General features: G+C 33.1%; 59 protein-coding genes, 1 pseudogene and 1 riboswitch (2 of these 61 cut by a window edge). Of the genes and pseudogenes, 33 read left to right on the top strand and 27 right to left on the bottom strand.

Annotation, left to right across the window (positions count from 1 at the left end):
- Both manA and FYJ81_RS07080 read left to right on the top strand, forming a co-directional pair.
- A protein-coding gene (gene manA / locus FYJ81_RS07085) for a mannose-6-phosphate isomerase, class I (RefSeq protein ID WP_119517834.1) crosses the window boundary here: on the top strand, nucleotides 1–205 show its 3' portion. 731 nt of this gene lie to the left of the window's left edge; the window shows 205 of its 936 coding nt (coding positions 732–936); its start codon lies beyond the left edge, outside the window; it ends in the stop codon at nucleotides 203–205.
- 106 nt (nucleotides 206–311) lie between these two features.
- Complete coding sequence (locus FYJ81_RS07080) at nucleotides 312–1208, top strand: ROK family protein (protein ID WP_119517835.1); 897 nt, start codon at nucleotides 312–314, stop codon at nucleotides 1206–1208.
- Between the two features lie 99 nt (nucleotides 1209–1307).
- Here the strand turns inward: FYJ81_RS07080 and FYJ81_RS07075 are convergent, their stop codons facing one another.
- The 4 genes from FYJ81_RS07075 to FYJ81_RS07060 all read right to left on the bottom strand — a co-directional run bounded on the left by FYJ81_RS07075 (nucleotide 1308) and on the right by FYJ81_RS07060 (nucleotide 5068).
- Nucleotides 1308–1766, bottom strand: a complete 459-nt coding sequence (locus FYJ81_RS07075; protein WP_046206676.1) for a threonine/serine exporter family protein — start codon at nucleotides 1764–1766, stop codon at nucleotides 1308–1310.
- 11 nt (nucleotides 1767–1777) lie between these two features.
- Nucleotides 1778–2530, bottom strand: coding sequence for a threonine/serine exporter family protein (locus FYJ81_RS07070; protein ID WP_107383552.1), 753 nt, complete (start codon nucleotides 2528–2530; stop codon nucleotides 1778–1780).
- A 471-nt stretch (nucleotides 2531–3001) separates the two neighbouring features.
- On the bottom strand, nucleotides 3002–4282 hold the full coding sequence (locus FYJ81_RS07065) for a homocysteine synthase (protein WP_119517836.1): 1281 nt from the start codon (nucleotides 4280–4282) through the stop codon (nucleotides 3002–3004).
- A gap of 228 nt (nucleotides 4283–4510) precedes the next feature.
- Nucleotides 4511–5068, bottom strand: a complete 558-nt coding sequence (locus tag FYJ81_RS07060) for a hypothetical protein (RefSeq protein ID WP_226956044.1) — start codon at nucleotides 5066–5068, stop codon at nucleotides 4511–4513.
- A gap of 167 nt (nucleotides 5069–5235) precedes the next feature.
- On the opposite strand from FYJ81_RS07060, the gene FYJ81_RS07055 reads away from it, so the two are divergent.
- Genes FYJ81_RS07055 through FYJ81_RS07045 form a run of 3 tightly spaced genes read left to right on the top strand, consistent with a single transcriptional unit; the run spans nucleotide 5236 to nucleotide 7745 of the window.
- Complete coding sequence (locus tag FYJ81_RS07055) at nucleotides 5236–5940, top strand: ABC transporter ATP-binding protein (RefSeq protein ID WP_107385725.1); 705 nt, start codon at nucleotides 5236–5238, stop codon at nucleotides 5938–5940.
- 2 nt (nucleotides 5941–5942) lie between these two features.
- A complete protein-coding gene (locus tag FYJ81_RS07050) occupies nucleotides 5943–7076 on the top strand; it encodes an ABC transporter permease (protein ID WP_119517837.1) in 1134 nt (377 codons plus the stop codon).
- Nucleotides 7077–7094: 18 nt separating this feature from the next.
- Nucleotides 7095–7745 carry a TetR/AcrR family transcriptional regulator gene (locus FYJ81_RS07045; protein WP_119517838.1) on the top strand — a complete coding sequence of 217 codons (651 nt, stop codon included), beginning with the start codon at nucleotides 7095–7097 and terminating at the stop codon, nucleotides 7743–7745.
- Nucleotides 7746–7820: 75 nt separating this feature from the next.
- Here FYJ81_RS07045 and FYJ81_RS07040 read toward each other — a convergent pair whose 3' ends face one another.
- Nucleotides 7821–8291, bottom strand: coding sequence for a thioesterase family protein (locus FYJ81_RS07040; RefSeq protein ID WP_107383555.1), 471 nt, complete (start codon nucleotides 8289–8291; stop codon nucleotides 7821–7823).
- Between the two features lie 453 nt (nucleotides 8292–8744).
- On the opposite strand from FYJ81_RS07040, the gene FYJ81_RS07035 reads away from it, so the two are divergent.
- Together FYJ81_RS07035 and FYJ81_RS07030 are read left to right on the top strand one after the other, a co-directional pair.
- Nucleotides 8745–9836 carry a YkvI family membrane protein gene (locus FYJ81_RS07035; RefSeq protein ID WP_019469949.1) on the top strand — a complete coding sequence of 364 codons (1092 nt, stop codon included), beginning with the start codon at nucleotides 8745–8747 and terminating at the stop codon, nucleotides 9834–9836.
- Between the two features lie 102 nt (nucleotides 9837–9938).
- Nucleotides 9939–10145 carry a hypothetical protein gene (locus FYJ81_RS07030; RefSeq protein WP_019469950.1) on the top strand — a complete coding sequence of 69 codons (207 nt, stop codon included), beginning with the start codon at nucleotides 9939–9941 and terminating at the stop codon, nucleotides 10143–10145.
- Nucleotides 10146–10530: 385 nt separating this feature from the next.
- Here the strand turns inward: FYJ81_RS07030 and FYJ81_RS07025 are convergent, their stop codons facing one another.
- Genes FYJ81_RS07025 through FYJ81_RS06995 form a run of 7 tightly spaced genes read right to left on the bottom strand, consistent with a single transcriptional unit; the run spans nucleotide 10531 to nucleotide 15588 of the window.
- Entirely contained in the window at nucleotides 10531–11373 is an 843-nt protein-coding gene (locus tag FYJ81_RS07025; RefSeq protein WP_154409502.1) for an urease accessory protein UreD, read from the bottom strand.
- Nucleotides 11373–11987, bottom strand: coding sequence for an urease accessory protein UreG (ureG, locus tag FYJ81_RS07020; protein ID WP_107385730.1), 615 nt, complete (start codon nucleotides 11985–11987; stop codon nucleotides 11373–11375). The genes FYJ81_RS07025 and ureG overlap by 1 nt, the downstream gene beginning before the upstream one ends.
- A 13-nt stretch (nucleotides 11988–12000) precedes the next feature.
- Complete coding sequence (locus FYJ81_RS07015) at nucleotides 12001–12690, bottom strand: urease accessory protein UreF (protein WP_107383559.1); 690 nt, start codon at nucleotides 12688–12690, stop codon at nucleotides 12001–12003.
- Nucleotides 12683–13135, bottom strand: a complete 453-nt coding sequence (gene ureE, locus FYJ81_RS07010) for an urease accessory protein UreE (protein WP_107385732.1) — start codon at nucleotides 13133–13135, stop codon at nucleotides 12683–12685. The genes FYJ81_RS07015 and ureE overlap by 8 nt, the downstream gene beginning before the upstream one ends.
- 11 nt (nucleotides 13136–13146) lie before the next feature.
- Nucleotides 13147–14862, bottom strand: a complete 1716-nt coding sequence (ureC, locus tag FYJ81_RS07005; RefSeq protein WP_154409501.1) for an urease subunit alpha — start codon at nucleotides 14860–14862, stop codon at nucleotides 13147–13149.
- Nucleotides 14859–15272, bottom strand: a complete 414-nt coding sequence (locus FYJ81_RS07000; protein WP_107383562.1) for an urease subunit beta — start codon at nucleotides 15270–15272, stop codon at nucleotides 14859–14861. The genes ureC and FYJ81_RS07000 overlap by 4 nt, the downstream gene beginning before the upstream one ends.
- A 13-nt stretch (nucleotides 15273–15285) precedes the next feature.
- Nucleotides 15286–15588, bottom strand: coding sequence for an urease subunit gamma (locus FYJ81_RS06995; RefSeq protein ID WP_019469957.1), 303 nt, complete (start codon nucleotides 15586–15588; stop codon nucleotides 15286–15288).
- Between the two features lie 211 nt (nucleotides 15589–15799).
- On the opposite strand from FYJ81_RS06995, the gene yut reads away from it, so the two are divergent.
- The 10 genes from yut (at nucleotide 15800) to FYJ81_RS06945 (ending at nucleotide 24822) form a co-directional block, all read left to right on the top strand.
- A complete protein-coding gene (yut, locus tag FYJ81_RS06990) occupies nucleotides 15800–16699 on the top strand; it encodes an urea transporter (protein ID WP_107383563.1) in 900 nt (299 codons plus the stop codon).
- 113 nt (nucleotides 16700–16812) lie between these two features.
- Nucleotides 16813–18291, top strand: a complete 1479-nt coding sequence (gene nikA / locus FYJ81_RS06985) for a nickel ABC transporter substrate-binding protein (protein ID WP_119517596.1) — start codon at nucleotides 16813–16815, stop codon at nucleotides 18289–18291.
- Nucleotides 18288–19268, top strand: coding sequence for a nickel ABC transporter permease (nikB, locus tag FYJ81_RS06980; RefSeq protein WP_119517595.1), 981 nt, complete (start codon nucleotides 18288–18290; stop codon nucleotides 19266–19268). The genes nikA and nikB overlap by 4 nt, the downstream gene beginning before the upstream one ends.
- Entirely contained in the window at nucleotides 19265–20086 is an 822-nt protein-coding gene (nikC, locus tag FYJ81_RS06975; RefSeq protein ID WP_119517594.1) for a nickel transporter permease, read from the top strand. The genes nikB and nikC overlap by 4 nt, the downstream gene beginning before the upstream one ends.
- Nucleotides 20079–20864 (top strand): ATP-binding cassette domain-containing protein, encoded by a 786-nt coding sequence (locus tag FYJ81_RS06970; protein WP_119517593.1) that lies wholly within the window; start codon nucleotides 20079–20081, stop codon nucleotides 20862–20864. Before nikC ends, FYJ81_RS06970 begins: the two co-directional genes overlap by 8 nt.
- Nucleotides 20857–21549, top strand: a complete 693-nt coding sequence (locus FYJ81_RS06965; RefSeq protein ID WP_119517592.1) for an ABC transporter ATP-binding protein — start codon at nucleotides 20857–20859, stop codon at nucleotides 21547–21549. Before FYJ81_RS06970 ends, FYJ81_RS06965 begins: the two co-directional genes overlap by 8 nt.
- Nucleotides 21550–21668: 119 nt before the next feature.
- The gene (locus FYJ81_RS06960) at nucleotides 21669–22583 is read left to right on the top strand and encodes an ABC transporter substrate-binding protein (RefSeq protein WP_107385739.1); all 915 of its coding nucleotides are present in this window, start codon (nucleotides 21669–21671) and stop codon (nucleotides 22581–22583) included.
- A gap of 417 nt (nucleotides 22584–23000) precedes the next feature.
- The gene (locus tag FYJ81_RS06955; protein ID WP_119517591.1) at nucleotides 23001–23414 is read left to right on the top strand and encodes a MarR family winged helix-turn-helix transcriptional regulator; all 414 of its coding nucleotides are present in this window, start codon (nucleotides 23001–23003) and stop codon (nucleotides 23412–23414) included.
- Nucleotides 23415–23562: 148 nt separating this feature from the next.
- The gene (locus tag FYJ81_RS06950) at nucleotides 23563–23943 is read left to right on the top strand and encodes a VOC family protein (protein WP_107504483.1); all 381 of its coding nucleotides are present in this window, start codon (nucleotides 23563–23565) and stop codon (nucleotides 23941–23943) included.
- A gap of 57 nt (nucleotides 23944–24000) precedes the next feature.
- Nucleotides 24001–24822: a Cof-type HAD-IIB family hydrolase gene (locus FYJ81_RS06945; RefSeq protein WP_107504482.1), complete on the top strand. Its 822-nt coding sequence runs from the start codon at nucleotides 24001–24003 to the stop codon at nucleotides 24820–24822.
- Nucleotides 24823–24882: 60 nt separating this feature from the next.
- On the opposite strand, the gene FYJ81_RS06940 is transcribed toward FYJ81_RS06945, so the two are convergent.
- The gene (locus tag FYJ81_RS06940) at nucleotides 24883–25305 is read right to left on the bottom strand and encodes a universal stress protein (RefSeq protein ID WP_107385026.1); all 423 of its coding nucleotides are present in this window, start codon (nucleotides 25303–25305) and stop codon (nucleotides 24883–24885) included.
- Nucleotides 25306–25411: 106 nt separating this feature from the next.
- Nucleotides 25412–26476, bottom strand: a complete 1065-nt coding sequence (locus FYJ81_RS06935) for a quinone-dependent dihydroorotate dehydrogenase (RefSeq protein ID WP_107385744.1) — start codon at nucleotides 26474–26476, stop codon at nucleotides 25412–25414.
- Between the two features lie 205 nt (nucleotides 26477–26681).
- Here FYJ81_RS06935 and FYJ81_RS06930 point away from each other — a divergent pair, with 205 nt between their 5' ends.
- Nucleotides 26682–27539 carry a fructosamine kinase family protein gene (locus FYJ81_RS06930; protein ID WP_119517590.1) on the top strand — a complete coding sequence of 286 codons (858 nt, stop codon included), beginning with the start codon at nucleotides 26682–26684 and terminating at the stop codon, nucleotides 27537–27539.
- A 208-nt stretch (nucleotides 27540–27747) separates the two neighbouring features.
- On the opposite strand, the gene FYJ81_RS06925 is transcribed toward FYJ81_RS06930, so the two are convergent.
- Nucleotides 27748–27981 (bottom strand): DUF896 domain-containing protein, encoded by a 234-nt coding sequence (locus FYJ81_RS06925; RefSeq protein ID WP_107385029.1) that lies wholly within the window; start codon nucleotides 27979–27981, stop codon nucleotides 27748–27750.
- Nucleotides 27965–28936 carry an LLM class oxidoreductase gene (locus FYJ81_RS06920; protein ID WP_107504479.1) on the bottom strand — a complete coding sequence of 324 codons (972 nt, stop codon included), beginning with the start codon at nucleotides 28934–28936 and terminating at the stop codon, nucleotides 27965–27967. The genes FYJ81_RS06925 and FYJ81_RS06920 overlap by 17 nt, the downstream gene beginning before the upstream one ends.
- Before the next feature lie 246 nt (nucleotides 28937–29182).
- On the opposite strand from FYJ81_RS06920, the gene FYJ81_RS06915 reads away from it, so the two are divergent.
- Nucleotides 29183–29950 carry a trypsin-like serine peptidase gene (locus FYJ81_RS06915; protein WP_107385747.1) on the top strand — a complete coding sequence of 256 codons (768 nt, stop codon included), beginning with the start codon at nucleotides 29183–29185 and terminating at the stop codon, nucleotides 29948–29950.
- A gap of 122 nt (nucleotides 29951–30072) precedes the next feature.
- On the opposite strand, the gene FYJ81_RS06910 is transcribed toward FYJ81_RS06915, so the two are convergent.
- Together FYJ81_RS06910 and FYJ81_RS06905 are read right to left on the bottom strand one after the other, a co-directional pair.
- Nucleotides 30073–30642 (bottom strand): TetR/AcrR family transcriptional regulator, encoded by a 570-nt coding sequence (locus tag FYJ81_RS06910; protein WP_107385748.1) that lies wholly within the window; start codon nucleotides 30640–30642, stop codon nucleotides 30073–30075.
- A gap of 88 nt (nucleotides 30643–30730) precedes the next feature.
- Nucleotides 30731–31699, bottom strand: coding sequence for a DMT family transporter (locus FYJ81_RS06905; protein WP_107385749.1), 969 nt, complete (start codon nucleotides 31697–31699; stop codon nucleotides 30731–30733).
- Between the two features lie 309 nt (nucleotides 31700–32008).
- On the opposite strand from FYJ81_RS06905, the gene FYJ81_RS06900 reads away from it, so the two are divergent.
- Nucleotides 32009–32947 (top strand): nucleoside hydrolase, encoded by a 939-nt coding sequence (locus tag FYJ81_RS06900; RefSeq protein ID WP_119517589.1) that lies wholly within the window; start codon nucleotides 32009–32011, stop codon nucleotides 32945–32947.
- A gap of 373 nt (nucleotides 32948–33320) precedes the next feature.
- The gene (locus FYJ81_RS06895) at nucleotides 33321–33896 is read left to right on the top strand and encodes a M23 family metallopeptidase (RefSeq protein ID WP_107385310.1); all 576 of its coding nucleotides are present in this window, start codon (nucleotides 33321–33323) and stop codon (nucleotides 33894–33896) included.
- Between the two features lie 120 nt (nucleotides 33897–34016).
- Here the strand turns inward: FYJ81_RS06895 and FYJ81_RS06890 are convergent, their stop codons facing one another.
- The gene (locus FYJ81_RS06890) at nucleotides 34017–34682 is read right to left on the bottom strand and encodes a DNA-3-methyladenine glycosylase family protein (RefSeq protein ID WP_119517588.1); all 666 of its coding nucleotides are present in this window, start codon (nucleotides 34680–34682) and stop codon (nucleotides 34017–34019) included.
- Nucleotides 34683–34694: 12 nt separating this feature from the next.
- On the bottom strand, nucleotides 34695–35048 hold the full coding sequence (locus FYJ81_RS06885; protein WP_107385312.1) for a DUF488 domain-containing protein: 354 nt from the start codon (nucleotides 35046–35048) through the stop codon (nucleotides 34695–34697).
- 131 nt (nucleotides 35049–35179) lie between these two features.
- Between FYJ81_RS06885 and FYJ81_RS06880 the strand changes: the two genes are divergently transcribed.
- The 5 genes from FYJ81_RS06880 (at nucleotide 35180) to FYJ81_RS06860 (ending at nucleotide 40687) form a co-directional block, all read left to right on the top strand.
- Nucleotides 35180–35611 (top strand): 6-carboxytetrahydropterin synthase, encoded by a 432-nt coding sequence (locus FYJ81_RS06880; RefSeq protein WP_107385313.1) that lies wholly within the window; start codon nucleotides 35180–35182, stop codon nucleotides 35609–35611.
- A 302-nt stretch (nucleotides 35612–35913) separates the two neighbouring features.
- Nucleotides 35914–36957 carry a PTS transporter subunit IIC gene (locus tag FYJ81_RS06875; RefSeq protein ID WP_107386658.1) on the top strand — a complete coding sequence of 348 codons (1044 nt, stop codon included), beginning with the start codon at nucleotides 35914–35916 and terminating at the stop codon, nucleotides 36955–36957.
- Nucleotides 36958–37469: 512 nt separating this feature from the next.
- On the top strand, nucleotides 37470–38210 hold the full coding sequence (locus FYJ81_RS06870) for a transglycosylase (RefSeq protein WP_107386263.1): 741 nt from the start codon (nucleotides 37470–37472) through the stop codon (nucleotides 38208–38210).
- 125 nt (nucleotides 38211–38335) lie between these two features.
- A riboswitch (SAM riboswitch) is annotated at nucleotides 38336–38448 on the top strand.
- Nucleotides 38449–38510: 62 nt separating this feature from the next.
- Nucleotides 38511–39674 (top strand): aminotransferase class I/II-fold pyridoxal phosphate-dependent enzyme, encoded by a 1164-nt coding sequence (locus FYJ81_RS06865; protein ID WP_154409500.1) that lies wholly within the window; start codon nucleotides 38511–38513, stop codon nucleotides 39672–39674.
- Nucleotides 39675–39688: 14 nt separating this feature from the next.
- Nucleotides 39689–40687: a D-lactate dehydrogenase gene (locus FYJ81_RS06860; RefSeq protein ID WP_107504754.1), complete on the top strand. Its 999-nt coding sequence runs from the start codon at nucleotides 39689–39691 to the stop codon at nucleotides 40685–40687.
- Between the two features lie 68 nt (nucleotides 40688–40755).
- Here the strand turns inward: FYJ81_RS06860 and copZ are convergent, their stop codons facing one another.
- The 3 genes and pseudogenes from copZ to FYJ81_RS06845 form a co-directional block, all read right to left on the bottom strand.
- Nucleotides 40756–40962: a copper chaperone CopZ gene (copZ, locus tag FYJ81_RS06855; RefSeq protein WP_107384339.1), complete on the bottom strand. Its 207-nt coding sequence runs from the start codon at nucleotides 40960–40962 to the stop codon at nucleotides 40756–40758.
- Between the two features lie 47 nt (nucleotides 40963–41009).
- Nucleotides 41010–43394, bottom strand: coding sequence for a heavy metal translocating P-type ATPase (locus FYJ81_RS06850; RefSeq protein WP_119517585.1), 2385 nt, complete (start codon nucleotides 43392–43394; stop codon nucleotides 41010–41012).
- A gap of 176 nt (nucleotides 43395–43570) precedes the next feature.
- Nucleotides 43571–45021 (bottom strand): annotated as a pseudogene (locus FYJ81_RS06845) (SulP family inorganic anion transporter).
- 234 nt (nucleotides 45022–45255) lie between these two features.
- On the opposite strand from FYJ81_RS06845, the gene FYJ81_RS06840 reads away from it, so the two are divergent.
- From FYJ81_RS06840 to FYJ81_RS06830, 3 genes are all read left to right on the top strand, one after another.
- Nucleotides 45256–46017, top strand: a complete 762-nt coding sequence (locus tag FYJ81_RS06840; RefSeq protein ID WP_107384336.1) for an ABC transporter ATP-binding protein — start codon at nucleotides 45256–45258, stop codon at nucleotides 46015–46017.
- On the top strand, nucleotides 46007–47893 hold the full coding sequence (locus FYJ81_RS06835) for an FtsX-like permease family protein (RefSeq protein ID WP_107504757.1): 1887 nt from the start codon (nucleotides 46007–46009) through the stop codon (nucleotides 47891–47893). Before FYJ81_RS06840 ends, FYJ81_RS06835 begins: the two co-directional genes overlap by 11 nt.
- A gap of 153 nt (nucleotides 47894–48046) precedes the next feature.
- Entirely contained in the window at nucleotides 48047–48916 is an 870-nt protein-coding gene (locus FYJ81_RS06830; protein ID WP_107384334.1) for an SDR family oxidoreductase, read from the top strand.
- A 483-nt stretch (nucleotides 48917–49399) separates the two neighbouring features.
- Here the strand turns inward: FYJ81_RS06830 and FYJ81_RS06825 are convergent, their stop codons facing one another.
- A complete protein-coding gene (locus FYJ81_RS06825) occupies nucleotides 49400–49606 on the bottom strand; it encodes a hypothetical protein (protein ID WP_019469992.1) in 207 nt (68 codons plus the stop codon).
- A gap of 139 nt (nucleotides 49607–49745) precedes the next feature.
- Nucleotides 49746–51167, bottom strand: a complete 1422-nt coding sequence (locus FYJ81_RS06820) for an SLC13 family permease (RefSeq protein ID WP_107386269.1) — start codon at nucleotides 51165–51167, stop codon at nucleotides 49746–49748.
- A gap of 153 nt (nucleotides 51168–51320) precedes the next feature.
- On the opposite strand from FYJ81_RS06820, the gene FYJ81_RS06815 reads away from it, so the two are divergent.
- The 3 genes from FYJ81_RS06815 to FYJ81_RS06805 all read left to right on the top strand — a co-directional run bounded on the left by FYJ81_RS06815 (nucleotide 51321) and on the right by FYJ81_RS06805 (nucleotide 54571).
- Nucleotides 51321–52517: a DUF819 family protein gene (locus tag FYJ81_RS06815; protein ID WP_107386270.1), complete on the top strand. Its 1197-nt coding sequence runs from the start codon at nucleotides 51321–51323 to the stop codon at nucleotides 52515–52517.
- An 83-nt stretch (nucleotides 52518–52600) separates the two neighbouring features.
- The gene (locus FYJ81_RS06810) at nucleotides 52601–53164 is read left to right on the top strand and encodes a sugar O-acetyltransferase (RefSeq protein WP_107384332.1); all 564 of its coding nucleotides are present in this window, start codon (nucleotides 52601–52603) and stop codon (nucleotides 53162–53164) included.
- 390 nt (nucleotides 53165–53554) lie between these two features.
- The gene (locus tag FYJ81_RS06805) at nucleotides 53555–54571 is read left to right on the top strand and encodes a PTS sugar transporter subunit IIC (protein ID WP_019469996.1); all 1017 of its coding nucleotides are present in this window, start codon (nucleotides 53555–53557) and stop codon (nucleotides 54569–54571) included.
- A gap of 192 nt (nucleotides 54572–54763) precedes the next feature.
- Here FYJ81_RS06805 and FYJ81_RS06800 read toward each other — a convergent pair whose 3' ends face one another.
- Both FYJ81_RS06800 and FYJ81_RS06795 read right to left on the bottom strand, forming a co-directional pair.
- Nucleotides 54764–55549 (bottom strand): putative hydro-lyase, encoded by a 786-nt coding sequence (locus FYJ81_RS06800; protein WP_107384331.1) that lies wholly within the window; start codon nucleotides 55547–55549, stop codon nucleotides 54764–54766.
- Between the two features lie 225 nt (nucleotides 55550–55774).
- On the bottom strand, nucleotides 55775–57466 hold the full coding sequence (locus FYJ81_RS06795; RefSeq protein ID WP_107384330.1) for a BCCT family transporter: 1692 nt from the start codon (nucleotides 57464–57466) through the stop codon (nucleotides 55775–55777).
- Between the two features lie 172 nt (nucleotides 57467–57638).
- Here FYJ81_RS06795 and FYJ81_RS06790 point away from each other — a divergent pair, with 172 nt between their 5' ends.
- A protein-coding gene (locus FYJ81_RS06790) for a DUF4064 domain-containing protein (protein WP_107504760.1) crosses the window boundary here: on the top strand, nucleotides 57639–57671 show its beginning. 405 nt of this gene lie beyond the right edge of the window; the window shows 33 of its 438 coding nt (coding positions 1–33); its start codon is at nucleotides 57639–57641; its stop codon lies off the right edge, out of view.

The following is a 57671-nucleotide window of genomic DNA, read 5'->3' as shown; positions in this document are numbered from 1 at the left end:
GGTTGAACGTTGGATGATCGATGGTGTGTTAAATTATGAAAAATCAAGCACGTATTGTCTTGTATCCATTGTTGAAGGTAATGGTAATGTAGAAACGAATGATGAAGTGTATAAACTACAAAAAGGAACACATTTTATATTAACGACAGAAGATCATGACATAGCATTTAATGGTAATATGACAATAATCATAAGTTATGTATAATGTTTAAGAGGTGAGATGAATTGATTTGTGCCAAAGCAAATTAATTTAATCTACACCTCTTTTATCTATAATCGAAGCAATAATATGAGTGATGGAGTGTATGGATATGTTGAAAATATGTGCAGATATAGGTGGTACGAAAACCATTGTAGGGCTTATAGACCAAGATTTATCAGTGATAGATAGTCAAAAATTCGAGACAGATGTCAATCATCCAGAGGTAGAATTTACAAGAATTATTAATATAGCGAATGAATTTAGCAAAAAATATAATGATATAGCACAAAGCACGTTAAACATTGCGATGCCAGGACCTTGTGATTATACAGAAGGACTGTTTTTGAATCCACCTAATCTACAAAAATATATTGGTTTTAACGCTGGTGATTACATAAAGCAGCATAGTGCATTTCAACCACGTTTCGTAAATGATACTGATGCAGCAATATTAGCGGAATATCAATATTTAAAAACAGATGCAGAAGATGTCATATACTTAACAATTAGCACAGGTATAGGCATGGCATATATAAGAAATGGTCAACTCGTTACAGGCGTCGATGGTAATTTTGGAGAAATTGGTCATACTATTATTAAAAATAATAGCGATTATCAATGTCCAGTGTGCCATCAGTTTGGATGTGTTGAAAATGAACTGTCAGGCTTAGCAATCAGTCGTAAAGCGAGCGATATTTTACAAAGAACAGTAAGTACTAGAGAAGCAATCGACATCTATATGAATAAAGAAAATGAAAATATCAATAATATGATGGATGAAGTAGTGTTACTAACACAACAACTGTGTACGAATTTATTTAATATATTTAATGTATATCATATTATTCTTGGTGGTGGTGTTACACAAAGTGCATTACCGTATAAAGAAAACATTGAAGCATATGCACAAAGGCATCATTTAATCCAAAATAAACCATTTCATATTAAAGTAAGTGATTTGGCATCAAATGTGCTAACTGGTCTTTATTATGTAAATGAACAATAAAAAAGTTTGCTGATTTATAAAAATAGCGAGTACCTGAAGTGATTTAATGGAAGTTTCAGATGCTCGCTATTTTTTGGTGACTAAAATGATGAAGTGGATTTATAGTCTGTTGCGCTTAATTAAAATATATTTTCGTATGTTTAATGTTTTAGATAATTGATCAGAAAGCAATAGCCCTAATGCAATAGAACCTGCAATTAAAATCGCTCGTATAAAGGTATTGGTAGCATCTGTGAAATTTAAAGTAACCAATTGCTGTGTCGCTCTAAAAGCGATACTCCCTGGGACAAGTGGAATGATGCCAGGAATCATAAAAAGTACAACGGGCGCTTTGAAAATACGACTCATGATATGTGCAAGTAAACCTAAAGTTAAGCTGCCAAGCAAACTGGAATATATACTATCCATTTCAAAGGATTGTTCTAAAATGTAGCTGACAAAATAGCCCATTGAACCTGCAAATCCAGCTGGAAAAAATAATTTTTTAGGGGCATCGTATATCACATTAAAAAAGTATGATGCGCTAAAGCTACATAAAAAAGTAAATAAAATTGTCATCATGTGACCTCCTAAAAAATTAAGTAAGCAATCGCAATACCTGAACCAATTGCAAAGGCAATAACGAGTGCTTCTAAAAATTTTGCTGTGAACATTAACATATGCCTACTAAACAAGTCTTGTATCGCAGTCGTTATCAGTACACCAGGTACAATTGGCATAACGGATGCAATCATAGCTGGCCCAAAAGATTTATTGACTTGAAACAATTCTGATCCAAATATAACGATAGCACCTAAAATAAATGAACCTACAAACTCAGGTATAAACATAGTTAGTGATTTACTTTGCATATACTCAACGATTAAAAACCCTATGGCACCAGCAATAATCGTAGTAATTGCATCAGACCAAGTACCGCCTTGTAAGTATAAAAAACTTAACGAAATAATACCTGCAGCAATTACTTTTTTCCATAATGGAATACTTAAATTGGATCTATCAATATTTTTCAACGCTTCAAAAGCTTCTTCTATAGAAAGCTGATTTCCTGTGAGTTTACGTGAAATGTTGTTTACTTGAAATATTTTAAGTAAATTTGTACTGTTTTTATCAATGCGCAAAATTCGAGTATCATGCTCTTCACTCAATGAAAAATTGATAAATACATTAATGACATACCCCTGACTATTATAATAGCCCATACAAATGGCTATTCGTCTCATTGTATCTTCAACACGAGAAACTTCTGCGCCAGATGATAATAAAATTTTACCAGCAAGCAGTATCACATTCATCGTTACTTTATCTTTGTAGTTATCCAAAAGCGTACCTCCGACTTGATAAATAATTATCATTATTATCCCAATATTAATATGTAATTTCAAAGAGAATTTATTAAATTTACAGAAGTTAAAACAATGTGTATAGCTAAAGTTAGTCTTCGGGTTGTCTGAGGTTACCCTTGCGAGGTGTCTGAAAGATGGATGTTTAGCAAATTGAAGTACAAAGATTTATAGGAGTGAAGTAAGTGAAGTATGTACATAAAAACATATTGAATTTGTATGCTCATACAAATAGACATTATGCTGTTGAAGAAAACCAACTGTCTCAACTTCTTTAAACATTTAATTGGCAATTAAAGCCCCACTGCTCATGTTATTTGAGTTAATGGGACTTTGCATAAGCTTTAGTTCAAATGAATATTCACTAATCTACCTTATTAACGGAGTCGACATAATCGTTTTAAATGATTTAGATTTCTGTTTTCTGCACTAAAAGCAATGTATTTATTTTTATAATACTTGTAATCCCTGATCAAGATCTGTAATGATATCTTCAATGTTTTCAGTACCAATCGATAATCTTACTAACTCTGGTAAAACTCCAGATGCTTTTTGTTCTTCAGGTGACAGTTGTAAATGAGTCGTACTAGCAGGATGAATAACTAACGATTTTGAATCGCCTACGTTTGCTAAATGTGAGAATAAATTTAAAGATTCAACAAATTTTGCAATATCTTCAACTGAACCATCTACACCAAAAGTTAAAATTGCACCTTGGCCATTAGGTAAATATTTTTCGGCTAGATCATGATATGCATTACTTTCTAAGCCGGGATAATTCACCCAGGAAATTTTAGGATGTTTCTCTAGATATTGGGCAACTTTAAGTGCATTTTCTGAATGACGTTCTAAACGAAGATGTAATGTTTCTAAACCAATTAAAAATTCATGTACATTAAATGGTGACACAGCAGAACCAAGATCGCGTAATAATTGCACGCGTGCTTTTGTAATAAAAGCAGCTTCACCTACATCATTTGCGTATGAAACGCCATGATAACTTGGATCTGGTTCGACTAAACCAGGGAACTTTCCATTATTCCAATTAAATTTACCACTATCGACAATGATACCACCGATGGAAGTACCATGTCCGCCTATAAATTTTGTAGCTGAGTGTATTACAATATCAGCACCATATTCAAATGGACGCAATAAATAAGGAGTTGGGAAAGTATTATCAACAATTAAAGGTATCTCATGTTCATGCGCAATATGAGCAACCTTTTCAATATCCAAGACATCTATTTTTGGGTTACCAATCGTTTCGGCATAAACTGCTTTGGTTTTATCAGTTAAGGCTGCTTTGAAATTTTCGGGATCACTTGGATCAACAAAGTGTACTTTAATACCTAGTTTTTTGAAAGTGACATTAAATAAGTTATAGGTACCACCATAAAGGTTTGAAGATGCTACTATCTCATCGCCACTTTCAACAATATTTAACAAAGCTAAGTGAATCGCAGCTTGTCCAGAAGATGTGGCTAAGGCACCCACACCACCTTCAAGCGCAGCAAGGCGTTCTTCAAAAACATTTTGCGTAGGATTCATAATTCTGGTATATATGTTTCCAGGTTCCTCTAAAGAAAAAAGTTTTCTTGCATGTTCAGTATCATCGAATACGTAACTTGAGGTCTGATAAATTGGTACTGCTCGTGATTTTGAGAATTCATCTACTACTTGACCGGCATGGATTGATAAAGTATCTAAATGCCAATTATTTTGAGACATACATTGTCCCTCCTATATATATTTGAATTTTCTGATAATTAACACTATACAAGAGCAATTTTTTATTTTCAAGTATTCTTACTAAAAAAGTAAGAATTAAGTTTACAGTTATAGCAATAATGTATGCCCACTAGTGTTAACAAATAACAAAATTAGTGGGGAAGTTTATAAACAAAGTCTTTTTTTCTTGTTTACAATCATTATTTCCTAGGCAATTTCATCCATATATTAGTAATGTTGATGATGTGTATATTGATCGTGTGTGTCATTCATACTTTCATGAGTTAAAATTTCAGCGTTTTGTTGTTGAAGTTGACTGTAATCTCCATCCGGTAGTTTGCTTTCTAGAACTTCGACTTTAGGATAAATGAATAGGGGGGTGAAACCAATTAAACCGTAAATAATGAATGTATACATAAAATTGAACATATCAATGAATAAACCTGCTAATGAAGAGCCAATAACTTGTCCAATAGCTAACATTAAAAAGGGAATGCCGATGCCTAAAGAGGCATTTTTAACAAATATTTTAATTCCCCAAACTAAAAGCACACCAGTTAAGAATATATAACTTAAGCCAAATAATGAAGCTGATATAAATGGTATGATCCAAATTTTTGGCGTGAAAGCAAGGGCAATTGTTGCGAGGGCAAGTGCAATAACACCTAAATTAAATGCATAACGAAGCCCCCGTTTGTCAATAATTGCACCAGATATACCACGAAACCCATATTCATAAAATAATCGTTCAGCAGTTGATAATATATCTTGTCGCTTTTGTGACAATCGTCTCACATTTTCTAAATAGAATGACCGTTCTACTTGGAATTAACAGTTAAATAGCAAAATGTCAAAAAGCTATAAAAATAATATGATTTTACATTTAGTATATCAAAGTGTAATATAACAATAAAGTGAGTATTCACTCACTATTAGTGAGGTGAGGTGTAAAGATGATTGAAGTGAATAATTTAAGTAAATCTTTTGGTGATAAACAAGTATTAAAAGATATAAATGTTGCTTTTGAAAAAGGTGAAATCGTCGGTTTAATTGGTCCATCTGGAACTGGTAAAACAACATTAATTCAATGTATGTTAGGTATGGAGCGTATTGATGTAGGTTGGGTAACGATAGATGACGTTGAAATGCCCAATAGAAAAATTTTAGGTGATATTGGATATATGGCTCAAAGTGATGCACTTTATACTGACTTGACGGGGAGAGAAAACTTAGAATTTTTTGGCAGTATATACATAAAAAAAAGAAAAGACATCAAGAAACGTGTGGAAATATGTAGTAATATGGTGAAACTTCAAGAGGCATTAGATAAAAAGGTATCGACATATTCTGGAGGCATGAAACGCAGGTTGTCATTGGCTATTAGTTTTTTACAAGATCCTAAAATATTAATACTAGATGAACCTACGGTTGGTATTGATCCTAAACTTAGACAAGCGGTATGGAAAGATTTGGATGCGGCAAAATCAGAAGGAAAAAGTATTCTTGTCACAACACATGTGTTAGATGAAGCTACACGCTGTGACAGACTATTACTTATGAACCATGGTGAAATTATTGCAATGGGCTCACCGCAAGATATTAAAACCCAGTATCAAGCTGAATCAATTGAAGAAGTGTTTTTGAAAATGGAGGACTAAATATGAATGCATTTTATATTACTAAACGAATTTTCAAACAAACAATCAGAGACATACGTACGTTGATGTTATTGCTAGTAGCACCGTTGTTAATATTAACGCTACTGTATTATATATTTACAGTTTCAGACAACTCAAATGGTGTGAAGGTAGGTGTTCAAGATATTCCTGAATCACTGAAACAAGAATTACAATCACAAGACATCACGATTGAAAATTTTAAAAATCATAACAATATAGATGACAAGATAAAAGAAGATAAATTGACTGGGTTTATACACATGCAAAATCATGAGTTAGAAGTCACTTTTGCTAATGATAATCCAACAGATAAGGGAGTTATGGCTTCTACAAACCAAAAGTGGTTAACCAATCATAATATGAGTCAAATGAAAGAAAATACGAAATCATTAAAAAAAGCATTAGAGCAAGTTCAATCGCAAATACCTGACAATGCTAATACAGGTCAAAGTATGACCGAGAATCGTGAACCGATAAAAATTAATACACATTATTTATATGGGGATAAAGATGCTACATATTTTGATACGATTAATCCAATTTTAATAGGATTTTTCGTCTTCTTCTTCACATTTTTAATTTCTGGCATCGGTTTATTAAAAGAGAGAACCTCAGGAACGCTAGAACGATTATTATCTTCTCCTATTAAGCGAAGCCATATTATTTATGGCTATATTATGGGATATGGTATTTTTAGTGTTATTCAAACGTTTGTAGTAGTTATTTATGCCATATATGTATTAAATATAGCTGTTGAGGGGTCGATTTGGTTAGTTCTAGCTACAACAGTATTAACAGCACTCGTAGCTTTAACGTTTGGCATACTGTTGTCTACTTTTGCATCTTCAGAATTTCAAATGATTCAATTTATACCACTTGTAATCGTACCGCAAGTATTATTTGCAGGTTTAATACCAATATCATCGATGAATATAGGCTTACAATACTTTGCACATTTGATGCCATTATTTTATACCGGACAAGCTATGCAAGATGTAATGATAAAAGGATTTGGTGTGCAGGATATTTATATCAACTTGGGTGTATTATTTGGTATTTTTGTAGTATTACTAATATTGAATATTTTAGGAATGAAGCGTTATAGAAAAGTTTAAATATAGGTGGTATCATACATGAATCGGAATATTAAAGATATCGTGGAAGAAATTGTACCTAAATTAGAGCATTTAACTGAAAAGCAACGTTTAGTGATTGAAAGTGCCCTTATACTTTTTAGTGAAAAAGGTTATAAACAAACAAGTACAAGTGATATTGCTAAGCGGGCAGGTGTTGCTGAAGGTACAGTATATAAACAGTTTAAAAATAAAGAATCATTACTCTATGCAGGCCTGGTGCCAATTATAAAAGATAACATAGCGCCTACTGTAGCAGAGGAGTTCTTAAGTGAATTGAATCGCGCAAGCAACTTGGAATCATTTATAAATACATTTGTAGACAATCGTTCTAAATTTATTTATGAAAATAGAATGCTGTTAAAAGTATTCTTTAATGAAGCGATGACAAGTAAAACATTTCAGTCGGTGTTATTAGAAGTATTTAATAAGCGTTTAGTCTCTCATTTGAAACTAATGATCAATAAGATGATAAGTTGCAATGAAATGCGGCATGTTGAAGCGGAGTTTTTTGTACGTAGTTTAATTGCTCAAACGATCAATTTAAATATTGGTTATTTAATTGATTTGAATTATAAACATGACGATGTGTATGAAAACCATTTATTATTTACAAAGGAAAGTCTTTACTACATGTTTACAGCAAAATAGCAAAAAGGGTTAGTTAAAATAATGAAAGTAGAACAGAAATGAAAGTTGGATTTCCGTTCTACTTTTATTTTTTTTCTATTTTCTAGGTATGCCAATAACATGACCTAGTTGTGATGGCGCGTTAAATGGCTTTTGCATATTAAAAGCTGCTTGTATTTTCTCTAGAATAGGCTGTGGGAATGCCATGCTACGACGTGTAACTTTACTAACGCCTATCATGATCACTTCATATGTAGCAATACGCTCATCATTATTGTTGTACATTGTCAGGAATAAATGTACTCTTTTCGCATCATAATCATAAATATGTACTTTAACATAAAAGTCATCTTCTAATACGAGTTCTTTTAAAAAGGAAATATGCGCTTCCAAACTAAAAATAGTAATTTCATGTGTTTGTCGATAAGAAACATATAAGTCGACTGATTCGAAAAATCCAACGACGACATCACTGAAAATGGAATAATATTGTGCATCATGCATATGGTTATTGTTATCTATCCAAGATGGTTGCACGGTGTTTTTATAAATGTATTCCTCTGCCACAAAATCACTCCTAAAGTATAAATTTAATAGTAGCCTATATTATTGTAACAACATTAAACATTTTAAGTTAGTAATTTGATTGAATCTGTACATAATTCAATATTACTTATTGAAAATGTGGAATTGATAAACAAATTCAAATAAGTTATCATAAAAATGTAAACGCTTGCATTTCGAATGTTTTGAGTTTATATCTTTATTTATAAATTTAAAATAAAAGGTACAGAAATTTTGAATTCAAACAAATTTCAGTATCGTACTAAGGTTTGGATGGTAAGGATAAAAGGGTACAGGATTAGGGTCCTGTGAAAATAGTATGTTAAATTCACAAACATATTTGAAACTTGCGCATCCTTTGCCAATATCAAAGATGCATGCGAGTGAAGTGATATTATAGGCGTTTGCGAATGCTTATAAATGAAATTCAATGTAACTTTAGCGAAGGGGATTTATATGAAAAGGATATTTTTAATAGGTAGTGCATTCATCGGTATTATCGTGGGTGCAGGTTTTGCTTCAGGGCAAGAAATACTACAGTATTTTACTAGCTTTGGAACGGTGGGCATACTCGCGGGTATTGTTTCTACCGTGTTATTTGCTTATGTAGGTATGATGCTAGTATGGTTAGGCAGTATATTTAAAGCTGAAGGGCATAACGACGTGATACATAAATTGACTGGTGGTACAATGTTTGGCAAAGTCATTGCTTGGTTAGTAGACATTGTGCTCATTATTGCATTATTTGGATTTGGTGTCGTTATGCTTGCAGGTGGAGGTTCAAATTTTGAACAACAATTTGGCATACCTGCTGTGTACGGTACTGCACTTATGGTTATATTAGTACTCGTATTTGGTATGTTACGTGTGGATAATGTTGTTAAAGTAATCGGTAATATTACACCTTTATTGATTATCTGTATTGTTATTGTTGCTATATATTGTTTGTTTACGATGTCAGGTTCGTTTAGCGAATTAGATACATTGGCTAAAAGTCATACATCTGCTGTTCCTCATTGGTTTATCGCAGGTGTGAATTATGTTTCGCTCAATGTAGGATTAGGTGCATCAATGTCAATTGTTATGGGAGGTAATGAGAAAAATAGTAAAGTTGCTGCATGGGGTGGTTTAGCCGGTGGTATTGTCTTAGGGTTAATGATTATGATTAGCCATTTGGCAATTTTTTCTAAGATTGAAACAGTTGGCCACTTACCGTTACCAATGTTGGGACTAGTCAATGATATTTCACCTATTTTAGGCGTGTTTATGTCAATTGTTATTTATTTAATGATTTTTAATACATGTTTAGGTATGTTTTATTCATTAGCTACACGTTTTACTGAAATTGAGACGAAACAATTTAAAATATTTTATACGATATTTACTTTAATTGGTTTTGCAATTAGTTTTGCAGGTTTTACAGATTTAATGACATTTTTCTATCCGGTAATAGGTTATATGGGCATCATTATTATAATCGTATTAATTTATGCACCTTTTAAGGTGAGAAGAATAAAAAAACAAGGTAAATCATTACAAGATTTGTAAAACATCATTTAGAAATAACTATATATTTTTGTAGCGTAAATATTAAGATAAAATGTACGGATAAGAATTAATAACTATTGAAATCCGAAAGGAGCCAATCGCATGGTTTATGTGGCATTAATCGTATTAATTATAGCGATTATATTACTGATTTATTCTATTGCATTGCTAATGGGGAAAGATGGGTCATTATTTAGCTTATTTACGCATGAAGAAAAATCATTAAAAAAAGGTCAAAAGTTAGCGATTTATATTGCGACAATTTTATTGTTAGTCATTAGTATCGTATGGTTGCTAAATATTATTTAAAGTAAATGGTATGAAAGTTGTTATAACATTATAAGTTTTTTCAGACTGTCGACAAAGTCTCCGACTTTGTTGGCAGTTTTTTTGTGCACGCTTTCCGCGGGCACTGCCTTAGCCTGTAGTCTTTGGCTAGTGCGCTTACCGCAGGAGTCGGCCTAAATAACTGCCAATATTATACGAAGAACATTATATATATAAATTAAATAGTGCCGGTAATGGTCTGAAAGACCACTGCTATTTGAAAAACAACTATATAAATAAAAATAAACAAACCCTACGCATTAATTTGCACAGGGTTTGTCTAAGTTCTTTTTATTGAGTATAAATTGTATGTTTCATGCTCTTTGAGGTTGGAATTACTATTTCATAATATACGACATGATTAAGGTTAATATTTTCTTAAGAAATTGACTTCTCTGTCAAAGATATGCTGTGCAACGTACGTTTGAACAGCATTTAAAATGCGCTCGATAATTTGTGTTTTATTTGATAAGATTCGAATGCTGAAACCATGCGTTGGTAATTGCGTAATACCAAAACGACAATTATATAGTTTATGATAATGCTTGATGTAATCATAAACGTCATCTATAAAAGTTTGATTGACTTCAGGATGTATGAAATAGCATGAACCTAAATGTGTATAGTCTTCCATATATCCTAGGCCATCAACTTTATTTTTAGTTGGATCAAGTAACAAATTATCAAATGTTACGAGTTCATTTTCAACATAAATTTCATTAAGTAGATGCATATACGTATATGTGAAGGCTTTATCTTCTTTTGAATAACCGGGTGTCAGTATATCTGTATAGAATAGTGAACCGCTAGCACTCAAATTAAACGTATTATGTTGGAAAAACTTAGCGTTTTCAAAGGCAATAATAGGATCGCCGACATATTCAATATAAGCATTGTCTTTAATTTTAAAACTTTGATATTGTTCGACATGATCATTTAATGTTTTATAGATTTTTGTCGCACCTTGTGAAGTTAAAGTCACATTTGCATTTTCTTCTGCTGTGAAATCCATTTTGTAAAGGTCACCATCTAAATAACCACCACCTACATTTACAATATAAAATGTAGGTATATCTGAGCCGTTTAAGTAGACTGGGCGTATGACTTTTAATGCCTTCTCAAAAAAGATATCATGCGCAACAGATTTTCTACCATTATTAAAAACAGTTAAATCTAATACGCCAGTCCATTTTTGCTGTGCATTTGCCATTAAGCTAAACCTTTAAGAAAGACATCCTGATCTATCCATTCGATAACCTTATCTAAGCCTTCATCTGTTTTAAGATTAGTAAATGCAAATGGTCTTTTGCCTCGGAATGTTTCAGTATCTTCAGCCATACGTTCTAATGAAGCGCCGACATACGGAGCCAAATCAGTCTTGTTAATTACAAAGAAATCAGATTTAATCATGCCTTGTCCGCCTTTGCGAGGGATTTTTTCCCCTTGAGCAACGTCGATAATATATATAGAAAAATCGACTAACTCTGGACTGAAAGTCGCAGCAAGGTTGTCGCCACCAGATTCGATAAAGATTAAATCGATATCTTCATTGCGTTCTTTTAATTCATCGATAGCAGCAAAGTTCATTGAAGCATCTTCACGAATTGCTGTATGTGGGCAGCCACCTGTTTCAACACCGATAATGCGATCTGCAGGTAACACGCCTGAATTAACTAAAATCTTTTCATCTTCTTTTGTATAAATATCGTTGGTGATGACACCTATGCTAAATTCTTTAGATAATTGTTTCACTAATTTTTCAATAAGTTGTGTTTTCCCTGCACCTACAGGGCCACCGACACCTATTTTAACTGTCTCTGTCATTGAAAATGCCCTCCTAAGATATGAATATTCTTACATTTACGTTCTCATGTTCCATCTGGTTGATTTCTAATCCGGGTGCAGTGATACCTAATTGTGACTCTTCTAATGTCATAATATGATTTCTTGTTTCTTTCATAAAGGGAATCATTTCATGGACGATTCTTTGACCAGCAGTTTGTCCTAAAGGAATCGCACGAACTGCGTTTTGTGTTAAACTCGATACATTTTGATATAAATAGTAATCGATAATCATTTCAATATCGACACCTAAATAATGACCAAGCATAGTAAAACAAATCGCCGGATGCAATTTTGCTTTTTTATTTTTGTTTTGCGTTTGATACCACTTTATCCATTCACTATCGTAAAGCTCTGCTGCTAGTTTGACCATGCGATTACCCATTTGTTTTGAACCTTGTCTTGTTTCTTTAGGCAGGTTTTGTACAAAAAGTATGCGATCTAAATACAATATTTTTTCAGTGTTATGATGATTTAGTGCATCGTAGACTAAGCGCATCGTTAAGCCGTCAGCAAATGAAAGTTGTTCATTTAAGAATAATTCAAGCCATTGTTTAAAAGATGCTTCATCATGGACAATATCTCTTTGGATATATGTTTCAAGACCGAATGAGTGACTGAAAGCGCCAGTCGGAAATTGAGAATCACAGAATTGGAATAAGCGTAAATGTGCGTGATCAATCATGTGAATGACCTATATGTCTAAATGCTTGGTTTACTTTTCTATCTTCGTGGCTGTAGGGTATGCCTAAGTCTTTCAATAAATCTTCTACGAGATAGTCATATTGTACAAGCATCTCTGTTTCTGTGAATTGTGCTGGCAAGTGTCGATTGCCCAACTGATGAGCAATGTCACCCATTTCTTGTAATGTACGTGGCTTGATAACTAATAAATCTTCTGAATTGACGTCTACAATAATCATATTTGTATCGTCTTGATATAGAATATCACCATATTGTAAATCGATTGGCTGTTTTAAACGAATGCCAATTTCATTACCATGATCTGTTGTAACACGTTGAATACGTTTCACTAAGTCAGAATTTTCAAGGTAAACTTTTTCAACATGTTTGTTTTTTTCATTTTGCGCAAGATTTGCAATATTACCTTTAATTTCTTCGATGATCATACTTTATCCTCCTAGAATAAGAAATAACGTTGCGTTAGTGGTAACTCAGTAGCTGGTTCACTTGTTATTTTCTCACCATCGACAAATACTTCATAAGTTTGCGGGTCTACATCTAGTTTAGGTGTAGCGCTATTATTTTTCATATCTGCTTTAGTTAAATTACGAATATTTTTAACTGGTCTTAATTTACGTTTTAAGCCTAAACTTCTGCCAATATCATTTTCATAAGCAGTGGATGAAACAAAAGTGATAGCAGTACTTTGCATATTACCACCTAATTGTCCATACATATTACGATACTTGAGTGGTTCAGAAATTGGAATAGAGCCGTTAGCATCGCCGTTGATTGCTGTACTGATCATGCCACCTTTAAGCACTATCTCAGGCTTAACGCCAAAGAACGCTGGGTCCCACATTACAATGTCTGCAAGTTTACCTTCATCAATAGATCCAACATATTCTGAAATACCATGTGTGATTGCAGGATTAATTGTGTACTTCGCAATATAACGTTTGATACGGTTATTATCGTTATATTCACCGTCTCCTTCAAGTGCACCACGTTGTTCTTTCATACGATGAGCCACTTGCCATGTACGTGTGATTACCTCACCAACACGACCCATAGCTTGGGAGTCGGAACTTACCATACTAAATACCCCTAAATTTTGTAATACGTCTTCTGCAGCAATTGTTTCTTTACGAATACGAGAGTCAGCAAAAGCAACATCTTCAGGGATAGAAGCGTTAAGGTGATGTGTGATCATAACCATATCTAAATGTTCATCTATTGTATTGTGTGTGTATGGCAAAGTAGGGTTAGTGGATGATGGCAAAATGTTTGAGTAAGAGGCTGACTTAATTAAGTCGGGTGCGTGCCCGCCACCAGCACCTTCAGTATGGTACATGTGTAATACACGGTCTTTAACTGCTGCCATTGTTTCTTCCATAAATCCAGCTTCGTTTAAAGTATCTGCGTGTAAGGCAACTTGAATATCGTAGTCATCTGCGACTTGTAAAGCGTGATCTAAAGCAGATGGTGTTGCACCCCAGTCTTCATGGACTTTAAGACCAATGACACCTGCATGAATTTGTTCGACGAGGGCAGTGTGGTTAACAGCTTGTCCTTTCCCAGTAAAACCAATGTTTAATGGAATTTGTTCTGCTGCTTCCAACATGCGATGAATATACCAAGGTCCAGGCGTAACAGTTGTTGCTTTTGAGCCTTTAGAAGCTCCAGTACCACCACCGATTAATGTAGTTGTGCCACTTTCTAATGCAACGAGTGATTGCTCTGGGTTGATAAAGTGGACATGTGTATCAATGGCACCAGCAGTTATAATTTTACCTTCTGCAGCAATGACATCAGTCGTTGCACCAATAACGATATCAACATTATCCATAATGTCTGGGTTACCCGCTTTACCAATTTTCATAATATAGCCATTTTTCACACCAATATCTGCTTTGATTACTTTGTCATAATCAAGGATTAGCGCATTAGTAATAACTAAATCTGCAACTTTTTTGTCGTCTCTTGTTACGTTAGGGTTTTGAGCCATACCGTCTCGGATGGATTTACCGCCACCGAAAGTAGCTTCGTCACCATATGTAGCGAAATCTTTTTCGACTTTAGCGAATAGGTTTGTATCACCGAGTCTTACTGAATCACCAATTGTTGGTCCATAAAGACTCGTGTATTGAGATTGCGTCATTTTGAAACTCATCTTTTATACCCACTTTCTTTATTAGCATTATCTTCTGATAAATTGGACTCATCGATAATTTCTGATTCTTTAGTGTAATCATCTGGTTTAAATACACGTGTGTCGTCTATAGGACCATTTATTTTTCCGTGGAAACCAAAAATATTACGATTTCCTTTATATTCTACTAATTGAATTTCTTTTTCATCACCTGGTTCAAAACGAACTGCAGCACCTGCGGGTATATCTAAACGTTTGCCATAAGCGTGTTCACGATTAAAATCTAATGCAGGATTCACTTCGAAAAAGTGAAAGTGAGAACCAACTTGTATAGGCCGATCGCCTGTGTTTTTTACAGTGATGACTGTGGCATGAAGCCCTTTGTTAACATCGATTTCTGTACGTTTAACAATAATTTCACCTGGTTTCATCATGTATCCTCCTTTAGACTATCGGATGATGGACAGTAATTAATTTTGTACCATCAGGGAATGTTGCTTCAATTTCTAAATCAGTTAACATATCTGCAACACCTTCCATGACATCATCTGCGCTTAATATTTGTTTTCCATAACTCATAAGTTCTGCTACTGATTTCCCATCGCGCGCCCCTTCTAACAATTCAAAACTGATGATAGCGGCTGCTTCAGGATAGTTTAACTTTAATCCTCTTTGTTGACGTCTACGTGCTAAATCGGATGCAATGACTAACATTAACTTATCTTGCTCACGTTGTGTAAAATGCACGTTGTTCACTCCTTTTCCAAAACTGTTAAAACCAATACCAATGTGTATGTGTCTACATTTTAATAATAAAGGGTTGCTAGGCTAACTACAAGAATTACACATTAAGGAAAAGTGTGGAAATAGCGAATTTAGTAAAATTTGAAAGGCTTTTAATTATAGGTTGTATGATATAAGATGAATAACGTAAATTTTATAGAAATCAGGTGACATTGTGAATGCGATTCAAATATTATTAAAAAATATCGCACAGGTTTTATTGTTGAACAATGCATGGACAGGTTTATTTATCTTAATAGGTCTATTTATAGGTAGTTGGAAAGTCGGTTTAATGGCCCTCATCGCTAGTTTAACATCACTATTATTAGCTAAATATACAAATTACTCGGACGAAGAGATTAATAGTGGTTTAGCAGGTTTTAATCCAGTATTGACAGCAATTGCATTAACGTTATTTTTAGTACCTGAATGGTATAGCTTATTGATAGTCATTGTTGCAATAATTATAACGATGCCGTTAGGATCTGCATTTAGAGAGTTTTTCAAACCTTTTGGTGTACCTATGTTAACGATGCCATATGTATTTGTAAGCTGGGTTGTTTTATTAATGTCTTTTCAATTCAAGTTTGTAAATGCAGATGTAAAAATATTGCCTAATACAGTCAAAGAAATTACATATTCCGGACATCATATCGATTTTATTAGTGCCTTTTTATCAGGTTTTAGTGAAGTGTTTTTATTAAAAAGTGTTTTAGCAGGTATTTTCATTTTGACTGGGATATTTATTGCTTCAAGAAAAGCAGGACTCTACGCAATGATTGCTAACGTCATTGGCTTTGCAGCTGTTACAGTGCTCGGTGCAAATCATGATCAGATTAATGATGGTTTATTTGGTTATAATGTCATTCTTACAGTTTTAGCGTTAGGTGTGGCATTTAAAACTAGAATTCCGCGATATATGAGTATTGTGCTTGGTGTCTTACTCACGGTAGTTATACACGCAGGCATGATTACATTGCTAACACCATTTGGCTTACCTGTCTTTACCTTACCGTTTATAATTGCTACATGGATTATGTTATTCGCAGGAAATAGTATGCGTGTACAAAAATAAGTAACCTCTGAAGCATGAAGTTTAATTAAATGTACAAACTAAGTATAATAAAAGAGGGTGTGCTTTGTGGATAGATTATTATTTAATAAAAATTGTTGGAAAGAGGTATGTTTATGAAAAAAATCATCACAGTATTAGCTTCTACAGCAGTAATTTTGGCTGGTTGTAGTGGCTCTAGCAGCCAGTCTAAAGGAAAAACTTTAGATATAGAATTACCTTTGAAAACGACATCTATCGCACCATATGAAACAGATGTACCTGTGAAGGTAGGTGCTGCAGAATCATTATTTAAAGCGACAGCAGATGGTAAAGTTCAAAAGTTGCTAGTTAAATCTTACGAACAAACATCACCGACTCAATTAGATTTAACATTAAAAGATAATATTAAATTCCAAAACGGAAAAAAAGTGACAGGTGAAGCAGTTAAAGCCAGCTTGGAGAAAAGCATTCAAAAAAGTGATTTAGTCAAAGGTTCACTGCCAATCAAAGATATCAAAGTGGATGGACAAAAATTGCAAATCACAACTAAAACTGCATATCCTGAACTCATTTCAGAATTAGCTAGTCCATTCTCAGCTATTTATGATACTGAAGCTAAAGGAGATATAAATAAAACCCCTGTAGGCACTGGTCCATATCAAATTAAAGATTATAAGCAATCACAGAAAATTCAATTGGACCGAAATAAAGATTATTGGCAAGGCAAACCAAAACTAGACCACATCAATGTTACATATCAAGAAGACGGCAATGCCCGCACGAGTGATTTAGATTCTGGAAAAGCAGATGTTATTACGGATGTACCTGTTGAAAAAGTTAAATCATTAAAAGAGAGTGATAAGACGAAAATTTCATCTGTCTCTGGTTTCAGAACTGGATTATTATTATACAATCATACAAGTGATAAAATGACAAAGCAGGTTCGTGAAGCATTAGATAAAGTCATTGATCGTAAGCGTATTGCAGATAACGTTTCAAAAGGCTATGCAACACCTGCAACTGGACCATTTAATAAAAAACTGGACTTTATAAAAAATAAAGATGTACAAAAACAAGATATTGCTCAAGCTAAAAAAATAATGGAAGATGCAGGTTACAGTGAAGAGCACCCATTGAAACTGACGATATCTACGTATAATGGACGTCCAGAATTACCTAAAATTGCACAAGTAATTCAGTCGGATGCTAAAAAAGCTAATATTGATATCCAATTACGTAATGTGGATGACATACAGGGTTATTTAAAAGATAAAGATCAGTGGGATGCCTCACTTTACAGTTTTGGTACAATTCCTAGAGGGGATACGGGTTATTTCTTTAACCAAGCTTACAAACCAAAAGGCGCAATCAATGCAGGTGGCTATGATAATCATAAGGTCACAGCATTAATAGATGAGTTAAATAAAACACTGAACAAAGAAGAACGTAATAACATTACTAATCAAATCATTGATATTACAAGTGATGACATTGCAAACAGTTATATTTCTTATAACGATAATATCGTTGGAATGAATAATGATGTAGAGAATTTAACTTCAACACCAGAAGGTATTTATCTTATTGACTATAAGGTTGATAAAAAAGAATGATATTAAAACATATTCTTTCTAGAATTGGACAAATGATCATTGTATTGTTTGTCCTTTCTACTATCACTTTTATATTAATGAAACTCACGCCTGGAGACCCTGTTGATAAAGTTTTGCACTTAGATGTAGCGAATGTTTCAAGTGAACAAATTGAAGCTACGAAAGAACGATTAGGAATCAATCAATCCCCGGTAGTGCAATATTTTCAATGGTTAGGTCAGATAATACAGTTAAACTTCGGTACAAGTTATCAAACTGGAGAGCCTGTGATTAAAGAATTGATTTTTTACACACCTCCAACGTTAATCATTGCAGTATTAACGATTGTTATCGTATTTCTAGTTGCTATTCCTTTGGGGATATTAGCAGCAAAACGATATCATACATGGATAGATACTTGGATAAGAATATTGACTTCATTTACGGTGAGTGTGCCTTCCTTCTTTTTAGGAACGATATTAATTTATATATTTGCACAACAACTAAATATACTGCCTTCATCAGGTTTAGATTCTATCGCCGGTTATATATTGCCTGTAATCGCATTAAGTATTGGCATGAGTGCATATTATGTAAGGTTAATGCGTTCGACTTTAGTTGAACTATATCAATCTAAAGAAGTAGAAGCGGCTAGACTGAGAGGAATGTCAGAGCACTACATCTTATGGAAAGACTTGTTTAAGCCAGCTATTGTCCCCGTGATTACTGTATTAGGTATGTCTGTTGGTAGTTTGATTGGTGGTACGGTAGTGATTGAAAATTTATTTGGTATACCAGGTCTTGGTCACTTTCTTGTAGATAGTATTAGAGCGAGGGACTATCCAGTAGTACAAGGTGCTGTTATCATGATTGGATTCTTTGTGGTGTTGGCCAATACGATTAGTGATTTGTTACTTTTATGGATCGATCCTAAACGTCGTTTTAACAAAATAAATGATACATTAAAACGTCAGGGCCAGGATGGTGATATTGAATGAGACATAAGAATAAAGGGAATTTTATTTTTTATGTGTTTGGCATTTATGTATTGTTACTCATCGTAGCCCAATTTTTTATTTCAACAGATAGTGCATTAGAGGTACATTTGAATCATACACTAGAGCTTCCTAATAGCACACATTGGCTAGGTACGGATGATTATGGCCGAGATTTACTAGCAAGAGTGATTGTCGGTGCAAGATATACATTAATCATAAGTTTAATCACTTTGTTGATTACCGTAATAATTGGTGTGCCACTGGGACTTTTAGCAGGTTATAAAAAAGGTCTTGTTGATACGATTATTATGCGTGTTATCGACATAGGATTGAGTATTCCAGAATTTGTGTTAATGATTGCTATGGCAAGCTTCTTTAAACCGAGTATATGGAATTTAGTGATAGCAATTACTATTATCAAATGGATGACTTACACACGACTCACACGTTCAATTGTAAGTGGTGAAATAAGTAAACCATATATTCAAATGGCTAAGCTATTTAATGTACCAAAACATCGCATTATTTTAAAACATTTTTTCCCACAAGTGATGCCTTCTGTGATTGTTTTAATGACCGTAGATTTTGGGAAAATTATACTTTATATTTCTTCGTTATCATTCTTAGGTTTAGGTGCACAGCCACCTTCTCCAGAGTGGGGAGCAATGTTAAATGCAGGTAGAGATTATATCAGTTCATACCCATTGTTATTAATTGTACCCGCATTTTTAATCACATTAACTATTTTATTATTTAATTTAACTGGTGATGCATTGAGAGATAGACTTTTAAAAAGAAAGCGTGATGCTGATGGCTAATAATAATCTTTTAGAAATTACAAACTTAACCATCACAGATATCAATGGTCAAAGACTCGTAGACCATCTTGATTTAACATTACGAAAAAGTAAAGTGAATGTTTTGGTAGGTGAAAGTGGTTCTGGCAAAAGTTTAACTGCAAAAGCACTCGTACAACAAGTTCCTAGTATGTTGACAACACATTTTGATTCATTAGTTTACAAAGGACAATCAATCAATGGTGTAAGCAATTTACTAGGAAAAGAAATTGGTTTTATATCTCAGGATTATACACATAGTTTTAATGATCACACAAAATTAGGTAAGCAATTGCTTGGTATTTATAAAATGCATTATAAGGTAGATAAAACTACAGCTAATAAATTTGTAAAGCAAGCACTTAAATGGGTAGATTTAGATTCAGAAGCAGTGATGACACGTTATAGATTTAATTTATCAGGTGGTCAGCTTGCAAGGGTTCAAATCGCCAGTGTTTTAATGTTAAATCCAAGCGTTATTATTGCCGATGAACCTACAGCGTCATTAGATGCAATCACAGGTTATAATGTGATGCATTTAATCAAGCACTTAGCAGAAGTTCATAAAGTGACCTTATTGATGATTACGCATAATTTATCTCACGTGCTTGATTTTAGTGATTGGATTAGCGTCATTCAACATGGCAAAATCATAGACTTTAATCATGTTCAAGCATTTAAGGATGGAAATGTAAAACCATACAGTCTTAAATTGTTTGATGCGCGTAGTCAGTTAAGGAAGGATGACATAAATGATTAAGTTGCAAAATATAAACTTTGCTTATAAAAATGCTCCTATTTTAAAAAATATTAATTTAACGATAGTTTCAAATGAAAAAGTTGGCATTGTTGGTGAAAGTGGTTCTGGTAAAACGACGTTGGCTCATGTAATGTTAGGATTATTAACCAATTATCAAGGTCAATATTCAACACAAGGACTAAGTATGCTTCCGATATTTCAACATGCATACGATAGTTTTAATCCCAAATTCAAAATACAAACCGCACTAGAAGAACCAATACGATATTATAAAGGTTCACAATCAACAGCAGATATTCGCGCAAGTCTTAAATATTTAATGTCATATATGCATTTAGAAGAATCATTATTACAAAAGTTTCCAGACGAGTTAAGTGGTGGACAGTTACAACGATTTAACACAATACGTACATTAATGCTAGCACCGGATATGTTAATCTGCGATGAAATAACTGCTAGTTTAGATGTGATAGCTGAACAAAGAATGATAAAAGTTTTGAAAGACTACCATGATCAAACAAACAAAGGAATCATTATGATTTCTCATGATATTGCTTTTTTAAATCAATTTGTTGAGCGAATTGTTGTTATGAAAGATGGAGAAATTGTCGATGATTTTCCGATTGCGTATTTATTTTCTGAAGAACGCCACCATTATACCAAAGCGCTACTTTCTATATATTAAGTTGAGTCATCATTCATGCACAATCAACAATTATTTGTGGTTCGTTCAATATAAATGAAGTATAATATATAATTAAGCTCAGTTTAAATTGTAAACATATGAAAAGGGGATATTTAGGAATGAAAAAATTATTATTACCATTACTTGCACTTATTTTGGTATTAGCAGCATGTGGTAATCAATCTGATAATGAGTCATCAAAAAGCAAGAAAGAAACAAAGACGTATGTTCAAGATTCAGGAGATAAAGTAAAAATACCTAAAAAACCAAAACGTATTGTCGTACTTGGTGCAACTTATGCAGGTGGTTTAAAACAACTTGATGGGAATATAGTAGGTGTAGCTAACATCGTGGATGATAGCAAAGTATTAAAGGATAAATTTAAAGACGTTAAAAAAGTAGACGCAGAGAATGTGGAAAGTGTCGCAAAGTTAAAACCAGATTTAATTATTACTTATAATACTGATAAAAATTTAAAAAAATTAAATAAAATTGCTCCCACAATTGCTTTTGATTATTTGAAACATGATTACAAAGAGCAACATCAAGAGCTAGGAAAAATAATAGGTAAAGAAAAACAAGCAAATGCCTGGATTGATGAATGGGAGAAAAAGACAAAAAATGACGGTGAAACAATAAAAGAGGCTATTGGTGAAGACACAACTGTTTCAATTATCAAAGATTTTGATAAAAAAGTATATGCACTCGGTAAGACATACGGTCATGGTAGTGAAGTATTGTATGATGCATTTGGCTTGAAAATGCCAGAAAATGTTGAAAAAGCTACTGAGAAAAATGATTTAGCTGATATATCTGAAGAAGAAATTCCAGATATGGCAGGTGATTATGTCGTTACACCAGTCGCTAAAGGAACTCAATTATCTTTTGAAAATAAAGATTTATGGAAAAGTACTGAGGCTGTCAAAAATGGACATACAATTAAAGTGGATGAGGGCATTTATTGGTTAAATGATCCTTACTCTTTAGAATATGAACGTAAAGATTTGAAAGAGCAATTATTGAAAAAGCAATAAGCATAAATCGTGTTAATTTAACAAATTAAAACCATTTTAGTCACTATTAACAGTTGAAACACTAATAGAATTGAACTTATTTTATTAGTATTAATTGTTAGTACACTAAAATGGTTTTTTGTATTATGCTCAAGATAAACAATATTATAATTATATGTTGTTGATGTATAAAAAAAGTGGAAATTGGGAGTATCACGTCTTTAGTTCGACATTTTTATCCTTTAAACTAAAAAGTAGATACCGAAACTTATAGAATATTGAATAATATAGTTTATAAAAGCAACGTATTTATATAGGTAGTCATATGAAAAAAGTGCAACACTTGGAAATAATGTTTTTTGTACAACATCATTTCAGAATTAATTAATAAATGACCTAAAGAAACTTTCAAACGTATGATTAGTGGGGAGATATACAATGAAAAAAGAACAAAAAGTGGATAATTGGATTAAAATGACTAAATATATACATTATATTGAAGCGATGATTGAAAGAAAATTGAAAGAACAATATCATCTAAGTATTAAAGAATTTTATGTATTATATGAAATTTATAAGTCAGAGAATAAAAAATACAAAATCAATGATTTGATTAAAGTGGTTGACTTAAGTCAAAGTGCGATGTCTAGACTTATTGTAAGAATGGAAAATACAGAGACGCCACTTGTATATAGACAAGAATGTGTAGAAGACCAACGCGCCATGTACATTTATCTAACTGGTTGTGGAGAAAAAGTAACTCAGACAGCACTAAATACTTACGATCAATTATTAAAACAAGTTAATTTAAAGAGTATCAGCGCTTTGACAAACATGGATGAGAATGGTTAGAGTCTACCGTAATTGAAAGCTAAAATAAATATTTTGAAGCTTTGTGCTATTGAAATAGAAAATGATAATGTCATGTTTTTAAAAGTGATTTATGTTTTACTATAAGTGTGTAATACATTGAAAAATTTGAAAAGGGAGAGGATGGCTAATGGAAATTAATGCTGCATGGCTCAATTTACCAGTACAAGATTTGGAAGCAAGTGAAAAATTTTATGATACGATAGGATTTACAATCAAAAAACATAAAGACATGATGAATAAAATGCGAGGTATTCAAACGAAAGATGGCCAAATCATTATGCTGATAGAAAAAAAGCAATTTGAAAAAGTTTCTAGACTTTCATCTATAGGTAACAATGAAGCATTAGTATCACTTTCAGTTTCAACAAAACCAGAAGTTGATACGTTAGTTTCCTTGGTTGAACAAGCAGGCGGAAAAGTACTAGAAACAGGCACGGAACATGAGGGGTATTACGGGGCCTTATTTAGTGATATAGATGGTCATTTGTTCAATGTCATTGTGATGTAATGACTTATTATATAACCCATCTTTTAATGATTTGTACAGGAATGGAAGGTGTAACATTTGATAAAAGCAATAGCAGTAGATAAAGACGGTACCTTTTTTAAATCGGATAATACCTATGATGAAGCTTATTTCAATAAAATTTTTGAAAGCATGATGGAAAGAGATATAAAATTTATCATTGCAAGTGGTAACCAATATGCACAATTACGTTCATTTTTTTCAGGTAAGGATCATCAGATAACGTATATAGCTGAAAATGGTGCAGTTACGTATCAAAATAACAAATTAGAAGCAGCTGAATATTTTGATCAACAATTGGTATTTGACGTTTTAAATTTGATTATTAATCATTATCATATTGAAGATATTGTGTTAAGCGGAGTTAAAAGTGCTTATGTATTAGAAGATGTGGGTAATGACTTTTTATCATTTTTATATAAATATTATTTTAATATAACGAAAGTTTCTGACTTTAAAACTATTGAGCAAGATGAATTTGTTAAGATTGCGCTTAGAATTAAAGATCCATTACTTTTAGATGAAGTAATGAAAGGTTTGAAAGCACAATATGGTGAAGAAATAAAGCCAGTTACAAGTGGAAATGATAGTTTGGATTTAATATTACCTAAAGTGAATAAAGGTGTAGCGATTAAAACACTTTTAGATAAATGGGATATACAACCACAAGAATTGCTAGCTTTTGGAGATGCAAATAATGATATAGAAATGTTAGCTTTGACTCCAAATAGTTATGCAATGGCTGAATGTAGTCCTGAAGTGGCTGATGTCGCAAATTACAAAGCGCCTTCCAATGATGAATCAGGTGTGTTACAAGTCATCGAGCGATATTTAAAACAAGATAACGATATTACAAACTAAAATAACGACAAAAACTCATTATTCCTTAATAGAATAATGAGTTTTATTAATGATGTTAAATTATTTTATAATAAGTACAGGAATATTTGCGCTATTAGCGATTTTATGTGTAACATTTCCCAGTACATTTTTTATGTCTGGTTTGGCCCGTTTATTACTCATAACGATGATATCATAGCTATTTTCTTCGATTTCACTTAATATTTCTTGTTTAATGTAGCCAGAACGAAACTTCACTTGAATTTTTAAGCCGAGTGATTCTAATTTTTCAACAAAAGGTGATATTTCATTGCCTTTTTCTTCAGCTAATTCTTCAAAATGTTTGCCACCATAGCGAACCGAAGTTTGTAAATCACCTTCAGGTATAACGTTGAAAATAGTGATTTTTGCATTGTCAACGCCGGTAGTTAAATTTTGTAATTCTTTAGGAACGTTATTAAAAGAATTATCAAAATCATATGCTAATAATATATTTTTATACATTGTAGCGCCCCCTTCGGTAATTGTTTACCCTATATAATAAAAAATCATCATAATTTCACAATTAATATTTTACAATAAATAATTCGATAAGAAAAACTAAAATATTTTACGCATCTAATCCTATGATATCATCGATATGTTTGTATCCATTTCTTAGTAAATATTGTGCAAGCTGTTTGTTCATAGTTTTAGTTAATCCAGGCCCTTCAAATACGAGTGAACTATAAATTTGAACCAGCGATGCACCATGACGTAACATTTTGATGACGTCATTCACTTCGAAAATGCCACCAGTACCAATGATTAAAAACTGACCTTGCGTTTCTTTATAGGCATGTGCAATCAGTTTTAAATTCCGCTTAAATAAAGGTTTTCCACTTAACCCGCCAGTTTCTTTTTGATTAACGGAATGTAATTGTTCACGTTTTTGCGTAGTATTCGCTAAAATGATGCCATCAAACGTTTGTGTTATAGGTTTGAGCATTCGAGACAAACTTTCTGTACTAAGGTCAGATGTTAATTTTATAAAAATAGGTACGTTAAGATCATGTTGTGTTTTATAATTTTGTATAGCAGCACATAATTGAGAAAATTCATTTTTATCATGAAAACTTTGTAGGTTTTCCGTGTTAGGAGAACTGATATTAACGGTGAAGAATGTGACGTCATTTTTAAATGTGTCTATGACTTTTATATAATCTTGGTAACGTGCTTCATATGGCGTTGCTTTATTTACCCCAACATTTAAGCCAATAGGCGTATGGTAACTATATTTTCTTAGATTACTCAACGCCTTGTTCATACCTAAATTATTAAATCCCATACGATTGATTAGCGCGTGGTCTTCTACTAATCGATACATGCGTGGTTTAGGATTGCCAGGCTGTGGTTTAGGTGTTACGCCGCCTAATTCTAACGATCCAAATCCTACTTTATCTAGTGCTTTTGGAACTTCACAAGATTTATCAAATCCCGCAGCTAATCCGATTGGATTTTCAAAATGTATACCTTTGATGCTTTGAGATAATATAGGGTTCCTATAATGAAATAATTTTTCGAGTATTGGCAGCAATTTAGTGTACTTTTGAGGGATTTTAAGGGCATTAATCGTCATACCGTGTGCTTTTTCAGGGTCTAATTGAAATAAAATAGGTTTAATTAACTTATACATGTTGTAATCGCTCCATTTGTTTAAATTAGTAGTAGATGAAAATATATGTCTTTAATAGACTAGCATTTTAGTATTCATATGCCTAGTATAAATAAGAAATATTAATATAACCTTCAAATTATTAGAGAAGACCCTGATTTTGATTAAATTTTAAATAAAACGGTAATAGTACAATGATGTGATGGAATAATGGAGGGATATTTTTATGAAAAAACAATGGCAATCACAATTACCATTAGATAATATACAGTCTATTGCACCAGTAAGCGGTGGAGACGTTAACGAAGCCTATCGCGTAGAAACATCTCAAAAGCCATATTTTTTATTAGTACAACGTCAGAGAAGTAAAGCCTTTTTTGATGCAGAAGTTGCTGGTCTCAATTTGTTTGAAAAAGCTGGAATTACTGCGCCAATAGTCATTGATAGTGGTGAAATCGATGGAGATGCCTATCTTTTGCTAAGTTTTTTAAATGAAGGAAACCAAGGTAGCCAAGCTGAACTTGGAGAATTGGTAGCTAAAATGCATCAACAACAGCAGCCAGATGGCAAGTTTGGTTTTGATTTACCTTATGAAGGCGGTGATGTATCATTCGACAATGATTGGTCTGATAGTTGGACGACCATATTTGTTGAACGTCGTTTAGATCATTTAAAAGATAGATTGGTAGATCAAGGTTTATGGATAGAGGAAGATGTACAAACTTATCATAAAGTGCGGGAAGTAATTGTAACTGCGTTAAGTGACCATACAAGTAAACCCTCATTATTGCACGGTGATTTGTGGGGTGGTAATTATATGTTCTTAGAAAATGGTCAACCTGCATTGTTTGATCCGGCACCACTATATGGTGATAGAGAATTTGATTTAGGTATAACTACTGTGTTTGGTGGCTTTACTCAAACTTTTTATGATTCCTATAATAAGCATTATCCTTTAAGTAAAGGTGCCAATGAACGACTAGAATTTTATCGTTTGTATTTATTAATGGTACATTTACTGAAATTTGGAAGTATGTATGCGGGCAGTGTAGATCGATCCATGGAAAACATATTAAATAATTAAACGTAGAAAAAATGCTTCATTGTTGTTATATAGCTATGTTACACATTGCTTTCATTACAAATATTTCAGCTTAAAATGTGTTAGAAAGCATCAACCCTTTAAAATGAAAAGATAAGTATAAAATATGATAAACAAACTCATTAAAACGTTTCAATTTAATGGTTATATAGAAAACCCGTCAAGTATCATTTACTTGACGGGTTTTTTATTAATCTAAATTTAGTGTGCCCATTTCTTCACGCAATTTATAAACTTTATCAGGTGTAACATCTTCACCTAAAGGATCTACAACTTTTAAAGTAGAAAATGTGTTAACGACTTGGCCGCGAATCATTTGAAGATATTCTTGTCTTAACACGTGTTGCTCTTGTTTTTCTTCTACACTCAAAGTTTGCACTTTTTCTTTGTTTGCTAATTGGTTAATTCTATCTAGTAGTTTCATAAATTTTGTCCTCCTGTAAATGTCGAGGTGGAAAGTGTGGAATAATTTCATTACCGACCTCTGTTAATATTTCTTTATAAGTTCTGTCGTTGGCTATAAACTGCAACATTATATGATTGGTTCCGATACGTTCATACGCTTTTAGGATGTTTAACAAAGTGTTTCTTCCTAGGCGATAACCACCTTTAATCGGCTTTACAAGTTCATTCGGATTAACTGATAAATCAATTACCAAAGGATGCATAAAGGGTTTGAATGTATCGTTTTGATGCCATTGCTGTAATAAAGCTTTTTGTTGTTGGAAAGGTTGAGGATAAAATAACCAACCATCCACATGTGTTTTTAACCAATCAATATGTTGTTTGGCGTATCCTGTTGCGAACATAGGAATATGCTTATGCTTTGGTAATACTTGTAAGCCAGAATCTTCGTACAGTTCAAATAAAGTATTTGACGTTTGTGGTGATGATGATTGCCATAATTCTTTTAAAGATGACACAGCTGATTGAAAATGTTGACTTAGATCGTTTGGATTGATTTTAAAAGTTGGAAATTCAAATTGACGATCTCCAGTAGCAATCCCTAATAACAATCGCTCGTTTGATATTAAATCAAGAGAGGCAGATGCTTTAGCAATATGCACAGGATGACGTAATGTTGCAACAATACTAGATGTTCCGAGAGCGATTTTGGATGTGTTGGCAGCGATGAAAGTTAAAAACACAAACGGATCGTAGTTTGTCGTTACATTACCAAGGTGCGGACTATATAAAGGATTATCTCGCACAAATAAGCTTGTGAATCCAAGTTTTTCAGCATATTGAACTAATGCTATTTGTTGATCAATTGGCAATGCGATATTTTCAGGATCATCAAAGGGTAACATTAATCCTAAGGTTAAATGTTCCTGTTGAAAAGTTCTTTGAAAACCATTGTGTGTTTGAATTGTTGTCACGTCTATCCCTCCTCTTCAATTAAATTAAACAACGACTGTAAACTAAGTAACACTTGTTGTTTAGATAGATTATATGGCATGATTTATTATAATGCAAACAACATGTTTATAAATTCATTGTATAAGCGACAAAGTGAGCAATATGTTGTTTAAATCACATAATTAATGTACTAAGTAATAATTGATTAAAATCTTAAAATTCTGTAAATTTAAAAAGTAATATTTTTTAATAGGAGGTAGGTTTTGTTGAAAAACATATTAGTCGGCATCATTATAGGCACATTATTATTTTTATCAAGCACTATCAATGCTGAGGCACAAGCACAAAATCAAAATGATACTATGAAAAGTTCGCAACAGACTAATGAGAGGAATCAAATAGGTACTGCCACACCAAGAGTCATGCTACCAGGTGAAAATAGACATCAAATTGAAAATACTCAATCTGGTCATTACCAATCCATTGGCTACATAGAAAAAGGAGAAACAATCGCTACTGGTGTGGTTGTTGGTAAAAATACAGTATTGACGAATAAGCATGTAGTAAATAACGGTAATGGAAAGCTATCATTTGCACCTGCTGCTGAAAATGAAAATAGTTTTCCGTATGGTACATTTACAGAAAAAGAAGTGGTAGCCTATCCTGGAGATGCTGACTTAGTACTAGTTCATTTTAATAAAAATGGTGAAGGGCAGTCAGTTGGAGATGTTGTGACACCTGCCACAATTGGTGAAACTAGTACTGTGTCTAGTAATGATCCAATAACAGTTACAGGTTATCCAGGTGACAAACCTTTAGCAACGATGTGGGAAAGTTCGGGTAAAGTCATAAGTAATAATGACAGTATATTAACATATAGTGCCAGCACATTTGGGGGAAACTCAGGCTCGCCTGTCTTTAATGCAAATAATGAATTAATTGGTCTACATTACGGTGGTATAGAAGGAGAAAGCAATAATGCAGTAGCGATTACAGGTGAAGTATTGGAATTTATCAATGATCACAATGTTTAAACATTTATTTTACTTAAATAAATTAAGCCCCTCGTTAAATAAGTTACGATAACTTATTTAACGAGGGGCTATATGAATGATTAAAGCATAACTATTTTCATTGTCCAAACGCATTGTGCGAATTATTTTTGATTTGAAAGTTGGGATGTAATGAAGGGTAATGACTTGTTGATGTATGATTCAGCAGGTAAATTACTCGAATGGAACCAATGTTTAGCGATGCCGTATAATCCCCATGATAGAAAACGTGCACTTGTAGCAAGTGTCTCTCTATCTATATCTTTGTGTTCATCAGACATTAATTTTAAAAAAATATCTTCTAATTCTTCTTTAATTCTTTTCTCGACAATTTCCCCATATGCTTCACTATTTAGACGGCACTCTTCATGAGTATCTTGGATATAACTAGTAATTGTAATAAAACATTGGCACAGTGCTTTTTCATTTAATTCTGTAACCATATTGAGCGATTGATTTAAATTTTTTAAGATTGTTTCAGACAGTGTATATTCCATGATGTCATATTTATCGTAAAAATGAGCATAAAAGGTAGCGCGATTGACAGTGGCACGTTCGGTAATATCTTTAACCGTAATTGATACTAACTTTTTTTCTTTTGCAATTTCACGAAAAGCGTCCATTAATAATTTTTTAGTTCTTATAATACGGGGATCTATATGAGTATGAGTCAATTAATTACACCTCTATATTTGTTATTATCATTAGACAAATTATCTTGCTTTACGAACAAGTTGTCAATTAACATAACTAGCTTTGATTTTATTTCAATTCTATTTTACGATCATTTATTTTACTATTTAAAAAACAATAAATAATGATACCTAATGTGATGATTATAATACCGACAATACTTAACATATTTGGTAACGCTAAGCCTAAAAGTAACATTTCGCCAATTAATGTAAAAACGATTTCCATCGCTTGTGTCGCTTCAACAGCAGCTAACTTAGTTTGGTTATGTTTCACTATATTCGTTGCATAGAAGAATAATGTTGTTGCTATGATACCAGAGAAAATCGCAACTAAAAAAGTTTGCGTGATTTGATTTGAAGAGGGTAGCCCTTGAGTAGCTACTCCAATCAGAAAAATAATCAACCATAATGGTAAGGTGACTAAGGTCATGCCATATATCCGTTCGATCGTATTTAAATCGTTGCCAACAACCACCATCATTTTACGATTGCCTAAAGGGTAACAAAATGCTGCAATCATCAACGGTATGACAGATAATAGGAAAATATGTAATTCTATATTCGAAATGTGCGGAATTTGTACAATGATAACACCTAATATCATAATGCTAGATGTAGCAAGTGAACGCCACGGGATACGTTCTCTCATTTTGATTGTGGATTGTCCTTGTTGTATATATGTGTAGAAAAATGGAGCTGTAAAAAGACCGCAAATAATGGTTAATTGCCATGTCGCAGAAATAAGCCAACCTGGGCTATAATTTGATACAAAAGTTATGGGTACATAAAAAAAGACAAAACCAAGTGAACTCCACAATAACCACCTGAAAAAATTTTGCTTAATATGCAATAAAATAATATGATGACGCCCTTTACGGTTCCAAATAACCATCATTAACAAAAAAGGGAACATAAAAATAAAGCGTAGTGACGCACTAAAAAGCCAACTGCCACCTTTGCTAGACATTGCATGATTTAGTATGAATGTAATAGAAAAAAAGAAAGCAGCTAATATACCAATTAAAATTGCTCGCATTAAAGACCACCTCAAGTTGTGTAATGATACTAACTTACCAGTTTTTTTAAATGCAGCAAACATAATTCATACAAAAAATGTGATATTTCTATAAAATTATGTGAATTTTCGGAAAATAAAAAGCAAAACCACTAGAAAAGTAGTATGATAGGTTTAACAGTAGTAAAAAAAGAAAGCTTAATAAATGAAACAATGCCGTTGTAATTAGAGTAGTGATGCTAAATGATAAAATATTTATTACAAAATAATACTTAGATAAAATTGATTTTATTCATATTTAATATACATAAGACGATTGGAGTGTGTTAAATGACTAAAAAGATAATCATGGATTGTGATCCAGGTCATGATGATGCGATAGCTTTAATTCTAGCAGGTGCGAAATATAGTACACTTGATATATTGGCCGTGACCACTGTAGCAGGAAACCAAGCAGTTGAAAAAAACACCAAAAATGCACTTAATGTATTAGAAGTTATGGGAAGACGAGATATTGAAGTATCTGTAGGTGCTTCGCGTCCACTCATAAAACCTGCTTCCTTCGCTTCGGAAATTCACGGCGATTCGGGATTAGATGGACCTAAATTACCTGAAGTGCCATCGTTGAAACCAACTCAATATCACGCTGCAGATGTAATTATTAAGACATTAAAACATAGCGCTGATCCTGTAACAATTGTTGCAACAGGTCCACTTACAAATGTTGCGACTGCATTAATCAAAGACCCTAGTATTGCTCAATCAATTGATTCTATTACAATTATGGGAGGTGGCACTTTCGGAAATTGGACGCCTACCGCTGAATTTAATATTTGGGTGGATGCAGAAGCTGCTAAACGAGTATTGGAAAGTGGTATTAACATAAATGTTTTTGGGTTAGATGTGACTCATCAGGTCTTAGCAACAGATGAAGTAATTCAAAGATTTAGTAGCATTGATAATAAAATATCTAAATTTGTTGTTGAACTACTAGAATTTTTCAAATCTACTTATAAAACACATTTTAATATGGATGGGGGTCCTATTCATGATGCGTGTACAATTTTATACTTATTGCAACCTGACTTATTTACTATGCAGCAGACACACATCGACATAGAACATCAAAGTTCGCTCACATACGGTACAATGTCAGTCGACTTAAATAATGTCACAAACAAAGAAAAAAATGCATATTTTGCTACGGCTGTAGATGTTGAACGTGTTTGGACTTTGATGGAACATATGTTAAAAAGTTATAACGTGTAAGCTGAATTATGGATAGCCATTATTCTCTAAATTTTGAAAATATTGATTTGTAACATTTGTAAGAGCTTAGAGATAAGTTTTTTTGAATTCTGTTAATACGATAAAGAAAAGTATGGAATATAAGTATTTGTCACTAAAAATAAACGTCAATTTCTAGCGCAGCAATATAGAAATTGACGTTTTCTTTATGTTAATGATATAAAATTTTCGTGTTTGACTTGAGTAAATCTATATTGCAAAAGTTGTTTTAATATTTTCATTACAGTTATTTAATACGAAAGTATGAGATGATTTTAAGTTGAATAATTAGCAAAATACAGATAAAAGCATTTATTATGATATTAATATCATAATTTAAAAGGTGAATCGGATAGTGAAAAATACATTTAAAACGATATTATTATTAGTTATTGTATTAGTGCCGTTAATACTATTATTAACAAATATAGATACTGTACAACGATATGTAAGAGAAAATTTAGTACAACAAAATGATGGAAATAAAGATAGTGGAAAGAAAGATAGAAGCATTTTTAATATAAGTAGAGAGACTGAATCTTTTGGTGATTATAAATATAATGACTTCGACGGTAAACACTATGGCATTGATTATGGCATAGCTAAAAACACGCCAGTAACTGCAGCGACAGATGGTAAAGTAACCAGAACTTTTGAAAATGATTTAGGTGGCAAAGTAGTGCAGATTATGGAAGAAGATGGTGTACATCATCAATGGTATATGCATTTAAATGAATTTAAAGTGGAACCTGGTGAAAAAGTTAAAGCTGGAAAAATCATTGCACTTTCTGGTAATACTGGTTCTCAAACTTCAGGGCCGCATCTACATTTTCAAAGAATGGAAGGTGGCGTTGGAAATGAGTATGCGGAAAACCCTAGAAAATTTATAGAATCGTTACCTAATGGTGAAGAGAGTCTGTATAAGAAATAATTGTTGAGAAAATGTATTATTCCATCCACGCTTTATCCTAATAATGCGATGTTACCGTAGTGATAGCGTAACGTAATATAGAATAATTTTAGTTATAATTAAAATATTAAGCTCAACGTATTACGAAGATGATTCGTCTAAAAGTGAGTCAATAGAGTCGTGATTTAATAAATTTTGATGAATTGCTTCCCATAAATAAAACGCCCCATATGAAGCATATGGATGCCATCGTTTTGCACATAGAGAGAGTTGTTTTTTTCTTTCAGCGTTTGAAGTTTGATAAAGCCATTGAGCAGCTCTCTGTAACCCCACATCAAAAATAGGCAGTATATTGTCACGCTTTAATGTAAATATTAAAAATATTTCTGATGTCCAACGACCAATACCTTTGACCTGTGTTAAAACTTGTTTTACAGTTTCATCATCTAATTCATGTAAATTAGTAAAATCGAGTTTATTTTGTTCTATATGCACTAGCAAATTTTGAATGTAGTTTATTTTAGTTTTAGAAAGACCTATGTGTTTCATTTGTACTTCAGATAAATTTAACACCGATGCAACAGTCCATTGATTGTGGATTGCTTCCGAAAATCTTTGGAAAATTGCTGAAGCGGCAGTATTTGTAATTTGCTGTCCAATGATAGAACGAATTAACGATTTTAGCGGATTAGGGCGCAGTGTTATTTCTACATTGCCAATTTGTCTTATAAGTTTTGCAAGGGTCTCGTCTTGGCGCATGAGTGTCTGGACAGGTGAATCATTTATGTCGATATGCCATTGAGCCATCATATTCACACCTTATTGTAATAATTGTTGTAGCACAACCGCTTGATTATGTTTTTCATCTTTTGCACCATAAAGCAAAATGACATCTTGTTTACTGTTAGCAACAATATCTTGTAATTCATTAAAAGCTTCTTTTTGATCGTTATTTTCACGCAATTCTTTCTCGTATTTTTCTTTAAATGCAGCGTAAAGTTGAGGATCGTGATTAAACCATTTTCTTAATTCGGATGTTGGTGCAATGTTTTTTAGCCAATGATCTAAATTAGCTTGATCTTTTGAGATTCCTCGTGGCCAAACGCGGTCTACAAGTATGCGTACGCCTTCTTTAAGTGGTTTTTCATAAATACGTTGTATTTGAATAGTCATAAAAAGCTCCTTTACTCTTAATAATTAAATTATTTTTCTATAGCCTAAAACGTAATATTAAAAACATTAGAACTCATATATTTTAACTGAAAGGGTATAGATAAATATAATGTTGAAAAGGAGATTTTAATATGACAAATTTTGATCAAGTTCAACCACCTGAACAATTTAAATATCGCAGTAATGCAGTACTTATTAAAAATTATTATGAATTTACTTGTGATAATCGAATATATTTTAGTCAAACAGCGCACAAAGATTTAGCCAATCAACACTATAAGTTCAATATTGAAATTTTATCTAAAATAAACGATACTGGATTGGCATTAGATTTTAATGAAGTCGATAAAATATATAATAAACAAATCGCAACTTATTTGGATGGTCAACTCGTTAATGAAACATTACCATCTATGAATACAACAGCCGAAAATATTGCCTTTTGGATATGGGAGCAATTTGAGCAACACTTGCCAGAAGAAAACACACTTCAAAAACTAGAATTTTTTGAGAATGCAACGCAAGGTCTCGTATTGACGCGTGAATTAATGGAAGCAAAATAAAATGTTTTTAACAATATGATTTAGCAAACACGACGTGTGTATTGGAACATAACAATTACTTTCGACATTAGCGCTAAATATTATTTTAAAAAGCAATGACATTCTATGGATAGACAAGTTCATTAAAAAGCAATGGACGTCTATCCGTTTTTTTTTTGTGCAATTTTTGTGTTTAGTGAACATAAGGAATGAATTGTAATGATATGATTAACTGTATTTTTATATAAAATGTACAAAAATAAATATTCTGAAAATTGCGATAATATGGTATATTTTATTTATCACAACATAGGAGGCACACAATGATCAAAGTAAGTCCGAAACAATTTATTAATAATGTATTATCTGGCGTAGCAATTGCAATTGTTGCTGGGCTCATACCTAATGCTATTTTAGGTGAGGTATTTAAACTTTTAGCGCCGAAATATGCCGTTTTTGAATCTTTACTACAGGTTGTTTTAGGTATTCAATTTACAGTTCCGCTATTGGTAGGAGCTTTGATTGCAATGCGCTTTAGTTTAACGCCTTTAGCGACAGCTGTAGTTGCTAGTTCGGCTTTTGTCGGAAGTGGTGTTGCACAATTTAAAGATGGCGTGTGGGTACTTGTCGGCGTGGGAGATTTGATTAATACAATGATAACAGCAGCAGTTGCGGTATTTTTAATATTGGTAATCGGTGAACGCTTTGGTAGTCTGACATTGATTATTTTACCGACAATCGTTGGTGTTATTTCAGGTTTGATTGGTTTGACGTTATTGCCATACATACAATTAATTACGACTGGTATTGGTAACTTAGTTAATACATTTACAGAATTACAACCCATAATTATGTCAATGCTTATTGCACTTGTCTTTAGTTTTATAATTATTTCACCAATTTCTACCGTGGCGACAGCACTAGCCATTGGTATTAGTGGTTTAGCAGCAGGTTCAGCCTCATTAGGCATTGTAGCATGTGAAGGTGTTCTCGTCGCAGGTACGATGAAAATAAACAGATCAGGCGTACCTATTACAATATTTTTGGGTGGTGTTAAAATGATGATTCCCAATATGGTTCGACACCCTATTATTTTATTACCCATCTTCACCAATGCGATTATCACTGGATTTTTTGGCGCGTTGTTAGGTATTGCTGGTACCAAAGAATCTGCTGGTTTTGGTATTATTGGGTTGGTAGGTCCCATCAGCGCATTTAAACATATGGAAGCCCCATTACTACTTAATCTATTATATGTATTTATCGCATTTTTTGTCGTTCCGTTTATGATAGGTTTCTTAATTCATATATTCTATATGAAAGTTTTGAAATTATATGATAAAGAAGTATTTAAGTTCCTAGCATAAAATAAGTGAAGATATAGATTTGCTTATTGTAATATATTAAAAATGCGCATTATCAATATATAAGTAAAAAGATTAAAAAGGCCTCAAATCAAAGGCCTTTTTAATTTTGCACAAAATAATTTGCAAGTATGACCCCAATATATAAAAAATGTATCGAAATATATTGTTACAGTTATGTAACAATAAGGTTGTTTGTAATTTTTCAGACTATATAAAAAATGAAGCAAATCAAGAGATAGCATTCTTTTATATCAATAATTATAAATAATAAAAGCAAAATTGATTATTTGAGAATGTTGTATAAAGCAATTACAAAAGATTGCAATGTTACAAATCAGAACAATTTTTGTAAAGTTTTGTTATGTAAGTGTAATATGATTGATAAAAATATATGGTATATTAACTATGGTCAAAAAACAAAACATAAAATTTAAAGAATTTTAGCAAATACGACAAAAAAATTATTGAAAATATATTTTATTAAAAATTAAATTTGGAGGATTTATTTTATTATGAAAAAATCAATTTTAGCTTCATCATTAGCAGTAGCATTAGGCGTAACAGGATATGCAGCAGCATCTGACAACAATCAAGCTCACGCTTCAGAACAAAACATCGACAAAGCACATTTAGCAGAATTAGCATTAAATGGTTCAGCTGAATTAGATCAAAAACCATTACACGCTGGTGCATATAACTACAATTTTGTACTAGGTGGTAACGAGTTTACTTTTACATCTGACGGTAACACATGGTCATGGGAATACCATGCAGTTGGTGCGCAAGCTTCAACACCTAATACTACACAAGATGTAAGTTCAGAAGTAAGTGTCAACACAAATGAAAAATCAGCAAGTGAAGTACGTTCACAACAATCATATACTGCTCCAGCAGCAGTAGAAGCACCAAAAGCTTCAGCAACTACAAATGTTAAAACAGCACAAACAAGTGCAGCTACGCAAACATATAAAACAGCTCAAGCATCTGCGGCTTCAACTGGTGGATCAGTTAAAGCACAATTCTTAGCTGCTGGTGGATCAGAAGCTATGTGGAATTCAATTGTAATGCCTGAATCAAGTGGTAATCCAAATGCGGTTAACCCAGCAGGATATAGAGGCTTAGGTCAAACTAAGGAATCATGGGGTACTGGTTCAGTAGCTGATCAAACTAAAGGTATGTTAAACTACGCTAAACAACGTTACGGTTCTGAAGCAGCAGCGTTAGAATTCCGTAAAAACCACGGTTGGTGGTAAAATCTATAGCACTGAACGTGTTGTGTTTGGTGATATAGATAAGAGTGACTCGCTTGAGTCACTCTTTTTTTATATTGACATGTTAGAATATTCTGATAAAATTAATATTAATTTAATTATAAAGTGACTTATCCAGAGAAGTGGAGGGACTTGACCCGTTGAAACTTCAGCAACAGACTTATCTATTATCATAAGTACTGTGCTACATTCAACAAGTGGAATACTTGATAGATAAGTGTCATGTGAGAGCTATATGTCACTTATGAGGCATATAGTTTTTTATTTTAAGGAGGACTTTTAATGGTAATATCAGATCGGTTATCACAAATTCCGGATAGTTACTTTGGTAAAACGATGGGACGTAAAATAGAGCCCGGGCCATTACCGTTGATTAATATGGCCGTAGGTATACCTGATGGCACAACGCCTAAAGGTATCCTTGATTGCTACGCAGAAGCCATCTATAAACCTGAAAATCAAAAATATGTCGCTTTTCATGGGAAAGAAACATTCAAACAAGCAATCGTCGATTTTTATAAAAGACAATATGATGTTGAATTAGATAAGGATGAAGAAGTCTGTATTCTATATGGTACGAAAAACGGCTTAGTCGCTTTGCCTACATGTATCGTTAATCCGGGTGAAAATGTGCTGCTTCCCGATCCAGGTTATACAGATTATTTAGCAGGTGTATTGTTGGCAGATGCTAAGCCACAACCACTTGTGTTAAAGCCACCTTATTATTTACCACAATGGCATATGATAGATAAAGACGTCTTATTGAATACACGCTTAGTTTATCTAACTTATCCAAATAACCCTACAGGTTCAGTTGCTACAAAAGATGTATTTGATAAAGCAATTGCACAATTTCAAGGCACAAAAACTAAAATTGTTCATGATTTTGCCTACAGTGCATTTGGCTTTGATTATAAAAATCCAAGTATTTTACAATCAAAGGGTGCTAAAGACTTAGCAATAGAAGTGTTTTCTTTATCAAAAGGATATAATATGTCAGGTTTTAGAGTTGGTTTTGCTGTAGGGAATAAAGATATGATACAAGCATTGAAAAAATATCAAACACATACGCATGCTGGTATGTTTGGTGCACTGCAAGATGCGGCTACATTTGCTTTAAATCATTATGATGATTTCCTTGTGAGTCAAAATGAAATATTTAAAGTCCGAAGAGGTAAGTTTACAGCTAAATTGAATGAAGCAGGTATCCCTTTTGAACCGATGAATGGTGGCATATTTTTATGGTTAAAAACACCTAAACATTATGATGGTGAAACGTTTGAAACATATTTATTAAAAGAAAAGTCCATTTTAGTTGCTCCAGGTATTCCATTTGGTGAACATGGGCAGAACTATGTACGTATTTCATTAGCAGTGGATGATGATAGCTTAATGGAAGCGGCAGAACGCATTCAATCATTAAAACATTTATATGAAGCAGAATAGGAGTGAAATGATCAATGAAAAGCATTAAACTTTTTGGTGTCAGAGAAGAAGATATCCCTTTTATTAATGAATGGTCAGAAAAACATCAGGTGAAAGTAGATTTAGATAGTGACATATTATCTTTGGAAACAGTAGATCGTGTTAAAGGTTTTGATGGGGTATCGTTGTCACAACAAATTGAATTAGATGAAGTAGTGTATCAGAAATTACATGATTATGGTATTAAGCAAATTGCTCAGAGAAGTGCTGGCTTTGATAGTTATAATCTTGAGTTAGCTAAGCAATATGAACTAGTTATAACCAATGTACCTTCTTATTCTCCGCATTCTATCGCTGAATATACTGTGTCTCAAGCATTAAATTTAATTAGAAATTTTAATGATATACAAAATAAAACTGCAGCATATGATTTTAGATGGCAACCGAGTATTTTGTCACGTTCTATAAAAGATTTAAAAGTTGCAGTTATTGGTACAGGTCGTATTGGTTCTATTGTAGGTAAGATTTTTGCAGAAGGTTTTGGTTCAGAAGTAGTAGCATATGATATTGAACCTCAAGTCTCATGTGAAGCGTATTTAACATATAAAGAAAGTATGCGTGAGGCGATTAAAGATGCAGATATTGTAACTGTACATATTCCAGCGACAAAGGAAAATACATATTTGTTTAATGAGGCAGTATTTACAGAAATGAAAACAGGTGCCGTGTTTATTAATTGTGCGCGCGGTACGATTGTTGATACAAAAGCCCTTATAGATGCATTAAATAGTGGGAAAATAATAGGTGCAGCATTAGATACTTATGAAGGTGAGAAAGGGCTATTCCCAAGTGATCAACGCAATACACAATTAGATGATGCAATATTAATTGAATTGATAGAACGACAAGATGTCATTCTATCTCCACATATTGCTTTTTATACTGATGCAGCTGTAAAAAATCTTATTGTAGATGCGCTAGATGCAACATTAGAGGTAATATATACTGGTGATAGTAAGCTTCGTGTTAATTAAATATGTAATATAAAAATAGGGCTAAGACGTTTGATTTCGTCTCAGCCCTCATTTTTTGAATGTGCAGGTTATTTAGCATCATAGCCTTGATCTTCGATAGCATCTTTCATGCTTGTCATTGTAACTTTATTATCGTCAAAATCAACTTCAACATTACCAGCATCAAGGTTCACATCAGCCGTTGATACGCCATCTAGATTTGTAAGTGCAGATTCTACTGCCTGTTTACAATGATCACAGCTCATGCCATCAACTTTAATTGTTTCTGTTGCCATAGGAATCACCTCCTTAAATCAAGGATGTTTATTATTACAAAGTTGCGTTATAATTTCATTCGTTTTAATCTGAGTGAATTTGTTACCACACTTACTGAGCTTAATGCCATTGCTGCGCCAGCTACCCAAGGTGCAAGTAAACCTAAAGCTGCGATAGGAATACCAGCAACGTTATAGCCAAATGCCCAAAATAAGTTTTGTCTGATATTACTTATCGTTGAATTACTAGCTTTGATTGCTTTAGGAACTAATAATAATTCTCCGCCTAAAATTGTAACATCAGCTGCCTCTATTGCTACTTCTGTACCTGTTCCAATAGCAATACCGATATCTGCTTGAACTAGTGCTGGTGCGTCATTAACGCCATCTCCAACCATAGCAACAATTTTATCATTATTCTGAAGTTCTTTGATTTTTGAAGCTTTTTCTTCTGGTAATACTTCTGCAATTACAGCGTCTATACCTACTTGTTTAGCAATTGCTTGTGCTGTTCGCGCGTTATCTCCTGTAAGCATTGTTACGGAAATACCTAATTCGTGCAATTGTTGAATCGCTTCATTGGCAGAATCTTTGACTGTATCGGCGACGGCAATCACACCTTGTAGTGTTTGATTAATAGCAATGAGCATTGCTGTTTTACCTTCGTATTCATATTTGACTAAATTATCTTCATACTTTGAAACATCAATATGAGCATCTTTCATGAATTTACGTGTGCCGACTAATACGTCTTGGTTATGAATCATTGCTTGAATACCGTGTCCTGGCACTGCTTCGAAAGATGCTGTTTCTAATAAATCGATGCCTTTATCCTTTGCATAACTGACGATTGCTTCAGCTAGTGGATGTTCAGAATCTTTTTCTGCACTAGCTAAAAGTTGTAGTGTTTCATCATTACCATCAAAGTCCGTCACAATTGGTTTACCGTTTGTGATAGTTCCTGTTTTATCAAGAACGACTGTATCAATTTGGTGTGTACGTTCTATGTGCTCGCCACCTTTAAATAAAATACCATTTTCAGCAGCCTTGCCAGTACCCACCATAATTGAAGTAGGTGTTGCGAGACCTAATGCACATGGACAAGCTATCACTAATACAGCGATTGCTGCTACAAGTGCAGGTTCGAATTGACCAGTTTGGACAAAAGCAATCCAAATGATAAATGTGAGTATAGCAATACCTACGACAATAGGGACAAAGTAGCCAGAAATCGTATCAGCTAAACGCTGTATAGGTGCTTTTGAACCTTGAGCATCTTCGACTACTTTAATAATAGAAGATAAAGCAGTGTCTTTTCCTACTTTCGTTGCTTCTATTGTAATGGTACCATTTTTATTCATTGTTGATCCTATCACATTATCGTTTAATGTTTTTTCAACAGGGATAGATTCACCAGTTAACATAGATTCGTCTATCGCAGTCATACCTTTGATTACTTGTCCGTCTACTGGTATTTTTTCTCCTGGTTTTACTTGGATATAATCTCCGACAACAACTTCACTTAGTGGCACCATTTGTTCTTTGCCATTTCTGATTATACGTGCTTCTTTTGCTTGTAAACTTAACAATTCGCTTAAAGCATTTGTAGTTTGTGTTTTGGCACGGCTTTCTAAATATTTACCGAATAAGATAAGTGTTATTAATACAGCACTCGTTTCAAAATACAGATGAGGTGTATCATTTGTATGGTTCAACCATTTTATCATTTCATAAATACTATAAAAGAATGCGGCACTCGTACCTAACGCGACTAATACATCCATATTGGCTGAACCATTTCGCAGATTTTTATAAGCACCTACATAGAACTGCCAACCAATAATAAATTGAACAGGTGTAGCTAATATGAATTGAAACCAGGGATTCATTAAGAAACTAGGTAATGGTAGTCCGAATAAATGGATAAACATCGTCAATAGTAAAGGTAAAGAAAGTATAGCTGAAACAATTAATTTGTTTCGCTTTCCTTTTAACTCTTGTGCTTTTCGTGAATTTTTTTCTGAAGGGGCTGCTTTGGTTTTTGCATCATAGCCGATGTTTTGTATTTTTTTTATCAATTCATCTATAGATGTCACTTCTGGATTATAATTAATCGTTGCATTTTCGGTTGTGAGGTTGACGTTTGCTTGTTCAACACCGTCAGTGCGGTTAAGTACTTTTTCAATACGATTTGAACATGCGGCGCAAGTCATACCAATGACATCTAAATCAGCTTTTTCAGTGACAACATCATAACCTGTATCTTTAATTTTTTGAGTTAAAGCATCTAGTGAAGTATTATCTGAATTATATTCAATCGTTGCTTTCTCAGTTGTAACATTGACATTTGCTTTGACATCTTCCATTTTATTTAAATTCTTTTCGATGCGGTTCGCGCATGCAGCACAAGTCATGCCTGTAATACCTAATGTCGTTTTTTTGTTGTTATCCATCTCAGTGAATGCCTCCTTTTGCTTCATAGATTTATAATGAATCGTTATTTGTATCTCATCTGTTAAATTTAATATACCCCCTGTAGGTATAAAAGTCAATGTGTTTGTTTGGAATAAAATAAGCTAACATCAGTATGTATGTAACAAGTGATGTTAGCTTATGATTTAAATCAAAGTTATATTAGATGCTGCTGATTAACTTTGCTGAGTTCAGAAACAATTTTACGGCTGTCTTTATTAAGATGTTGTACATAAATCATATTGTTTTTCTTTTTATAATTTTCTATCAAGGTATCTACTGCATTAACAGCTGAATCATCCCATAAATGTGCTTGGCTAAAATCGAGATAAATTGTTTTATCGCTTATTTCTAAATCTAATTGGTTCATTAAGGAATCGATAGATACAAAGAAAATTTGACCTTCAATTTTATAATAGATGTGATGATCGCGTTCCTCATATTGAACAGAGACGTTGGATATCTTTGTAGCAAAACATAATGCACTGACAATAACGCCAACGATGACGCCGAGCGCTAGGTTACTTGTGAACAATACGATAACTACCGTTAGCATCATCACAAATGCATCAGAACGTGGGGCTTTTTGTATAAATTTAAACGATTGCCAATTAAATGTACTACAGAAACCATCACCATAATGCCGGCCAAAATTGGCATTGGAATTTCAACAACCCAGTCACCAAAGACCATAATCAAGATGATTAAAAACACACCCGCTGTAAATGTGGAAAGACGTGTGGTTGCACCTGAACGCACATTAATAACCGATTGCCCAATCATAGCACAACCACCCATTGCACCGAAAAAGCCTGTGATAAAGTTTGCGATACCTTGTCCACGAGCTTCTTGGTTTTTGTTACTATAACTATCAGTCGCTTGATCGACGATGCGTGACGTTAATAAACTTTCTACAAGACCTACAATTGCCATTGATATGGAATATGGAAATATAATTTTAAAAGTTTCCATGTTAAATGGTACATCGGGGATTAATAAATGCGGTAAACTTTTTTTGATTTCGCCTAAATCTCCAACTGTTTTAACATCTACACCAGTAACTAAATAGACGATCGTTAATACGACGATAGCAATTAATGGTGCAGGTATACGATTGAACACACGAGGTAATAAATAAATAATTAATAATGTGATGATTACAAATAAATATGTAGGTAATGAAATACCAAAGATATGTTTAAGTTGTGTCATAAATATCATTATAGCTAGTGCATTCACAAACCCAATCATCACAGAGTTTGGAATGAATTTCATCAGTCTACCTATTTTTAATAGACCAAAGATGATTTGAATGATGCCCATTAAAATGGTTGCAGCAAGTAAATATTGTATACCATGATCGCGTACTAATGGCACAATGACTAAAGCGACAGCACCTGTAGCGGCGGATATCATTGCGGGTCTACCTCCAACAAATGAAATGACTACAGCGATGATAAATGATGCATATAAACCGACCATTGGATCTACCCCTGCAATAATAGAGAATGAAATTGCTTCAGGAATTAATGCAAGTGCCACAACAATGCCTGCTAATATGTTTGTTCCTGGTGCAGTGAGCCATTCTCTCTTTAATTTATTTAGCATAATTTGTGCTCCTTTATTAAAAGTCAATTTTAATAGTATAGCACATAGCATAAAAAAAGTTTATAGTACTTTATGACAAAAAAATTCAAAAATTATAATTTATTACGAAATAAAAATGTGACAGTTTTGTTATTTGAAATTATGTATTTGTTAGTAAAATCAAACGAGGAAATTAAATAAATTCGCTATGATAAAAATATAAATAAAAGTAAAGTGATTGAAGGAGTGTAATACATGTCTATTCTAAAAGTTGAAGGATTAACGAAAAATTATGGCAATAAACATAGAAAGCAAGAAGTACTAAAAGGTATAGATTTTACAATTGAAAAAGGTGAATTTGTAACAATCATGGGACCATCAGGTTCTGGTAAAACGACATTACTTAATGTGATCAGTTCCATTGATTATATAACGAGTGGTACAGTGGAAATTAATGGTCATCAAATTAATAAAATGAGTAATAAAGCATTAGCAGACTTCCGTAAAAAAGAAATAGGTTTTATTTTCCAAAATTATAGTGTACTTAATACATTAACTGTTAAAGAAAATATTATGTTACCACTATCTATTCAAAAATTATCTAAACAAGAAAAAGAACAAAATTATGACGAAGTTACTCAAGCATTAGGTATTAGTGAATTGGGTCATAAATATCCAAATGAAATATCTGGAGGACAACAACAACGTACTGCTGCAGCAAGAGCTTCAGTACATAAACCAGCTATTATTTTTGCGGATGAACCAACAGGTGCGTTAGATTCAAAAAGTGCACAAGATCTATTGAACCGTTTGGAAGAGTTAAACCAAAAAACAAATGCTACTATCGTTATGGTCACACACGATCCCGTTGCAGCAAGTTATTCAAATCGTGTCATCATGCTGAAAGATGGGGATATACATTCTGAAATATACCAAGGTGAGGATAGCAATCAAGCATTTTATAAAAATATCATTCACATGCAAACTGCCTTAGGTGGTGTGACAAATGAATTTTAATCAAATCGTCATCAAGAATTTAAGGAAAAATATTAGACATTATGCCATGTATTTATTTTCCTTAATTGTCAGTATCGTTTTATACTTTAGTTTTGTAACTTTAAAATACACTGACAGTATTAATAATGAACAATCATTAAAGACAATTCAAAAAGGTTCAGAAATTGGGGCAGTATTTTTATTCTTTATTATTGTTATATTTTTAATGTATGCGAATCAACTTTTTATTAAACGTAGAACAAGTGAATTTGCACTGTATCAATTGATTGGTTTAACAAGAAATAACATCATGAGAATGTTAGTCATTGAGCAAGCGATGATGCTGTTATTAACGAGTGTGATTGGCATGCTTATAGGTATATTTGGTTCGAAATTACTGTTGATGATTGTGCTCAAAGTATTAGACATTAATATGAGCGTATCATTAGCGTTTCAATTGCCAGCTGTAATGCAAACATTGATGCTTATTGTTGTGTCATTTATACTCATACTAATACAAAGTTTTATATTTTTACGTAAACGCAGTATTTTAATGATGATGAATGACAATGCACGCACGGAAGCAACCAAGTCTCAAATTACTGTGATGGAAATTATTTTTGGTGTATTAGGTATTGTGATGATTGGTGTTGGCTATTATATCTCTACAGAAATGTTTGGGAAGTTCATCAATATGATCGTCTATTCGCCATTTATCATTTTATTGTTAACGGTATTAGGTGCATATTTATTTTTCCGCAGTTCTGTTTCACTTATATTTAAAACGTTAAAACGTTCAAAAAGAGGTAACGTGTCAATCACTGATGTAGTGTTTACATCATCTATCATGCATAGAATGAAGAAAAATGCCTTATCATTAACTATTATTGCAACTATTTCAGCAGTAACCGTAACAGTATTATGCTTTGGTGCGATTAGTAAATCAACGATGGATGAAAATACAGAGTTAATGGCACCCCATGATTTAAATTTTACAGATAGTAAACAAGCAAAACAATTTGAAAGTAAATTAAAACAAGCAGATATAGATGTGACAAAAGATTATAAAGAAGTAGTGCGTGGTGACATATTAAAAGATCAAGTATTTCAAAAATCCAATATGGGGCGCATGGATAGCTTATTTGTAACGAGTAACCAATACTTTAACGATAAAGCAGTGACTGGAAATAAAGCGAAATTGATTAATTTAGCAGCCGGTAATGGAATAGTAAAATATGACTTAAATAAAGAGATTCAGTTGAAGAATAGCGATAAAGAAACATTTAAGGTAATTGGTGATAGTAGCAAAGCGACATTTATGAGTGAAATAAGTTATGGTGGTCCCGTATTACTCGTGAGCTCTGACAAATATGAGGAAATTAAACAGGGCAGTAATGAGACAAATAAGCAATATGGTTATGATTTGAAACATCATACGGATTTGACTAAAGCAACGAAAATTGCACAATCGATTGAACCAAGCATCCAATCACAAGGTATGATAAAACAAGAAATGAACGAGAGTGTCGGTATTTTATTATTTGTAACTTCATTTTTAGGTTTAGCATTTTTAGTGGCAGCAGGATGTATCATCTATATTAAACAAATGGACGAAACTGAAGATGAAATACCGAGTTTTCGTATTTTAAGAAAAATTGGTTATACGCATCAAGATATGTTGAAAGGACTAGGCTTAAAAGTTATTTTCAACTTTGGCTTACCTTTAGTTGTATCACTGATGCATGCATATTTTGCAGCAAAAGCTTTTATGGGACTCTATAATGCAACGAGTATGACACCTGTTTATATTGTCATGATTGTATATTCAATTGTGTATTGTATATTTGCAATTATGTCTTTTATACATTCAAGTCGAATAGTAAAACACTCAATTTAAACAATATAAAATTTAATAAATCATTTTAAATAAAATGCTGTGGATTAAGTTATGAACATATGACGTTATTCACAGCATTTTTTAAATATGTTTGTTGTTGTCTATTTGTGGTATGTAGTACACGATAGAATTATTACACATGGGGGTATAATGATGAATTTATTAGAATTTCATAAGCAAATTAAAGGATATACACAAAATAAACAACCAGGTATCCAAAAAGATATGGATCCACAACCTATAACGGAAATGGAAGGATATAAAAGTGGTGGCAAATTAACAGGTAAAGTTGCTCTAATTACTGGTGGTGATTCTGGTATTGGACGTTCTGTAGCGATGTTATTTGCAAAAGAAGGGGCGAACGTTGCCATTGGTTACTATGATGAACATGAGGATGCTCAAAAAGTAGTGGATGATTTGAGAAAGATAGGCGTGAAAGCTAAAGCTTATGCACATGATTTAAAGGTAGTATCAGAATCTCAAAAATTAATTGATCAAGTGGTTAAAGATTTTGATGGCTTAAATATTTTAGTGAATAATGGTGGTGTTCAATTTCCGCAAGATAGTTTTCAAGAAATTACGCCAGAGCAAGTGAAAGAAACGTTTGAAACTAATATTTTTGGCATGATGTTTTTATCTCAAGCAGCAGCGCCTCATTTAAAAAACGGTGATGCCATTATCAATACTACTAGTGTTACCGCTTATAGAGGATCAGCGCATCTCATAGATTATTCAGCAACTAAAGGGGCAATCGTTGCGTTTACGAGATCATTAGCGACGAGTCTGATAGAACAAGGCGTACGCGTAAATGCTGTTGCACCTGGCCCTATATATACACCTTTAATACCTGCTACATTTTCAGATGAAAAAGTAGCACATCAAGGTGGAGAAACACCTATGGGTCGTCGTGGACAACCTGCAGAACTTGCACCATCATACGTATTTTTAGCGTCTTATGCAGATAGTTCTTACATTACAGGACAAGTCATTCATGTAAATGGTGGTGATTATATTACTTCTTAAGCATAGTTGGCATCTTAGCTATGATGGTTTAACGTAATAATATATTTTTCTATAACATTGATTGCAAAGCTTACACCATTAAATTAGTGATGCATGTATGACGTTCTCTCTTTTAACAAAATTGAAAATATGTAATTAGGCATTATCATTTGATATTCCATAAAGATATACACTTTGATAGTGCTTTCTAGTTATTTTAATAAAAAACACTTTCATATAAATTCATTTAATAACATGAATTTAATGAAAGTGTTTCGTTATATTTTATAGTGATTGTAAAACCATATGAAAAATGAAAGTAGTTTTGCAATATGTGTAAAGTCTTTTAAAGTTGAGCGTGAATTGTTCATATGATATTTAACATAGAATGTTTTGATCTAGCCATGTTTTGAAAGTTGATAGACTACATGAGCAGATAAATCTAAAAGGCATTCCTTTTATTTATAACTAAGGTATCAAGTTTGATGCATACGTTCTAAACTGCTAAAAGAAATCTGAAGGAATGAAGTCATCGACATTTATATTTTTCAAAGAGTCAAAGTTAACATTTTCAATATTTTGTAGTATTTCTCCTTCTTTAAATTGTTGATAATAATTTGTAGTTTCTGCTACGATATCGTGATCTTGAAATGTTTTTACAACACCTAATATCAAGAGGACAGCTATTGCACCTTTGATGATTGTTTTCATAAGTAATGACTCCTTTTAATGATGATACATATATTATATATGAAAATTCAGAATGTGACATGCGTCCATAGTATTTATATATCATCGTACCTTAGTTGTATACGACGTACTTATGAAAATATATAATCATCGACTGTAATTAGAGACCAAAAGCAATCGGTAACCAGAAATAAACAAATAATGATATGACAATAATAGTGAATAAATTTAATATAAATCCAGCTTTTACCATATCTTTCATTTCTAATTCATCAGAACTGAATACAGCTGCATTTGGTGGTGTTGAAATGGGCAACATGAAAGCGCAAGTCGAAGATACTGCAACGATACCCATAATTATGAAAGGGTCTTGGCTGATAGCTGCAGCAAAACCAATACTGATTGGCATTAACATATTTGATACAGCCGTATTAGACATCACTTCAGTAAGGAATAAGATCCCAGTTGTAAGCACGATAACAATTAAAATGAGGGGTAAAGGTTTTACAACACCCAGCATACCTCCAAACCATTTTGTTAGACCAGAGTCTTCAAAAGCAGCAGCTAATGAAAGCCCTCCACCAAACAATAGTAAAATCCCCCAAGGGAGCTTGCTCATATCATCCCAAATAAGTAATCCACCTTTGTGAGACTTAGCAGGAATTAAAAATAAGAGCACTGCGCCTGTCATTGAAATAATGGTATCAGATAAGTGGAGACTAGCTGGAAGAAGACTACCACTGATCCATAAGACACTGACAAATAGAAATACAACACCGGTTAATTTTTCTTCTAAACTCATGGGTCCTAAATCACGTAATGCTTTTTTGGCAAAGTCAGAAGAAATTTTATCTGCATCTTCAATTTTAAAGAGCCATTTTGTCATTAACAAGTATAATATGATAAGCAATATAATTGTTAAAGGTAAAGCAAAAATCATCCATTGTGCAAAAGAAACTGTTCTATTTAAGCTTGAAGCAGCGATTGCTGCAAACACTGCATTTGGTACTGAACCAATTAAAGTTGCGAGACCACCAATAGAAGCGGAATAAGCGACTGTAAGTAATAATGCTTTACTGAATTTATGTGCTGACTCTGGTTTTAAAAATTGTGCGCTTTGAATTTCATGTATTAAAGCTAATGCAATAGGTAGCATCATTAAAGCTGTTGCAGCATTAGAAATCCACATCGATATAAATGCTGTTGCAATCATGGTACCTAAAATAATACGATTGCTATTAGATCCCATCATAGCGATAATTGTCATTGCAATACGTTTATGTAAGTCCCATTTTTCAATTGCCAAAGCAATGATGAAACCACCCATATACATAAAGACTATCGGATCAGCATAAGCGCTTGCAGCCACTTGCTCATCTGTTCCACCACTTAAAGGTAATAGAATGAGTGGAATGAGCGACGTTGCTGGAATAGGAATCGCTTCTGTAATCCACCATGTGGCAACAAATAGTGTTACAGCAAGTACAGCCCTAGGAGCGTCATCTAGACCAGTAAGTCCAGGAATAAAATAAAATATCAAGAAAAGCAACGGTCCTAGGATCAAACCAATTTTTTGTTTCATAAAAAATCCCCCTTGTTTGTACCCTTGCATTAGTTAGAATATCAATTTGGAAAAGTAATGACAATTTATTTTTCAGAAAATTGTAAAAAAAGAGTGGTTTATTGTTAGAATAAGTTTAAACTTGTGCATTTGAGATATAAAGGGAGTGATTTTATGATATTGGGTACACTGGTAGGTAAAGATGATACATGGGTATTGTGGGCAATTATTATAGTGTGGGCAACAGTAAGTATCTTTTTAGAACAACGCTATCAATGGGCAAGTACGATATCAGGGGCGATTATTGCACTGGTAGGCGCGATGATACTTTCTAACTTTAAAGTTATACCGACGAGTGCGCCAGTTTATGATACGGTGTGGGATTATATTGTTCCTTTATCTATACCATTACTACTTTTTAGTGCGAATATATTAAAAATTTGGAAAGAAAGTCGACGATTGTTGTTTATTTTTTTAATTGCATCAGTAGGGACCATGATTGGAACAACTGTAGCTTTTATCATATTAAATCATTCAGTACCTTATTTATCTAAAATAGGTGCAATGATGACTGGAAGCTACATTGGTGGTGGCGTAAATTTTGCTGCTTTGAGTTCCAAATTAAAAACACCTGGAGAAATGGTTTCATCCACAGTTGTCGCAGATAATAGTGTAATGGCATTATATTTTCTGCTATTAATTGCGATTCCATCGATACCGTTTATTAAAAAACACTTTAATACACATTATAAAAGTGATCATTCACCAGCATCGCAAGCATCATTTTGGCAACCTAAAAAAATTCAATTATTAGATATTGCATTTTCAATCGCTGCAGCGATCGCAATTGTTGCAATCAGTTTTAAACTTTCTGAATTCATACAACAAGTCGTACCTCAAAGTAATTTGGTCTTAACTATACTTGTGTCATTTTTTGGAGATTTCTATCTTTTGCTTACAACTTTAACGCTTGTCATTGTTGCCATTTGGGGAGATTTCTTTGAAAAATTAGCAGGTGCTTCTGAAATTGGAACATTTTTAATTTATATTTTCTTTGTTGTCATAGGTACACCGGCTTCATTTGTTACGATTGTTAAAACGGCACCGCTGTTATTTATCTTTGTAATGATTATTTTAATATTTAACTTAGGGATAAGCTTGTTGTTAGGCAAGTTGTTAAAATTCAATATAGAAGAGATATTATTAGCAAGTAATGCAACCGCTGGAGGGCCCACTACTGCAGCAGCATTAGCGATAGGTAAAGGTTGGACTGATTTAGTCGGACCTATATTAATTGTAGGCACATTAGGTTATGTGATTGGTAATTATGCTGGAACGTTAATGTACCAATGGCTTTCTTATATCGCTTAGTGAAAAGGCATTTATTTAGAAATATCACGACGAGATGATATAGTTAATCTGATAAATTAGTGAAGACGAGTGAGGGATGAAATTTGAGTGAAAAAGAAAAAATGTTAGCTGGACAATGGTATGATGCAAACTATGATGCAAATTTGGACAAAGAAAGAAATATAGCAAAAGATTTATGCTTTGAATTAAACCAAACTAAACCCAGTAATAAAGAGAGACGCCAAACAATTTTGAAAGCATTGTTACATGCTGAACCACATCACTTAGAATTATTAAGTCCATTTTATGTTGATTATGGTTATAACCTTTTTTTAGGTGAGCAGGTGTTTATTAATCATGACTGTTATTTCATGGATGGTGGTAAAATCTTCGTGGGCAATCATGTATTTATTGGACCGAAATGTGGTTTTTACACTGCGATACATCCCTTAGACTATCAAGTTAGAAACCAAGGATTGGAACAAGCGCTACCAATACATATAGGAGATAATGTTTGGATTGGCGCAAATGTTATAGTTTTACCTGGAGTTACAATTGGTAATGGCACAGTTATTGGCGCTGGAAGTATTGTATCTAAAGATATTCCAGAGAATGTAGTTGCAATAGGTTCACCGGCAAAACCAATAAAAACGATTGATAACAACTAAGCGACTTTATGAGCTTAAATTATATATTGAACTTTTTTAATAGGAGTTAGTAACATGAATCAACGTTTGCAACGGATGATGTTACTGCTCCTTTTTATTTGCTACAAGATAAATAAAATACTATTGTGTGAAATTTTAAAACAAATTAAATTTGTTTTAAAAAATGTTCCTCGGAGCTTAAATAGAAAATAATAAAATTGTTCGGAATATAATAAAAATTTGTGTTAGAATGTATAAATATGGAAATTGAAAAGTTTATATTTTGTTAATTACAAATAATTTTATATTTATTTGTTGCAAGTAGCTTTAGCATCCATATATAGAAAGGATTGAACTATTTATTTCACAAGTTTAAAGAGTGAGTAGTTCAAAGAAAGAGGAGAATTATTCATGGACATTTTAATAGGAACCTTGTTTTTAATCGTTGTCTTAGTGTTATTTACATTATTTACATATCGTGCTCCTAATGGCATGCGTGCGATGGGAGCATTAGCCAATGCAGCGATAGCAACATTTTTAGTAGAAGCTTTTCATAAATATGTTGGCGGAGATCTATTTGGCATTAAATTTTTAGGAGATCTTGGTGATGCTGCTGGTGGACTAGGCGGCGTGGCAGCTGCTGGTTTAGTTGCTTTAGCAATAGGTGTTTCACCTGTTTATGCTTTGGTTATTGCAGCAGCTTGTGGTGGTTTAGATTTAATACCAGGGTTTGTTGCTGGTTATGCAATTGGTTATTTAATGAAGTTTGCAGAACATAAAGTGCCAGACGGCATAGATTTAATAGTAGGCATTTTGATTATAGCGCCACTAGCAAGGTTAGTAGCTACTGTAATCACGCCATTAGTAAATAATTCATTATTGAAAATTGGAGACATTATCCAAAGTTCCACAGAAATTAACCCGATTATTATGGGGCTTATACTTGGTGGCGTCATTACAGTAGTTGGGACAGCACCATTAAGTTCCATGGCGTTGACTGCATTATTAGGTTTAACCGGAATGCCAATGGCAATTGCGGCAATGGTTTCATTTGCGTCATCTTTCATTAATGGTACGATGTTTAATAAACTAAAACTTGGAGATCGCAAATCTAGAATTGCGGTTTGTATTGAACCATTATCACAAGCAGATGTTGTATCTGCAAATCCAGTGCCCGTTTATACTGCCAACTTTATTGGGGGAGCTTTAGCAGGTGCGGTTATAGCAACATCTGGTATGATTAATGATGCTACAGGTACAGCTACACCGCTCGCAGGTTTCCTTGTTATGTTCGGTTTCAATAACCCAATAAAAATCATTATATATGGTGCTATTGTAGGTATTATAGGTTTAATCGTAGGTTATGTTTGTTCTGTTTGGTTTAAAAATTATCCAGTCGTTTCGAAAGAAGAGATAGAAGCACGATAATACTGAGTAATAGATAAACGATATGAAAGATCAATTTAAAACCATCGTATGTATTTTACACTTAACATAAAGTCAATTATATAAATGAAAAAGTAGCAAAATGGCATCCATCAATATTAAATGGATGCCATTTTGCTGTGTTTTTATTTTTATAACATTAAAAATATGTGTTTAAACAAGTTCAAGTTTATATTAATTACTTAGCTGACTATCTGGGACATCAGTGATAAACATATGTCCAGGTGCATGTGTAATCATCAATTCTGGCTTAGCATCTAACGCAACAGATTGTGGAGTAACTCCACAGCCCCAAAATACAGGGACTTCATTTTCTTTAATCGTGACAGGCTCGCCAAAATCAGGGTTTGTTATGTTTTCGATGCCAATTTCTGATGGATTACCTATATGAATTGGCGTACCGTGAACATTTTTAAAATGGGTTGTAATTTCTGTTGCTTTTATAGCTTGTTGCATGGTCATCGGCCTCATACTTACAGTGATATTTCCTGAGAAATGACCACTTGATGCGGCTGGAATATTTGTTATATACATTGGAACATTGTGCTCTTCTTCAATGTGACGAATTGGTAAACCAGCATCCAACAAAGCATGCTCAAAAGTAAAACTGCAGCCAATCAAAAAACTCACCATGTCATCATTAAATAAATGAGCTATGTCAGTAGGAGACTCCACTAATTCTCCATAACGGTATACTTTATATTGTGCTACTTCATTTGTGATGTTAGCATCTTTACCATAAGTAGGAAAAGAAGTTGATCCTATTTCTGATACATCTAAAAGCGGACATGTCTTAGGATTTCTAAAACAGAATTTTAAAAAATCATATGCATAGGCAGAGGGTAATATGACTACATTGGCTTGGACATAACCTTTAGCCATTCCACTTGTATGACCAGTGAGTTCACCTTTACTTATCATTTTTCTTAAAGTACTCGGGTGTTGGTTTTGTAAATTCATTATGTGTTCATCCCCTTAAATTAGCTTCTTAGATATATTTTAGCAAAAATCAACATATAAGTAGTACAAATTGTTCGGAATATTTAGAAAAAATAAAAACAGACGTAGTATTGAAATCGAAATATCGTTAATTTCAATACTACGCCGCTATCCAGTTGAGATTTTTTAAACACGTATAAACATTAATGATTGAGCTAGTTTGATAATTTCGAACAACATGGTCAATTAATCATCTTTGTCTTTGGTATCTGCATCATGGTTTTTATTTTTCGCAGCATTGTGATTTGATTCATTTTCTTCTACTGAAGCATCAGCATCAGTTTCTAAATCATTTGTTTCACGTTCTTCTAACGGTATAGAATAATCTTTATCATCATTGATGTAAGTCATTTTAAAGTGTTCAGTTGGTTCTCTTCTTAATGCGCGCATTAAAGAAAAAATCATGAGTAATAAAATAATTGAGAATGGTAGACCTGTAACAACAGATGCAGTTTGTAAACTTGTCAAACCGCCTGCAATTGTCATAGAAACAGATATAGCACCAATTAATATCCCCCAAATAATTTTATGTTTGATTTTAGGGTTGGCGATCCCACCAGTTGCCATACCTGCAACAATATGTGTGGTAGAATCAGCGCTCGTGATGATAAATATAAAGATGAGTGCAATTGCTAATGCACTTGTGATGTCAGCGATAGGAAACTTGGATAATAATTCAAAAAGTGCAACAGTATAATCCTTGTCGACTATGTTTGCAATGTTGTCGTTACCATTTAATGCTATTTTCACTGCTGTACCACCAAATCCAGCTATCCAAGTAAACGAAATTAAAGGTGGGATAATTAATACACCAACGACGAATTCTCTAATCGTTCTTCCACGAGATACCCGAGCTACGAAACCTCCTATAAATGGCGACCATGAAATAACCCATGCCCAATAGAAAACAGTCCATTGTTGTATCCAGCTATTATCGCCAGTATAAGGGCTGATACGTAAACTATATTCAATAAAATGACGTAAATAATCACCTATTGCTAATGTATAAGATTCTAAAATAAATTTAAAATCACCAAAAATAAACATGAAGATAAGTAATATTGCACCTAAGCCAATATTGATATTACTTAACCATTTTACCCCTCTATTTAAGCCAGTAATTGCTGATGTTAAAAAGATACCTACCATTAAAATAGTGATTGATATTTTAGTGACATTATTGTTAGGGACATTAAAGACATGTTGAAGACCTCCACTAATTTGCATAATACCTAAGCCAATAGATGTGGCTATCCCCATTACTGTAGCTATGATTGCTAATACATCTATTATATTTCTATATGGTCGTTTATAAGATTCACCAAATACAGGTTCCATTGCGGTTGAAATAAGACCATCACGTTTTTTTCTAAATTGGAAGTACGCCACTGTTAAACCGGCAATTGCGAAGATAGACCATTGAGAAATACCCCAATGGAAAAAAGTATAGCCCATAGCAACACGAGCGGATTCTGCAGAGGCGTCAGGCGTTTTACCAGGAAATGGCGAATGTAAATAATGGGTTAATGGTTCTGCTACACCCCAAAATACAATGCCGACACCCAAACCTGCAGAAAAGAGCATTCCAATCCAAGACATCATAGAAAATTCAGGCTCTTCATTATCGTCACCCAATTTAAAACGACCGTAACGTGAAATGGCTAAAGCAATTAAAAATATATCTAAAATAAAAATAATTACTAAAAATAGCCACCCAAAACTATTTGCTATATAATCGTAGACTTGTTGTGCATGACTCCCAAAATTTTTAGGGAAAATACCTGCTATTAATGTGATAAGTACAATAATTGCAACAGATATCATATAAACAAGATTTCTATGTTTTTTCTTTCTGGCGTGTGCATTCTTGTCATTCATAATAGTATTAAATCATCCCTTTGTTTTAATTTATATTAAGAAATTACCCTAATGCAATGACACTATTCATTGAAAATTCTGATAAAAATTATTATATTGATTAAGTTGCATGATTCATATTTTTATGGGTATAGAAAATATGAAAATTTATAAATTGCTAAGGAGGTTGCATATGAAACGTACTTTAGAAAAAGTACTAGTTTGG

It is taken from the genome of Staphylococcus sp. McC-251-APC-3A2 (genome assembly GCF_009695665.1).
GTDB lineage: Bacteria > Bacillota > Bacilli > Staphylococcales > Staphylococcaceae > Staphylococcus > Staphylococcus cohnii.
This window is presented reverse-complemented; position numbering and strand designations above follow the sequence as displayed.

Excerpts from the sequence above, each read along its gene's own strand:
- FYJ81_RS07080 (WP_119517835.1), top strand. The coding sequence starts at position 312 with ATGTTGAAAATATGTGCAGATATAGGTGGTACGAAAACCATTGTAGGG.
- FYJ81_RS07075 (WP_046206676.1), bottom strand. The coding sequence starts at position 1,766 with ATGACAATTTTATTTACTTTTTTATGTAGCTTTAGCGCATCATACTTT.
- FYJ81_RS07065 (WP_119517836.1), bottom strand. The coding sequence starts at position 4,282 with ATGTCTCAAAATAATTGGCATTTAGATACTTTATCAATCCATGCCGGT.
- FYJ81_RS07055 (WP_107385725.1), top strand. The coding sequence starts at position 5,236 with ATGATTGAAGTGAATAATTTAAGTAAATCTTTTGGTGATAAACAAGTA.
- FYJ81_RS07050 (WP_119517837.1), top strand. The coding sequence starts at position 5,943 with ATGAATGCATTTTATATTACTAAACGAATTTTCAAACAAACAATCAGA.
- FYJ81_RS07045 (WP_119517838.1), top strand. The coding sequence starts at position 7,095 with ATGAATCGGAATATTAAAGATATCGTGGAAGAAATTGTACCTAAATTA.
- FYJ81_RS07035 (WP_019469949.1), top strand. The coding sequence starts at position 8,745 with ATGAAAAGGATATTTTTAATAGGTAGTGCATTCATCGGTATTATCGTG.
- FYJ81_RS07030 (WP_019469950.1), top strand. The coding sequence starts at position 9,939 with ATGGTTTATGTGGCATTAATCGTATTAATTATAGCGATTATATTACTG.
- FYJ81_RS07025 (WP_154409502.1), bottom strand. The coding sequence starts at position 11,373 with ATGGCAAATGCACAGCAAAAATGGACTGGCGTATTAGATTTAACTGTT.
- ureG (WP_107385730.1), bottom strand. The coding sequence starts at position 11,987 with ATGACAGAGACAGTTAAAATAGGTGTCGGTGGCCCTGTAGGTGCAGGG.
- FYJ81_RS07015 (WP_107383559.1), bottom strand. The coding sequence starts at position 12,690 with ATGATTGATCACGCACATTTACGCTTATTCCAATTCTGTGATTCTCAA.
- ureE (WP_107385732.1), bottom strand. The coding sequence starts at position 13,135 with ATGATCATCGAAGAAATTAAAGGTAATATTGCAAATCTTGCGCAAAAT.
- ureC (WP_154409501.1), bottom strand. The coding sequence starts at position 14,862 with ATGAGTTTCAAAATGACGCAATCTCAATACACGAGTCTTTATGGACCA.
- FYJ81_RS07000 (WP_107383562.1), bottom strand. The coding sequence starts at position 15,272 with ATGAAACCAGGTGAAATTATTGTTAAACGTACAGAAATCGATGTTAAC.
- nikA (WP_119517596.1), top strand. The coding sequence starts at position 16,813 with ATGAAAAAAATCATCACAGTATTAGCTTCTACAGCAGTAATTTTGGCT.
- nikB (WP_119517595.1), top strand. The coding sequence starts at position 18,288 with ATGATATTAAAACATATTCTTTCTAGAATTGGACAAATGATCATTGTA.
- nikC (WP_119517594.1), top strand. The coding sequence starts at position 19,265 with ATGAGACATAAGAATAAAGGGAATTTTATTTTTTATGTGTTTGGCATT.
- FYJ81_RS06970 (WP_119517593.1), top strand. The coding sequence starts at position 20,079 with ATGGCTAATAATAATCTTTTAGAAATTACAAACTTAACCATCACAGAT.
- FYJ81_RS06965 (WP_119517592.1), top strand. The coding sequence starts at position 20,857 with ATGATTAAGTTGCAAAATATAAACTTTGCTTATAAAAATGCTCCTATT.
- FYJ81_RS06960 (WP_107385739.1), top strand. The coding sequence starts at position 21,669 with ATGAAAAAATTATTATTACCATTACTTGCACTTATTTTGGTATTAGCA.
- FYJ81_RS06955 (WP_119517591.1), top strand. The coding sequence starts at position 23,001 with ATGAAAAAAGAACAAAAAGTGGATAATTGGATTAAAATGACTAAATAT.
- FYJ81_RS06950 (WP_107504483.1), top strand. The coding sequence starts at position 23,563 with ATGGAAATTAATGCTGCATGGCTCAATTTACCAGTACAAGATTTGGAA.
- FYJ81_RS06940 (WP_107385026.1), bottom strand. The coding sequence starts at position 25,305 with ATGTATAAAAATATATTATTAGCATATGATTTTGATAATTCTTTTAAT.
- FYJ81_RS06935 (WP_107385744.1), bottom strand. The coding sequence starts at position 26,476 with ATGTATAAGTTAATTAAACCTATTTTATTTCAATTAGACCCTGAAAAA.
- FYJ81_RS06930 (WP_119517590.1), top strand. The coding sequence starts at position 26,682 with ATGAAAAAACAATGGCAATCACAATTACCATTAGATAATATACAGTCT.
- FYJ81_RS06925 (WP_107385029.1), bottom strand. The coding sequence starts at position 27,981 with ATGAAACTACTAGATAGAATTAACCAATTAGCAAACAAAGAAAAAGTG.
- FYJ81_RS06905 (WP_107385749.1), bottom strand. The coding sequence starts at position 31,699 with ATGCGAGCAATTTTAATTGGTATATTAGCTGCTTTCTTTTTTTCTATT.
- FYJ81_RS06900 (WP_119517589.1), top strand. The coding sequence starts at position 32,009 with ATGACTAAAAAGATAATCATGGATTGTGATCCAGGTCATGATGATGCG.
- FYJ81_RS06890 (WP_119517588.1), bottom strand. The coding sequence starts at position 34,682 with ATGGCTCAATGGCATATCGACATAAATGATTCACCTGTCCAGACACTC.
- FYJ81_RS06885 (WP_107385312.1), bottom strand. The coding sequence starts at position 35,048 with ATGACTATTCAAATACAACGTATTTATGAAAAACCACTTAAAGAAGGC.
- FYJ81_RS06880 (WP_107385313.1), top strand. The coding sequence starts at position 35,180 with ATGACAAATTTTGATCAAGTTCAACCACCTGAACAATTTAAATATCGC.
- FYJ81_RS06875 (WP_107386658.1), top strand. The coding sequence starts at position 35,914 with ATGATCAAAGTAAGTCCGAAACAATTTATTAATAATGTATTATCTGGC.
- FYJ81_RS06870 (WP_107386263.1), top strand. The coding sequence starts at position 37,470 with ATGAAAAAATCAATTTTAGCTTCATCATTAGCAGTAGCATTAGGCGTA.
- FYJ81_RS06865 (WP_154409500.1), top strand. The coding sequence starts at position 38,511 with ATGGTAATATCAGATCGGTTATCACAAATTCCGGATAGTTACTTTGGT.
- FYJ81_RS06860 (WP_107504754.1), top strand. The coding sequence starts at position 39,689 with ATGAAAAGCATTAAACTTTTTGGTGTCAGAGAAGAAGATATCCCTTTT.
- copZ (WP_107384339.1), bottom strand. The coding sequence starts at position 40,962 with ATGGCAACAGAAACAATTAAAGTTGATGGCATGAGCTGTGATCATTGT.
- FYJ81_RS06850 (WP_119517585.1), bottom strand. The coding sequence starts at position 43,394 with ATGGATAACAACAAAAAAACGACATTAGGTATTACAGGCATGACTTGT.
- FYJ81_RS06840 (WP_107384336.1), top strand. The coding sequence starts at position 45,256 with ATGTCTATTCTAAAAGTTGAAGGATTAACGAAAAATTATGGCAATAAA.
- FYJ81_RS06835 (WP_107504757.1), top strand. The coding sequence starts at position 46,007 with ATGAATTTTAATCAAATCGTCATCAAGAATTTAAGGAAAAATATTAGA.
- FYJ81_RS06830 (WP_107384334.1), top strand. The coding sequence starts at position 48,047 with ATGAATTTATTAGAATTTCATAAGCAAATTAAAGGATATACACAAAAT.
- FYJ81_RS06825 (WP_019469992.1), bottom strand. The coding sequence starts at position 49,606 with ATGAAAACAATCATCAAAGGTGCAATAGCTGTCCTCTTGATATTAGGT.
- FYJ81_RS06820 (WP_107386269.1), bottom strand. The coding sequence starts at position 51,167 with ATGAAACAAAAAATTGGTTTGATCCTAGGACCGTTGCTTTTCTTGATA.
- FYJ81_RS06815 (WP_107386270.1), top strand. The coding sequence starts at position 51,321 with ATGATATTGGGTACACTGGTAGGTAAAGATGATACATGGGTATTGTGG.
- FYJ81_RS06805 (WP_019469996.1), top strand. The coding sequence starts at position 53,555 with ATGGACATTTTAATAGGAACCTTGTTTTTAATCGTTGTCTTAGTGTTA.
- FYJ81_RS06800 (WP_107384331.1), bottom strand. The coding sequence starts at position 55,549 with ATGAATTTACAAAACCAACACCCGAGTACTTTAAGAAAAATGATAAGT.
- FYJ81_RS06795 (WP_107384330.1), bottom strand. The coding sequence starts at position 57,466 with ATGAATGACAAGAATGCACACGCCAGAAAGAAAAAACATAGAAATCTT.